Origin of the sequence: Vibrio superstes, from assembly GCF_003569005.1 — a bacterium.
Taxonomy (GTDB): Bacteria; Pseudomonadota; Gammaproteobacteria; order Enterobacterales; family Vibrionaceae; genus Vibrio; species Vibrio superstes.
In genome coordinates, this window is record NZ_BCUR01000001.1 from 1,610,204 (window position 1) to 1,667,874 (window position 57,671).

The 57,671-nt window shown below is 43.9% G+C and carries 55 protein-coding genes and 1 riboswitch (2 of these 56 running past the window's edge); of the genes, 20 read left to right on the forward strand and 35 right to left on the reverse strand.

The window, feature by feature from the left end:
- Positions 1-426 carry the 3' portion of an SDR family NAD(P)-dependent oxidoreductase gene (locus D5I41_RS06890; protein ID WP_119009145.1) on the forward strand. The gene continues 300 nt to the left of window position 1, outside the view, so 426 of the gene's 726 nt are visible here — the last part of the coding sequence; its start codon lies beyond the left edge, outside the window; it ends in the stop codon at positions 424-426.
- A gap of 220 nt (positions 427-646) precedes the next feature.
- Here the strand turns inward: D5I41_RS06890 and D5I41_RS06895 are convergent, their stop codons facing one another.
- Both D5I41_RS06895 and add read right to left on the reverse strand, forming a co-directional pair.
- Positions 647-1,660 (reverse strand): manganese-dependent inorganic pyrophosphatase, encoded by a 1,014-nt coding sequence (locus D5I41_RS06895; RefSeq protein WP_119009146.1) that lies wholly within the window; start codon positions 1,658-1,660, stop codon positions 647-649.
- 255 nt (positions 1,661-1,915) lie between these two features.
- The gene (gene add, locus D5I41_RS06900) at positions 1,916-2,911 is read right to left on the reverse strand and encodes an adenosine deaminase (protein WP_119009147.1); all 996 of its coding nucleotides are present in this window, start codon (positions 2,909-2,911) and stop codon (positions 1,916-1,918) included.
- 30 nt (positions 2,912-2,941) lie between these two features.
- Positions 2,942-3,039: riboswitch (purine riboswitch) on the reverse strand.
- A 629-nt stretch (positions 3,040-3,668) separates the two neighbouring features.
- On the opposite strand from add, the gene nirB reads away from it, so the two are divergent.
- The 5 genes from nirB (at position 3,669) to D5I41_RS06930 (ending at position 9,521) form a co-directional block, all read left to right on the forward strand.
- Positions 3,669-6,227: a nitrite reductase large subunit NirB gene (nirB, locus tag D5I41_RS06910; protein WP_119009149.1), complete on the forward strand. Its 2,559-nt coding sequence runs from the start codon at positions 3,669-3,671 to the stop codon at positions 6,225-6,227.
- Between the two features lie 12 nt (positions 6,228-6,239).
- A complete protein-coding gene (gene nirD, locus D5I41_RS06915) occupies positions 6,240-6,563 on the forward strand; it encodes a nitrite reductase small subunit NirD (protein ID WP_119009150.1) in 324 nt (107 codons plus the stop codon).
- A 109-nt stretch (positions 6,564-6,672) separates the two neighbouring features.
- Positions 6,673-7,518 carry a formate/nitrite transporter family protein gene (locus D5I41_RS06920; protein ID WP_119009151.1) on the forward strand — a complete coding sequence of 282 codons (846 nt, stop codon included), beginning with the start codon at positions 6,673-6,675 and terminating at the stop codon, positions 7,516-7,518.
- Positions 7,519-7,658: 140 nt separating this feature from the next.
- Positions 7,659-8,420 (forward strand): uroporphyrinogen-III C-methyltransferase, encoded by a 762-nt coding sequence (gene cobA / locus D5I41_RS06925; RefSeq protein WP_119009152.1) that lies wholly within the window; start codon positions 7,659-7,661, stop codon positions 8,418-8,420.
- 252 nt (positions 8,421-8,672) lie between these two features.
- Positions 8,673-9,521, forward strand: coding sequence for a hypothetical protein (locus D5I41_RS06930; RefSeq protein WP_119009153.1), 849 nt, complete (start codon positions 8,673-8,675; stop codon positions 9,519-9,521).
- Positions 9,522-9,889: 368 nt separating this feature from the next.
- Here D5I41_RS06930 and D5I41_RS06935 read toward each other — a convergent pair whose 3' ends face one another.
- From D5I41_RS06935 to D5I41_RS06990, 12 genes are all read right to left on the reverse strand, one after another.
- Entirely contained in the window at positions 9,890-10,375 is a 486-nt protein-coding gene (locus D5I41_RS06935; protein ID WP_119009154.1) for a hypothetical protein, read from the reverse strand.
- Positions 10,376-10,405: 30 nt separating this feature from the next.
- A complete protein-coding gene (locus D5I41_RS06940) occupies positions 10,406-12,547 on the reverse strand; it encodes an LruC domain-containing protein (RefSeq protein WP_119009155.1) in 2,142 nt (713 codons plus the stop codon).
- A 247-nt stretch (positions 12,548-12,794) separates the two neighbouring features.
- Positions 12,795-13,433: a sugar transferase gene (locus D5I41_RS06945; protein WP_119009156.1), complete on the reverse strand. Its 639-nt coding sequence runs from the start codon at positions 13,431-13,433 to the stop codon at positions 12,795-12,797.
- Between the two features lie 25 nt (positions 13,434-13,458).
- Positions 13,459-14,631, reverse strand: coding sequence for a glycosyltransferase family 2 protein (locus D5I41_RS06950; RefSeq protein WP_119009157.1), 1,173 nt, complete (start codon positions 14,629-14,631; stop codon positions 13,459-13,461).
- Positions 14,632-14,633: 2 nt separating this feature from the next.
- The gene (locus D5I41_RS06955; RefSeq protein ID WP_119009158.1) at positions 14,634-15,716 is read right to left on the reverse strand and encodes a glycosyltransferase; all 1,083 of its coding nucleotides are present in this window, start codon (positions 15,714-15,716) and stop codon (positions 14,634-14,636) included.
- Between the two features lie 235 nt (positions 15,717-15,951).
- Positions 15,952-17,277 carry a BatD family protein gene (locus D5I41_RS06960; protein WP_119009159.1) on the reverse strand — a complete coding sequence of 442 codons (1,326 nt, stop codon included), beginning with the start codon at positions 17,275-17,277 and terminating at the stop codon, positions 15,952-15,954.
- A complete protein-coding gene (locus D5I41_RS06965; RefSeq protein ID WP_119009160.1) occupies positions 17,264-17,893 on the reverse strand; it encodes a hypothetical protein in 630 nt (209 codons plus the stop codon). The genes D5I41_RS06960 and D5I41_RS06965 overlap by 14 nt, the downstream gene beginning before the upstream one ends.
- Positions 17,887-18,870: a VWA domain-containing protein gene (locus tag D5I41_RS06970; protein WP_119009161.1), complete on the reverse strand. Its 984-nt coding sequence runs from the start codon at positions 18,868-18,870 to the stop codon at positions 17,887-17,889. Before D5I41_RS06970 ends, D5I41_RS06965 begins: the two co-directional genes overlap by 7 nt.
- The gene (locus D5I41_RS06975) at positions 18,863-19,888 is read right to left on the reverse strand and encodes a vWA domain-containing protein (protein ID WP_119009162.1); all 1,026 of its coding nucleotides are present in this window, start codon (positions 19,886-19,888) and stop codon (positions 18,863-18,865) included. The genes D5I41_RS06970 and D5I41_RS06975 overlap by 8 nt, the downstream gene beginning before the upstream one ends.
- Complete coding sequence (locus D5I41_RS06980) at positions 19,881-20,384, reverse strand: DUF4381 domain-containing protein (RefSeq protein WP_119009163.1); 504 nt, start codon at positions 20,382-20,384, stop codon at positions 19,881-19,883. The genes D5I41_RS06975 and D5I41_RS06980 overlap by 8 nt, the downstream gene beginning before the upstream one ends.
- 5 nt (positions 20,385-20,389) lie before the next feature.
- Entirely contained in the window at positions 20,390-21,319 is a 930-nt protein-coding gene (locus tag D5I41_RS06985; RefSeq protein ID WP_102429343.1) for a DUF58 domain-containing protein, read from the reverse strand.
- Positions 21,320-21,330: 11 nt separating this feature from the next.
- The gene (locus D5I41_RS06990; RefSeq protein ID WP_017243863.1) at positions 21,331-22,299 is read right to left on the reverse strand and encodes an AAA family ATPase; all 969 of its coding nucleotides are present in this window, start codon (positions 22,297-22,299) and stop codon (positions 21,331-21,333) included.
- Positions 22,300-22,611: 312 nt separating this feature from the next.
- On the opposite strand from D5I41_RS06990, the gene D5I41_RS06995 reads away from it, so the two are divergent.
- Complete coding sequence (locus D5I41_RS06995; RefSeq protein ID WP_119009164.1) at positions 22,612-23,670, forward strand: DUF1254 domain-containing protein; 1,059 nt, start codon at positions 22,612-22,614, stop codon at positions 23,668-23,670.
- A 202-nt stretch (positions 23,671-23,872) separates the two neighbouring features.
- Positions 23,873-24,931, forward strand: coding sequence for a DUF1254 domain-containing protein (locus D5I41_RS07000; protein ID WP_119009165.1), 1,059 nt, complete (start codon positions 23,873-23,875; stop codon positions 24,929-24,931).
- 70 nt (positions 24,932-25,001) lie between these two features.
- Here the strand turns inward: D5I41_RS07000 and D5I41_RS07005 are convergent, their stop codons facing one another.
- The 3 genes from D5I41_RS07005 to D5I41_RS07015 all read right to left on the reverse strand — a co-directional run bounded on the left by D5I41_RS07005 (position 25,002) and on the right by D5I41_RS07015 (position 28,032).
- Positions 25,002-26,525, reverse strand: a complete 1,524-nt coding sequence (locus D5I41_RS07005; RefSeq protein ID WP_119009166.1) for a Na+/H+ antiporter NhaC family protein — start codon at positions 26,523-26,525, stop codon at positions 25,002-25,004.
- A gap of 171 nt (positions 26,526-26,696) precedes the next feature.
- Positions 26,697-27,287, reverse strand: a complete 591-nt coding sequence (locus tag D5I41_RS07010; RefSeq protein ID WP_119009167.1) for a TetR/AcrR family transcriptional regulator — start codon at positions 27,285-27,287, stop codon at positions 26,697-26,699.
- Positions 27,288-27,339: 52 nt separating this feature from the next.
- Entirely contained in the window at positions 27,340-28,032 is a 693-nt protein-coding gene (locus tag D5I41_RS07015; RefSeq protein ID WP_119009168.1) for a DsbA family oxidoreductase, read from the reverse strand.
- Positions 28,033-28,282: 250 nt separating this feature from the next.
- Between D5I41_RS07015 and D5I41_RS21210 the strand changes: the two genes are divergently transcribed.
- Both D5I41_RS21210 and D5I41_RS07020 read left to right on the forward strand, forming a co-directional pair.
- Positions 28,283-28,456 carry a hypothetical protein gene (locus tag D5I41_RS21210; protein ID WP_162892804.1) on the forward strand — a complete coding sequence of 58 codons (174 nt, stop codon included), beginning with the start codon at positions 28,283-28,285 and terminating at the stop codon, positions 28,454-28,456.
- A gap of 85 nt (positions 28,457-28,541) precedes the next feature.
- Positions 28,542-28,967: a GNAT family N-acetyltransferase gene (locus D5I41_RS07020; RefSeq protein WP_119009169.1), complete on the forward strand. Its 426-nt coding sequence runs from the start codon at positions 28,542-28,544 to the stop codon at positions 28,965-28,967.
- 38 nt (positions 28,968-29,005) lie between these two features.
- Here the strand turns inward: D5I41_RS07020 and D5I41_RS07025 are convergent, their stop codons facing one another.
- From D5I41_RS07025 to D5I41_RS07040, 4 genes are all read right to left on the reverse strand, one after another.
- Positions 29,006-29,503 (reverse strand): CIA30 family protein, encoded by a 498-nt coding sequence (locus tag D5I41_RS07025; RefSeq protein ID WP_119009170.1) that lies wholly within the window; start codon positions 29,501-29,503, stop codon positions 29,006-29,008.
- 128 nt (positions 29,504-29,631) lie between these two features.
- On the reverse strand, positions 29,632-29,898 hold the full coding sequence (locus D5I41_RS07030) for a DUF3081 domain-containing protein (protein ID WP_119009171.1): 267 nt from the start codon (positions 29,896-29,898) through the stop codon (positions 29,632-29,634).
- 111 nt (positions 29,899-30,009) lie between these two features.
- Positions 30,010-31,341 (reverse strand): MFS transporter, encoded by a 1,332-nt coding sequence (locus tag D5I41_RS07035; protein WP_119009172.1) that lies wholly within the window; start codon positions 31,339-31,341, stop codon positions 30,010-30,012.
- A 140-nt stretch (positions 31,342-31,481) separates the two neighbouring features.
- Positions 31,482-32,678, reverse strand: coding sequence for a multidrug effflux MFS transporter (locus D5I41_RS07040; protein WP_119009173.1), 1,197 nt, complete (start codon positions 32,676-32,678; stop codon positions 31,482-31,484).
- A gap of 97 nt (positions 32,679-32,775) precedes the next feature.
- On the opposite strand from D5I41_RS07040, the gene D5I41_RS07045 reads away from it, so the two are divergent.
- The gene (locus D5I41_RS07045; protein WP_119009174.1) at positions 32,776-33,267 is read left to right on the forward strand and encodes a MarR family winged helix-turn-helix transcriptional regulator; all 492 of its coding nucleotides are present in this window, start codon (positions 32,776-32,778) and stop codon (positions 33,265-33,267) included.
- Between the two features lie 101 nt (positions 33,268-33,368).
- Here D5I41_RS07045 and D5I41_RS07050 read toward each other — a convergent pair whose 3' ends face one another.
- From D5I41_RS07050 to D5I41_RS07060, 3 genes are read right to left on the reverse strand one after another with little or no spacing between them, the layout of a single operon-like run.
- Complete coding sequence (locus D5I41_RS07050) at positions 33,369-33,713, reverse strand: AzlD domain-containing protein (protein WP_119009175.1); 345 nt, start codon at positions 33,711-33,713, stop codon at positions 33,369-33,371.
- Positions 33,706-34,437, reverse strand: coding sequence for an AzlC family ABC transporter permease (locus D5I41_RS07055; protein ID WP_119009176.1), 732 nt, complete (start codon positions 34,435-34,437; stop codon positions 33,706-33,708). The genes D5I41_RS07050 and D5I41_RS07055 overlap by 8 nt, the downstream gene beginning before the upstream one ends.
- On the reverse strand, positions 34,424-34,963 hold the full coding sequence (locus tag D5I41_RS07060; protein ID WP_119009177.1) for a helix-turn-helix domain-containing protein: 540 nt from the start codon (positions 34,961-34,963) through the stop codon (positions 34,424-34,426). The genes D5I41_RS07055 and D5I41_RS07060 overlap by 14 nt, the downstream gene beginning before the upstream one ends.
- Positions 34,964-35,214: 251 nt before the next feature.
- Between D5I41_RS07060 and D5I41_RS07065 the strand changes: the two genes are divergently transcribed.
- The 3 genes from D5I41_RS07065 (at position 35,215) to D5I41_RS07075 (ending at position 37,597) form a co-directional block, all read left to right on the forward strand.
- Positions 35,215-35,883: a DUF1826 domain-containing protein gene (locus tag D5I41_RS07065; protein WP_119009178.1), complete on the forward strand. Its 669-nt coding sequence runs from the start codon at positions 35,215-35,217 to the stop codon at positions 35,881-35,883.
- 86 nt (positions 35,884-35,969) lie between these two features.
- Positions 35,970-36,983 carry a CobW family GTP-binding protein gene (locus D5I41_RS07070; protein ID WP_119009179.1) on the forward strand — a complete coding sequence of 338 codons (1,014 nt, stop codon included), beginning with the start codon at positions 35,970-35,972 and terminating at the stop codon, positions 36,981-36,983.
- Positions 36,984-37,165: 182 nt separating this feature from the next.
- Positions 37,166-37,597: a GNAT family N-acetyltransferase gene (locus tag D5I41_RS07075; RefSeq protein ID WP_119009180.1), complete on the forward strand. Its 432-nt coding sequence runs from the start codon at positions 37,166-37,168 to the stop codon at positions 37,595-37,597.
- Positions 37,598-38,005: 408 nt separating this feature from the next.
- On the opposite strand, the gene D5I41_RS07080 is transcribed toward D5I41_RS07075, so the two are convergent.
- The gene (locus tag D5I41_RS07080) at positions 38,006-39,082 is read right to left on the reverse strand and encodes an MBL fold metallo-hydrolase (RefSeq protein ID WP_119009181.1); all 1,077 of its coding nucleotides are present in this window, start codon (positions 39,080-39,082) and stop codon (positions 38,006-38,008) included.
- Between the two features lie 335 nt (positions 39,083-39,417).
- Between D5I41_RS07080 and D5I41_RS07085 the strand changes: the two genes are divergently transcribed.
- The 4 genes from D5I41_RS07085 (at position 39,418) to D5I41_RS07100 (ending at position 44,680) form a co-directional block, all read left to right on the forward strand.
- Positions 39,418-40,119, forward strand: coding sequence for a helix-turn-helix transcriptional regulator (locus tag D5I41_RS07085; RefSeq protein ID WP_119009182.1), 702 nt, complete (start codon positions 39,418-39,420; stop codon positions 40,117-40,119).
- Positions 40,120-40,229: 110 nt separating this feature from the next.
- A complete protein-coding gene (locus D5I41_RS07090; protein ID WP_119009183.1) occupies positions 40,230-41,000 on the forward strand; it encodes an alpha/beta fold hydrolase in 771 nt (256 codons plus the stop codon).
- A 619-nt stretch (positions 41,001-41,619) separates the two neighbouring features.
- Positions 41,620-42,660 (forward strand): alpha/beta hydrolase, encoded by a 1,041-nt coding sequence (locus tag D5I41_RS07095; protein ID WP_119009184.1) that lies wholly within the window; start codon positions 41,620-41,622, stop codon positions 42,658-42,660.
- Between the two features lie 286 nt (positions 42,661-42,946).
- Positions 42,947-44,680, forward strand: coding sequence for a mechanosensitive ion channel family protein (locus tag D5I41_RS07100; protein ID WP_119009185.1), 1,734 nt, complete (start codon positions 42,947-42,949; stop codon positions 44,678-44,680).
- 153 nt (positions 44,681-44,833) lie between these two features.
- Here D5I41_RS07100 and D5I41_RS07105 read toward each other — a convergent pair whose 3' ends face one another.
- The 9 genes from D5I41_RS07105 to secD all read right to left on the reverse strand — a co-directional run bounded on the left by D5I41_RS07105 (position 44,834) and on the right by secD (position 54,555).
- Positions 44,834-45,766, reverse strand: a complete 933-nt coding sequence (locus D5I41_RS07105; protein WP_119009186.1) for a LysR family transcriptional regulator — start codon at positions 45,764-45,766, stop codon at positions 44,834-44,836.
- Positions 45,767-46,078: 312 nt separating this feature from the next.
- Positions 46,079-46,780, reverse strand: coding sequence for a hypothetical protein (locus D5I41_RS07110; protein WP_119009187.1), 702 nt, complete (start codon positions 46,778-46,780; stop codon positions 46,079-46,081).
- Positions 46,781-46,853: 73 nt separating this feature from the next.
- Entirely contained in the window at positions 46,854-47,531 is a 678-nt protein-coding gene (locus D5I41_RS07115) for a hypothetical protein (protein ID WP_119009188.1), read from the reverse strand.
- A 156-nt stretch (positions 47,532-47,687) separates the two neighbouring features.
- Entirely contained in the window at positions 47,688-48,338 is a 651-nt protein-coding gene (locus tag D5I41_RS07120; RefSeq protein WP_162892805.1) for a MarC family NAAT transporter, read from the reverse strand.
- A gap of 36 nt (positions 48,339-48,374) precedes the next feature.
- Entirely contained in the window at positions 48,375-49,766 is a 1,392-nt protein-coding gene (locus D5I41_RS07125; protein WP_119009190.1) for a magnesium transporter, read from the reverse strand.
- Positions 49,767-49,811: 45 nt separating this feature from the next.
- Positions 49,812-50,468, reverse strand: a complete 657-nt coding sequence (locus tag D5I41_RS07130) for a DedA family protein (protein WP_119009191.1) — start codon at positions 50,466-50,468, stop codon at positions 49,812-49,814.
- A gap of 57 nt (positions 50,469-50,525) precedes the next feature.
- The gene (locus D5I41_RS07135) at positions 50,526-51,617 is read right to left on the reverse strand and encodes a calcium:cation antiporter (protein ID WP_119009192.1); all 1,092 of its coding nucleotides are present in this window, start codon (positions 51,615-51,617) and stop codon (positions 50,526-50,528) included.
- Positions 51,618-51,865: 248 nt separating this feature from the next.
- Positions 51,866-52,768 carry a protein translocase subunit SecF gene (secF, locus tag D5I41_RS07140; RefSeq protein ID WP_119009193.1) on the reverse strand — a complete coding sequence of 301 codons (903 nt, stop codon included), beginning with the start codon at positions 52,766-52,768 and terminating at the stop codon, positions 51,866-51,868.
- On the reverse strand, positions 52,768-54,555 hold the full coding sequence (gene secD, locus D5I41_RS07145) for a protein translocase subunit SecD (protein WP_119009194.1): 1,788 nt from the start codon (positions 54,553-54,555) through the stop codon (positions 52,768-52,770). The genes secF and secD overlap by 1 nt, the downstream gene beginning before the upstream one ends.
- A gap of 311 nt (positions 54,556-54,866) precedes the next feature.
- Here secD and D5I41_RS07150 point away from each other — a divergent pair, with 311 nt between their 5' ends.
- Positions 54,867-55,196, forward strand: coding sequence for a hypothetical protein (locus D5I41_RS07150; protein WP_119009195.1), 330 nt, complete (start codon positions 54,867-54,869; stop codon positions 55,194-55,196).
- Between the two features lie 125 nt (positions 55,197-55,321).
- Complete coding sequence (locus D5I41_RS07155; RefSeq protein WP_119009196.1) at positions 55,322-57,082, forward strand: alkyl sulfatase dimerization domain-containing protein; 1,761 nt, start codon at positions 55,322-55,324, stop codon at positions 57,080-57,082.
- 381 nt (positions 57,083-57,463) lie between these two features.
- On the opposite strand, the gene D5I41_RS07160 is transcribed toward D5I41_RS07155, so the two are convergent.
- Positions 57,464-57,671: the end of a linear amide C-N hydrolase gene (locus tag D5I41_RS07160; protein WP_119009197.1), read on the reverse strand. It continues 824 nt past the right edge of the window; the window shows 208 of its 1,032 coding nt (coding positions 825-1,032); its start codon lies beyond the right edge, outside the window; it ends in the stop codon at positions 57,464-57,466.

A 57,671-nucleotide genomic window follows, 5' to 3' on the forward strand; every position in this document is an offset into this window, starting at 1 on the left:
GATCTTATTGCTACTGTTAGTAATATTGAAACTGTTGTACCGTTAATGAATCGAGACATACCAGCTGTGACCTTTATTGGTTCGATCAGCGCGAGCGTGAGTGAACCTCAGGGCAATGCTTATGGGGCAATTAAAGCCGCAGTCACCCATTATATCCAGTCTCTATCCAAGCAATATGCAGGGCAAATTAGGTTTAACATGGTTGCTCCTACATCTACATTATTTGCTGGTGGTAGTTGGGATAAGTACCGCTTAAGCAATCCTGAGAAGTACCAAGATAAAGTAGAACGAATGCCAATGAAACGATTAGCCACACCTGAAGAGGTTGCCAGTACGGTTGTATTTGTGTCGTCTCCCTTAGCTAGCTTTATTTCTGGTGAAGTTATTCATGTTGACGGTGGAGAGCGACACTCTATCGATTTGTGAGGGTGAAAATAGTAAAAGAGCGTCCAATGGGATGAACGCTCATTACGTTTGTACTGATACCAATCGTAGTAAATAACTGCTCATCCTAGCTTGTTAAAACACTCGATAACGGCGTTAGAATTTTTGATTGTAGAATAACTACTTATCAAAAAGTTCTGCCTTGTTATCCAGCGTTTTTCCTACGCTATTTCTGACCACTTACTTACTGTGATTGGTATGACTATTTCTCGATTGCGTTTTGAATTGAAGGGCTGATCTGACGCTTTCTCGAGGTGACTCCATCAAGGGATAGCATGTTTCCAGCAATCTTAGTATTGAAGGCCGATTCTAAGATTTGCTTTTCTGACTCACTAGTCCAAAGTAGATTTGCTCTTTTGTTAGCGGTGTCTGTAATAGAGAAGAAGAGCTGGTCAAGTCCTTGTTCTTCTTTGTACTCTTTCATCGCTTTTAGTAACTCGGGCTTGCGCTCGATAAGTTGGTCTGCGGTTAAAGTCTCGGCAACACCAATACCTACCTTTTGCCCACCAAACTCAAAGTTCTTGTAGTCCATGGTTAAAATGGTTTCAGCACTGAGATGACTGAGATCTGATTTTGCCACTAACATCTGCTGACCAAAATCTTTGATATCTTCAACGCCAGCTATTTTTGCCAGTTTCTCCGCATATTGATGATCATATTCAGTGGTGGTTGAAGATTCAAATACAACGGTATCCGATAAGATAGCGCCAAGGCCTGCACAAGCGACAGATTTTGGCAGTTCAACATTAAGGCTTTCTGCATTGGCAGCAAGAATGGTGGCTGCGGAGCCCCAAGGGCGGATATCAATGGACACCAATTGTGGCGTATTTACTGGAGATCCACCTATCGCATGATGATCAATGATGGCAACGATAGAATCTGATGAGATGCTTGGTGCTAGTTGAGTTCGTTGGTTGAAGTCTACAAGGCCTACCTGGTAGCCAGAGTAATCTGAAACGACCTTAGGCATTTCAGCATTACAGTAGTTTAGGACAAACGTTGACTCTGGGTTAATTTCTTCGGCAACGGTTGCCGCTCCACCATAGATATGTGCTGCCAAAATAGCGGATGATACCGTATCGGTGTCGGGGCTAAGGTGGCCAACCCATACAAGATTGTCTGTGTTGTTGTTGGACGGTTGAACTAAATCGAGCGCTGCAAATGCTGAGCCACTGAATGCCATCAAAATAGCAAAAGCTGTACTTGTCTGCTTCATCTTACAAAATTCCTTATTTGAAAACGTGAAGCAATATATTTTTTTTAGATGACAGTTATATTGAAGTTAGAAAACAAAAGATTACAAGATGTAACTAAATGTAAGCTAGTGAGTGTGTGTCTGTCTTGTGGGGAGTGTTGAAGCTGGGTGAAAAAAGGTGTTATGTAGGTAAAACTTGTTTATCGGTGTTGTGAGAAGAAACCTGAGAAATAAAAAAGACCTACACATAAGAGTGTAGGTCTTAAATAGAATCAATTACTTAATGAACTGACGCAACTGCTGCTTTACGGCTTCCTTGGCAAAGCTTTGCTCAACGCTGTTGAGATAAATCGCATGATAATCTAGCTCTGATAGCTCAAACAACTCGCACACCTTTTGCACTTCTTTTGTCATAGTGGTGTTTGAAACCGTTCTATTGTCGGTGTTGATAGTGACCGCTAGGCCTTGTTCATAAAAGCGTTTTGCAGGGTGTGATTCGATGTTTTCAACCGCTTTAGTTTGAACGTTACTGCTAGGGCAGGTTTCAAGTCCAACGTGGTTGTTTTTAACTGCATCATAGCCACCTGCATGGTTGATGATATGAATGCCGTGCCCGACACGCTCAGCTTTAAGCAGCTCCACAGCATCCTGAACGTTTTGACCATCACCTTGCTCACCAGCATGTATGGTGACATGAAAGCCTCTGCTACGCGCATAGTCTGTTTCTTCAACAAAATCGTGACAGAAACCCGATAGCTCTGCGCCAGCAAGGTCAAAGGCTACTACGCCATTTTCTAGCAGTTTAGCACCTTCATCAATCACTAGATTGATGTCATCTTTAGGCATAGTGCGCAAGATACACAGTATGCAGTTGCCGCGAATATCAAATGCTTGTTCAGCACGCTGCATACCTTTAACCACAGATGTAATGATTTGCTCGACACTCAGACCTTGATTGGTATGGAGCAAGGGAGCAAAGCGTACTTCTAGATACTTAACGTTTTCTTTAGCCGCATCTTCGAATACTTCGTAAGAGATTCGTTCTAGAGCGCCTTGGGTTTGCATTACCTGAAGGGGTAGGTCAAAGCGAGTAAGGTACTGCTGAAGGTCGACACAGGTTTCTGGAGCAATCATAAGATCGCGAATCACATTAACGTCTTGGCTTGGAATAACAATTTGCTGACTGTTCGCAAGATCAATAATGGTTTCAGGTCGAACACTGCCATCAAGATGGCAATGCAGGTCAATTTTTGGGAGAGAGAAAAAATCCATAAGTCGTCACCTTTATCACGAGAGAGGAACAAATAAAGACAATGACTTCATAATCAAAGGATAGGCCTTTGGTAGAGACTCCCACACCATATCAGAGGGATTATATGAAGCATATTTGTGGCGTGATTCTAGCAACTGCAGGTAGGTGTTACAAACTGTTGCAGACAAAAGAGGTTCCTATTTGGCGTTACTTTTGTCTGTTAGGGGTGATTTAGAGTTGTTTAGAAATTACAGCGGTAAATGCGACAAAGGCAAGCTCGAGCAACATGAGTTCTCCTTTACCTCTATTAAAGCGGCTTGTAACACTTATGAACGCAACTATCGTGATTACAAAAGGGATGACGTATGTAACCAAACGTTGAGAGAGCAATAAATGGTTTAATGACCAACTAAGTAAAAGGAAGTGAGAGGCAACGATACGTTAACAAAGAGTGAGCAGGCGGTCATGTCATTTTATCGCGCTAATCTATTAACAAGGCCATTAATTTTTAACTTAAAAATAATTAGTTCTATAACTAAAAATATCCCTTGATTTAACAGAAATAATTCCGTTCAGATTCATATAAACCACCCATCTCGTTACAATCTGTTGCAAGTCAATGAGATACAAAGATACTAAGAATCAATGACTTAATTGTGTTCTTGTATGACAAATACCCAAAAGGGGGTATATTTTTGTGAAATTGATCTGGGTCAATTTTGAATTGCAGTTCCCAAATACAATCGCGCAAGTTTTTATATTTTTTAAGGAACCGCTATGAGCAAGATGAAGCTAGTTATCATCGGAAACGGCATGGTGGGACACCGTTATATTGAAGATCTTGTTGAGAAAACTGATGTTTCCAACATGGATATTACTGTGTTCTGCGAAGAGCCACGCATCGCCTACGATCGTGTTCACCTATCCTCTTATTTCTCTCACCACACCGCAGACGAGCTTTCTCTTGTTAAAGAAGGTTTTTATGAAAAGCACGGCATCAACGTTTTGTTGGGCGAGCGTGCTATTAACGTAAATCGCGAAAACCGTATCGTTCATTCAAGCACTGGTCGTGAAATAGAATACGACAAGCTAGTTATGGCGACAGGTTCTTTCCCATTCGTTCCGCCTATCAAGGGCAACGAGAGCAAAGACTGTTTTGTATACCGCACAATCGAAGACCTTAAGTCAATCGAAGCAACGGCGAAAAACAGTACTGTTGGTGTTGTTATCGGCGGTGGTCTTCTTGGCCTTGAAGCTGCTGGTGCGCTGCGTGCACTAGGCGTGGAAACTCACGTTGTTGAGTTCGCTCCAAAGCTAATGGCTGAGCAGTTAGACCTAGCGGGTGGTAATCAGCTTCGTCAAAAAATCGAGCGCATGGGTGTTAATGTTCATACAAGCAAAAACACCCTTGAAATTACACCAGAAGGCAAAGAATTACGAAACGTGATGCGTTTTGCTGATGGTACTGAGCTAGAGACTGACTTCATCGTATTCTCTGCGGGTATTCGTCCTCAAGACAAACTTGCACGCCAAATGGGTCTAGATATCGCGCCTCGCGGCGGTATTGCAATTAACAACCATTGCCAAACTTCAGACGAAAGCATCTACGCTATCGGTGAGTGTGCTTCGTGGAATGAAACCTTCTTTGGTCTGGTGGCACCTGGCTACAAGATGGCCACTGTTGCTGTTGACCACGTAGTAGGCAACGACAGCCAGTTTGAAGGCGCAGACATGAGCGCTAAGTTGAAGCTACTGGGCGTTAAAGTGGGTTCAATTGGTGATGCGAACGGCCGTACTCCTGGCTGTAAGAGCTACGTTTACCAAAACGAAGAGCAAGAAGTTTACAAACGTATCATCGTTTCCGAAGACAACAAGAAACTGCTTGGTGCGGTAATGGTGGGTGACACTTCTGATTATGGCGATCTTCTTCAGCTAATGCTGAACGATATGGACCTACCAGAACACCCTGATGCTTTGATCCTTCCAGCACACGCTGGCGCAGAAAAACCAACGCTAGGTGCAGATGCACTGCCTGAAAGCGCGGTTATCTGTTCTTGTTTTGATGTCACTAAGGGCAAGATTGCTCAAGCGGTTGCTGATGGCCACCACACTATTGGTGATGTGAAAGCGGTGACGGGTGCAGGCACAGGCTGTGGCGGTTGTATCCCTCTTGTGACATCAGTACTGAACGCTGAGCTTGCTAAAGCGGGTGTGGAAGTGAAGAGCGATGTGTGTGAGCACTTTGCTTACTCTCGCCAAGAGCTGTTCCACCTTATTCGCATCGAAGAAATCAAAACCTTTGACGAGTTGCTAGAGAAGTACGGTAAGGGCTATGGTTGTGAAGTCTGTAAGCCTCTTGCGGGTTCTATCTTGGCGTCTTGCTGGGGTGAGCATATCCTTAAGCCAGAATTGGTTAAGCTGCACGACACTAACGACAACTTCCTAGGCAACATCCAAAAAGATGGTACTTACTCTGTTATCCCTCGTATGGCGGGTGGTGAAGTGACACCTCAAGCCCTTGGTGCGCTGGCTAACGTTGCTGCAGAATACAACCTTTACACTAAGATAACCGGTGCTCAACGTATTGGTCTATTTGGTGCTCAAAAAGACGACCTTCCTGCTATTTGGGGCAAACTCATTGATGCTGGCTTTGAAACGGGTCAAGCGTATGCAAAAGCATTGCGTATGGCTAAGACCTGTGTGGGTTCGACTTGGTGTCGCTACGGCGTTCAAGACTCTGTGGGCCTAGGCTCTATGATTGAGAACCGTTACAAGGGTATCCGTACTCCTCATAAGATGAAGTTCGGCGTATCTGGTTGTACTCGTGAGTGTGCTGAAGCGCAAGGTAAAGACTTGGGTATCATCGCGACCGATGCTGGCTGGAACATGTATGTATGTGGTAACGGTGGTATGAAACCACGTCACGCAGACCTACTAGCAACAGACTTAGACCAAGAAACACTGATCAAATACATCGACCGTTTCATGATGTTCTACATCCGCACGGCAGCGCCACTTCAACGTACTTCGGTATGGCTTGAAAACCTAGAAGGCGGCGTAGATTACCTACGTGAAGTCATCGTTGAAGACAAACTAAACATCAACGCTCAACTTGAGGCTGATGTCGCTAAGCTAGTTGAAGAATTCCGCTGTGAGTGGACTGATACTATCAACGATGAAAAACAACTGACTCGTTTCTCTCACTTTATTAATTCAGACCTTCGTGACGACAACGTCGTGTTTGTGAGTGAGCGTGACCAACATCGTCCAGCAACCTTCACGGAAAAACACCCTGAAGCAAAAGGCGATATCTTCCACGCAGCAGTTACTGAGTAAGAGGGCGTAATCATGAGTTTTGAAAAAGTTTGTAAGATCGATGACATCGTACCGGGTACAGGCGTATGTGCACTAGTTGCTGGTCAGCAGGTTGCACTATTTCGTCCTTCTGCTGATGAGAAGGTATTTGCTATCTCAAACACAGACCCATTTGCGCAATCTAACGTGTTGTCGCGCGGCTTGATTGTAGAGCACAAAGACGAACTATGGGTCGCAAGTCCATTGAAGAAACAGCGCTTCAACTTAAGTACGGGTGTTTGCATGGAAGATGAGCGTTTTAACGTTAAATCTTTTAAAGCACGCGTGGTTAAGGGTGCAGTAGAAGTTTCTGCATAAAAGATTTAATAGCGAAAGGGTTTCTTGCTCTCGCTCTTTGTATAAAGAAGCAAGGGCAGGGAGCCTTTGACTATTCAATCTTAACTTTAACTTTTATATGGATAACAAAATGAATGATCTAAAACCTGCAGAGTTTGTGCAAACGATGATAGATGTTGGTGAAGCCAAGGTGAAAACAAGCACGCGAGATCTTCTTCTCCGTGGCACCATGGCAGGTATCATCCTGTCTTTAGCAGTAGTGGTAGCAATCACAACTATTGTTCAAACTGGCGTAGGCATTGTAGGAGCACTTGTGTTCCCAGTGGGCTTCTGCATCTTGAGTCTTATGGGTTACGACCTAGTGACAGGTGTATTTGGCCTAGCTCCACTAGCAAAATTTGAAAACCGTAAAGGCGTTACTTGGGGTCGCATTATGCGTTGTTGGGGCCTTGTAGGTCTTGGTAACCTAATCGGCTCTTTGATTGTTGCGTTCCTGATTGCAGTTTCTCTAACAGGTAACTTCTCTCTAGATCCAAACGCAGTAGCACAGAAGTTCATCGCCGTTTCAACCGCTCGTACTGTTGGCTTTGAGAACATGGGTATGGACGGATGGATTACGTGTTTCGTTCGCGGCATCTTCTGTAACCTTATGGTTTGTCTAGGTGTTATTGGCAACATGACTGCTCGTACTGTTGCTGGCAAGATTGCGGCTATGTGGCTACCGATCTTCATCTTCTTCGCGCTAGTATTTGAACACACAGTAGTAAACATGTTCCTGTTCCCACTAGGTATGATGCTAGGTGCTGACTTTGGTATTGCAACTTGGTTGAACTTCAACCTTATCCCAACAATTCTAGGTAACATCGTTGGTGGTTTACTGTTTACTTGTATCCCACTTTACCTAACCCACGCTAAAACTGCTCCAGCAATCGACGCTGAAGAGAAAGTAGAAGCTAAGCTAGCAACACAGCGTTAATTTCTGACATTGCCTCACCTTTGTGTGGGGCAATTGTTTATAACAAGTGGTCGAGAGCCGAGTTGTTGGCCACTTCTTATAAATAATTGTGTCGCTTTAGTACGAGAGTTCTATGGCGCTTTGCATTAGAGAGCTTTTTTATGACGTTTAAATCAATCTCTTCAAATCAAGGTGGATTTGTTTCTTTGGTCGGTGCTGGCCCAGGTGATCCCGATCTTTTGACTGTAAAGGCATTACGTCTGATACAGAAAGCAGAAGTGATTGTGTATGACCGCTTGGTCTCAGCGGAAATTATGGAACTGGTTAACCCTGATGCGGAACTTATTTACGTGGGTAAGCGTCTAAATCATCACTGTGTACCGCAAGATCAGATCAATCAAGTGTTGGTCGAAAAAGCGCAACAGGATAAGCATGTTGTTCGCCTCAAAGGTGGTGATTCGTTTATTTTTGGTCGTGGTGGTGAAGAACTCGAAAAGTTAGCTTTAGAAGAGATCCCATTTGAAGTGGTACCCGGCATTACAGCAGCTGCAGGTTGTACCGCCTATGCTGGTATACCGTTGACCCATAGAGATCATGCGCAAAGCGTTCACTTTATTACTGGTCACCTTAAAAAAGAAGGCATGGATATAGATTGGGCAAGCTTATCCAAGGGCAATACAACCTTAGTGTTTTATATGGGCCTAAAAGAAAGTGGTAATATTCAAGATAAGCTAATAACTGCCGGTTTATCGGAGGAGACTTCCATTGCAATCATTGAGCGCGGCACTACACCTCAGCAACGAGTGTTAACTGGAACACTTTCCCAGCTATCAACGATAGCTCAAAAAGCTGAAAGCCCATCATTGATTGTGGTTGGTAGCGTGACAAGTCTACAATCAAAATTGAACTGGTTTGGAGCTTAATGAGGCTTTGTTGCTTAAACCTCGTTGCAAAACAACTAACTGTGAGCAGTGAAAAAGCATTATATTTTCCTTATGCAAGTTGATGTGCAGGGGTACTGTTTGTGCAGATTTGTTGTGAGTGGTGTAGTAAATTCGTGCGTTAACAGTGCAAACGAACTCAAGTCGATCTATTGTTATAGTTGAAAGCTGTAATGAGAGTTTTAGGAAGAAACCTCAAATAGAGCAGTTACGCTTTAGCAAGGAAAGCTAAATATGAAAAAACGAATTCTGGGGGCGACATCGCTTTCAGGGAGTCTGGTGTATTTCCTTTTTGGATTGGCACTGGTGACCTCTCTCTCTACCTATCAAGGGTATTCGGCGCCAATTACACATGCGTCTTTTTTTGCCAATAGTTGGCAATGGCTAGCTAGCATTCTATTTTGCTGGGGCTTGTTGCTGATCTTCTTTACTAGTGCTCGTCGTACTGTCAGAGCGGTGTGGTCTTTAGTCATCATTATTGCCGCGCTAGGTGTCGGCCGCTTTGTTGGTTCACACTCCGTACAACAGATACAATATAAAGAGCCTGGGGTTTCTATGGCTGTGGTGCCTGCACAAACTCAACAAACTCAAGAACCCATCACGTTACCACAACCTACAGATTTGAATCAGAGTTACCAACAGGCCGTAATGGAGTCGGGTTGGTATTCGATTTTGGATATCTCTCGCCTACAAAACGATAAAGACTTAGTGGAAAGCTACGCAATCATCAAGGACACCAAGTCGGCAATTCTTAATCATCTTCTACAAACACAACAACAAGTGCATGAGCTCGAGCAACAACTTTACGACAATGAAGCCAGTGCCCAAATGGAAGACAATTACATCGATGCACAGATCCTACATTCTCAGCAGCAAAACGAGATGTGGAAGGCTGAACTGGCCGCACTACAAGAGGTGAGAAGTATTATAGAGATGCTAGATGCGAATCGTGATGGCTGGACCATCCAAGATGGCGCTATCGTCTTTCACTCTAATGCAGATAAACAACGTTTTGAAGATATTGTCGCTAGGATACAGGTCATCGCGGAACATCAGCGACAACTAACAGAATCGGTGAACTAAGAGTAGCCCATTTATAAGCCAGCAGAACGCCCCCTCATGTTGAGGGGGCGTTTTCGTCTTTATTGTCATCAAAGCTGGTGTTTTAACAAGCTAGGTTGAGCAGTTAGTTACTACGATTGGTATAAATAATTGCTCATTTCCGATGCGAGTTAAATAGTGCTCTATGTGTTCGGTTTCTGCTTTGTCCTCTTTCACTCAGCCTCTTAATAAGCCCTATAACAATGATGCCATCTGGGTTGAAATGAGTGTAAAGAATAGGTTATCTGCGATCTGGTATAGGATTCTTTTGGCAAATGGTCGAAGATGGTAATGGCGGGGTGTCAGGGGAATTAAAGTGCTGCCTATGTAAGACAGCACTTAACTCTAAGTTAGTAATTTATTTCGCTGTTTTCTCTGGAGATGACGCGTTGCATTGGCTCAGTGCCGTCATAAAACCAAATCTCAGCGAGTAAGCTCGTATATTCTTGTGCGTACGTGATATTGATCTCTCCTTTTCCGCTATCAAGGGCTCCGTTAGCAATGCGATATGCGTAATCTGGGGTGAATGTGCCGTCAACGCTTTCTTGGAATTCGCTGTATACAGAGATATAAGCGCGCTGCGTGCTAATACCGCTGATGTCCACTAGTACTTCGACGGATTGGGTTGGGTTGTAATCGAAGTCATCTGGTACTGACAAGTCTTGCATAGAGCGTAGCGGTGCTTGAACACTTGCTTCTTCTGTTACTCCGCTGTCACCGCTAGCCACAGGCTCATCGACATGAGCCGCTCCTGATGAAGAATCGGAGCCACCACCGCCACACGCTGTAAGCATCAAAACCGCTAGAATAGATGTTGTTTTAGTGAATGTATTCATAATGAGATCCTCTATAGTCCTAGCTTAGTTTTATTGGTCGTAGATTTTCGAACGGTTAGAGCGGTTTCGCTTGTGCCATGTGGTTTTTTGTTGCCCCCCCGATTCTGCATATTCAGCAAACTCTGGGTAGGCATGGACTAAATCTGTGCGTTCTAGAGGCCATCTCCATTCCTCGGTCATTAATAGTGCCCATGGCAGGTTATTGTCTGTTTTAAAGTAGGTGCCTTGCTCTGGATTACTAGCATCCACGCCTAGGTTAAACATGGCGTCGCCGTTAAATCTTTCCGTTGGCGCATAGTCAGCTAAGTGAACTTCCCATTGGCGCCCAGGTTGGAATGGCAGTCCCTCACCATGGTAATAACCTGGGGTTGCGAAGATAAAGGGGTCGTAAGGCATGGCTATCAGGTTGCTGCGGTCGCTATTGCTATCTAGTGTGATGTGCAGTTCAAAGCTAAAGTTCTCGTCCTCGACACATCCAACCTGAGTTCTAAAGAAAGAACAGGTATTGGTTTTATATTCTGTTAAGTCGGCATCTATGATGAAGATAGCCTCGTTGCTATCTAGCTCTATTCCATTATCTTCTAGCAAAACGCCATTGTGATATTGACGAGTTAACAGTGTATCTATGTCAGTTTGTAAGATACCTTGTAAACGCACCGCGAAGCCGTTGTGGTAGTCAGCGCCAACTGCAGCTAAACGACCTTGTACTAAGGATTTTTGGACTTGGTTGTCACGCAGTACTTCTGTGACACGATAGTGCATGACCACATCGTTCATGTCGTAATCAGCGGTGTATGGCCAGTTATCCTCATAGGCGAGGGTGGCGTAGCCAGTTTCACTTGGGAAATGTCGGATTGTGATGCCGGCGGTTGAAACATTGATAGGGTGATCTTCTACCTCACCTGAGGTAGCGCCACCGAAATAATCTAGCCCTTGTTGTTGGCTAAATCTAAAGCGTGTCCATGTGCGCCCATCTACTGCGTTGTAATCTACGGTAAAGGGTAGAGCGTTTAAACCCGCAGAGAGTTGGACATCTGAAAATACCTTTTCGCCTTCGTCATCAAAGTCGCCGTCTTGGTTCCAATCAAACCACGCAGACAGATAGCCCTGAGTAGAGGCATTAATGCTGACAATAGAGTCTAGTCCTGGCTCCATAGCCGTTACGAAGCCAACCCCAGATTCATCATCAATGCCTGTTGTATCATCACTTAGTGGAGCAATAAGGCCATCTTGTTCTCCATCTGGGGCTTGATTACCCAAGTAGGTGATACCATCAAGTTGGTGCCGCGGACCGTTGCTTATTAGCGTGGTGAGATAACTTTCGGGAGCATCACCGAAGTCGATCGTTGAGTCTTCATCTATGATGGGGGCATTGGCGCAGCGAGCGCCATCATTTTGAGAAGAGCTTGGTCCGTCAGCGAATTTAACCGCTGGGACAATCCCTTCTGCGATTTTTGCAGGATCAGAAAGATCGACACGATAGATGTTGCCATCATTGTTTCGAGAAACGTAGTAATTACCGTTTACGTCAAAGTAGCCTGCGCCAAAGGTACCTGTTACACCTGTATCGCCGATAGCGGTTGCGGCACCTGTAGTGGTGTTAAAACGATATAAAATGCCACTGCCATTATCGATACCATAAAGCTGCTCGTCACCGGGATGGAATGCGAAGTCAGTAAGCTTTACCGATGCTGTGTTGCTGATCTGCTCTACAACAAGATAAGTACTTGGGTCGTCATTTAGTGGAGACAGGTCAATTTTAAACAGCCCTTTTCCCTGCCGATATAGGTAATAGATGTTGTTAATAACATCACCCACATAAAAAGTGTGGTCTGTAGGGAGACCAACAGTGTTGAGGACTTCGGCTTGAAAGTTGTCACCCAGTCGCACAATTTGTTTGTTGCCCGTGTCATAGCCATAAATATATCGGCTATCGAAATCAAAACCCACAGCATTGATATTGGTGTTAAGCCCGGTATCACCTTGTAGCAGTGCTGTTTGCCCTGTCACCAAATTGACCCCGTAAACCTGAACTGGGTTTGCTTGAAACAAATAGGCTTTGCTTGGGCAAGTCTCAAATGCAGCCGCTTTGGCCTCTGAAGCCATAAAGCTAGCTCCTGTTGCGACTAGAATGCCCAAAAGACTTTTGTTGAATCCTTTGTGGTTTGACATCTTGATTTCCCTATACGTTGATGACGCCAGTAGTGGTGAATAACCGGCTAGTGTGTTCGTATTAGGGTTATTCCAAGATGCGTGCCAACTTATATGGGCCATTGACGGGTAAAATCGATCTATCATTGCTGATTTGATTCTCATTTTGAGAAAGCCCCGAAAATCTGCGCTCTAGAAATAAAAAAAGCCCAACTAGGTTGGGCAAATGGAGATCCTTGGAATTTAAAAGGAAATGATTATTCAATAATTACTGACCTCTGCCATCGACCATGATGCGCAGTGTTTTTACTGTGATCTGAAAATCAGTTACGAACCAATTTCGAACTGAGTTGTGAGACAATGCATAGCTGTGGTCATAACCTACCTTTGAGCGAACATCTTCTATGGAGGTATCGTAGCCTTGATTCACTTGTGCAAGACCGGTGATCCCAGGTAGTACCCCATAAGTGCGGTCTGCAAAAAATGGGATCTCTTTCTCTAGGGTTTTGTAAAACACCGGACGCTCTGGGCGAGGGCCAATGAGCGACATTTCTCCTTTCAACACGTTAAACAGTTGTGGCAGTTCATCTAAGCGAGTCTTTCTTAAAAAGCGTCCTACAGATGTAATTCGCGGGTCGTGCTTAGTTGCCCATGCCGCACCTTTTGCTTCGGCATCTTGATACATAGTGCGGAACTTAATGATCTCAAAAAGAGCCATTTCGTTAGGTGTCGATTTTCCTACTCGCAATTGACGATAGAACAACGGGCCCTTTGACGTGCCGAGAACGGCAATCGCGATAAATGGCATTAAAGGTAGCAGAAATGCGATACCAATAAGTGACCCGGTAACGTCAAAGAACCGTTTACCTAAGGTGATGGTATTGTTCTTTTTAGTAAGCGTATACATAAGTAATTCCTTTTAAACTAACAAGTTAGTGGCTATTTTTGATAACCAAATAGCGTAGCCCACCGATCAGACTGGCGGTGTGTCCTAGTAATATGTAATGAATGAGCCCAAAGGGTTTGAATGACAACAGTGAGGGACATGCCCAGCACACAAGGCTGGTGGCATAAACCGCAAGCTGCAGGTAGAAGGCAATTTGGAATACAGCGTACTGTTGCAATAATGCACTGCTCACAAGTGTGGCAAGCATTAGATATGGCATTAACAAACGCAGCCCCTTCCCTGAAAAGAAAGCGAACGCTATCGCCTTAAACTTTGGATGAAATAATCCAAAAAGCGTAATGGCCTGCTGCATATTTCCGGCGGAAATTCTTAGGCGCCGTGCAAAGTCATCGCTAAGTTGCGTAGGTTGCATTTCGGTGGCAATTACATTGGTGTCGTAGTCGGCTAGATAGCCTTTTTGAACAATTCGCATTGGTAAAATGAAGTCATCATTGATGCTGTTTGAGGCCAAAGGCTGAAATAGGTGACTGCGAAACACGTAGAATGCACCGTGTGAACCAATAGACGTCGCGAGATTTGCCTCCGCAGATTTAATACTACTCTGATACTGCCAATATTTTTCTTCCCCCTCGCTCCCACAATCAAACAACGAGTAGGTACCGTTTACTACACCAACTTGTTCATTTTGAAAGTGAGACTCAGCAATCAGTAAGGCATCAATAGAGATCAGTGAAGTCACATCACTGAGTACGGTCAAGTCAGACTGAGTCGACTCCATGGCTTCGTTGATGATGGCGACTTTGCCTCGGTTTTGCTTATGCTCAATAACCTCAAACAGTGTGTCAGAACAAATAGCTTCTTGAATGGTGGCATTTGCAACATTCACAGTATTGTCGCTGCACCCATCACAGATGATCTTTACTGATAATTTTTGACTGGGGTAATCCAATGATGCGGTGTTGCGGATCTTGTCAGCAATCCACTCTTCTTCATTGTACGCTGGGATAACAACAGTAATGGTAGGGCGTTCGCTATCTTCAGCTGTCCTTTGAAAGTGACGCAACGAGATTGTGGTTTCCTCTTTTACTGTACGTTTAGCGATGAGCTTAAGCAGTAGAGGATACCCCACGTGGTGGTAGACAATAAGAAAGCTAGCCACAACGAATACTGCAATAAGCAGAGCATGGTAAGTAGACATGATTAAGCTCCCATATTAGCGAGTTGTTGATAGCGAGAGACTACGTCACGAATATCGTGTTTCTTCACGACATGCTCTCTTGGTGAGGTGCTTGATGGCTTAAAGCCCTTGATGGCCTGTGCGAGTTTTTGGGAACAGTTTGCTTCCACCAATAGTCCGCTATCTGGACATAGGGTTTCGGCAGATGCACCGACATCAGTCACTAGGGTGGGCGTGCCACAAGATTGCGCCTCAATAGCGGTTAATGGAAAACCTTCGTGGCGAGAGGGCAGGCAAAACAGGTCTAAGCTTTGGTAAAACATCGGCATATTTTCCAATCGACCTAGGAAAAACACTCGCTCTTCTAGACCTAAGCTATCTGTGAGGGTTTTAAGCGCTTTAAATTGAGAGCCGTCACCAGCGATAGCCAACTGATATTGCTGAGGGAGTTCGATTATCGCCTGAATCAGCAAGTCATGACCTTTAACAGACTCCAATCGTCCTGCTGTGCCTATTAAGGTTTTGTCTTTAGGTAGGTTTAATGCCTCTCTAGACACTTTTTTTTGTCCCTCAACAAAGCGCAACGTATCAATGCCATTGTGAATGGTCGTAAGCTTTGAATGAGCGAATAGCTCTTCTAATCGTTTTTCAACCTTAAGAGCGTCCGCTACAACCATAGGCTGCACCCACATCAGCAATGCACGCTGCAATTGACGGTGCTTAAAGCTGTTTAGATGCCATACGTCGTGTTCAGTGTGGAGCTTAGCCTTAATGCCGCACTGCTTTGCAGCAAGGCCTGCATATAATAGAGGGCCAATGTGATGAGTGTGAACAACATCGACACCTAACTCTCGGAACAAAGCACTAAGGTCAGAGATGGTTTTGAGATTGAAGGCATCGGGTTTGTTAAGAAATACCAAGTGATTCGCAAAAGCTTTAAGTCGAGGCCACTTTGCTAAGGCTTGCTGTTTGGTTCCCTGCAGGCTGACAATATACACCTCGTGGTCAATGCTACCAAAAGAAACGAAGTCCAGTGCCAAACTCTCAATACCCCCAGGGGCAAGATGCTGCACGACGTGAACTACAGTTTTACTTTCCTTGTTCATAACGATTCCTTATGTGGAGTCTTAGCGTGTTGCGAGGCAACCTAAATTAACTATGACTGTACTTTGCAGGAGTCGTGCCAACTTTAACTCGTTGTTTTATGGACGTTTTATCAGGCTAGCAATGATCTTTCTTACTCTGAGAATCATTTTGAAAGGAATAGCGGATGATTGCGGGGGCTATTTGGGAACACAAAAAGCCGAGCGCTAGATGGCTCGGCTTGATGGGAAAGCGTTTCTATGGGTTAAGTCGCCAATCAAAACCCTCTGGCGTTGAACTTAACCCTTTGCTCATCACAGCACTTAGTAAGATTTGCGCCTGTTGTTGTGTCAGTGGCTGTTTGCTATCACTATTAGCAAAAGAGTAGCTGAGCAATTGCGTCCAGATGATCGCAGATTCGCTATCTAATTTATCCGCAAATGTGCGGTTTCCTGCGATCAGGTAAAGGTGGTCTACTGCCTCAGCAAAGCGTTGACCCTCCACCGCAGATTGATACTGCTTAATCTTAATGCCTACGTCGAGCTTGGCCGGTGTCTTTTGTTGCGTGCTTGGCTTGGCTTTACGTTTCATCACCGCGGTAATAGCTAGGCCAACAAAAACCAGTAGACCAATCAGATAAACGCCGGACTTAGACGCATATCTTGTTATATCCTCTACGTAGTTATGATCTTGCAACAATGCACTACTAGACCCAACTTGGAATTCAAGAGGGTCAGAGGTCAAGGTCTTGAGCTCATTGGTTTTTGTGTCCCACCACTTTATTGATTGTGACGGGATGATTAACTTACCGGACTCTTGAAAAACCACAGTAACCGCTTGGTTTAATACAGCGGTATTACGCTTACTTAAACGGTCAAAGACATTCTCTTTCGCCACTGGTTTTTGGTAAATCTCAACACCGGGAATGTCTGGAACGTTTACATCCGGTAGAAGCATCATATGTGAGTTCTTTACCTTTAACTGGTAGGTTAGTACCACAGCTTCACCTACCTCAAAGGCATCGCTGATAGGTTTGTCTGTTTTAAGTGTGAACGTAGCATCTGTGCCAGACACAAACTCGTTAGTCGTCTTAAGTGACGCAGGCATTTCAACATTAAAGGTCGTCTCTTCAGAGGAAACACTGCCTTTTATCTGATTTTCTGTATCATTATCAAGTACAACCGCAACGTCAAAACTTGGTATTACGAAAGTGCCTGCTGTAAGTGGGTAGATATACAGCTTTGCCGTTTGTGTATACCATTTTTGGCCATCTAGCATACGTGCAGAGCGCGTCACTTGTTGATCGTCTTTTTTCACCACTGCATTTTTTAAATCGAGATAGGGCATTACCATCTCATTTTCAAATGGTTGTGTGCTGCTGATCTCTACTGCAACCAATACCTGCTGCTTAGGAGCAATGCTCTCGCTTTTCACATCGACTGAGAGTGCCAATTGTTTATCATCAATGATTGGTTGAAGGTCATTGGCAAGTGAGATGTTAGACACTGCCAGCAACATCAAACTCAGAGATAGCGAACAGAGCCAATTGAAAAAACAGCTCTTCGATGGATTATTCTTGTTCATTTGCGTATTCCTGTTGAAACTTTTGTCGCAAGAACTTTGAAGGATCTTGTCTAACCTGCTTTAACCAAACCTGATCAGAGAGCTCTGTCGGCGTACCTTCCGAAGCTTCTTCTTCGCTGGTGGCAAGGTTTCTATCATCAATCATTTTCTCGCCTTCTTTCTTTTCCAAAGGCGCATTCTTTAGCTTTTCAATAGAAGCGTTCATGACTTCGATATTCTGCTGCATCTCTTGTTGCAGGGCAGGGTCCTGACCTAGCTCAACATAGAGTGCTTTGGCTTGCTCAAACTGATTTGAATAGGCAAATACGTTAGCCAGTAAATATTTTGATTTAGTATCTTCACGCCCATCAAGGAGTGTCATTGCGCTTTGAAAGTCACCTGCAAGATAGGCACTGCGAGCTTTCCACACTTGTGAATCAAATGAGGACTGAGCCTTTGCGTAATCCCCTTGTTCAAAATAAATATGCCCTTGTTGGTCCTTGGTTAGCCAAAAGTTCATGAAACGAGCTGGGGATAAAGCTCCCCATAGCGCCAACACAACCAGAAGTAACAGGAACCATTGCCAGCGTGGCCTTTGCTTGAACCAATCCATCCGCGATTGTTTGATGTTTACCATTGCAATGTCCACCCTCGTCGAAACCACATTAGTTGAATAGGCAGTAGCAAAAATAGCAAAGGATAGCCAGAATCGACCCAAGGTTGTGCCTTGTCGTTTACGGCAAACAAGTTGCTTTGAATATCTTGATACACTTGTTCTACATCCGTTGAGTCATGAGTAAATAGGGTCATTGAACCATGCCCCGATTGAGCCAGTGCTTCAAGTTCCTGAATCTGTGTGCTTGATAAACCCTGAGCTCCATCGCGGCCACTATCAGGGTTTTCACCCATCGCCCAGACGAGCACCTGATGTTCTAAAGAGGCAAATTCTTGTTGCATTTTATCAATCGCTTTCTGGTCTGTTTTATCGGTCACGATAAGTACCGTTGATGATACCTTTGATTCATTTAACAGGCTTACTACTGGGTCAATAACCGACTCTGGCTTGCTTTGGTTATCAGGCAATAGAGTAGGGTCTAGCACATCTAGGAAGTAGCGAAACAGCTCTCTATCTTTGGTGACTGGCATTGCCACGTGAGAGCTTCCGCCGTAGACAACCAGCCCAGTCTTGGCATCGCCTCTTAGGTCAGCCAATTGAGAGATCTTCTGTTTGGCACGCTCAAGACGAGAGGGTTGAATATCCGTTTGCGACATCGAGCCTGAAACATCAAGGGCGACGATTAACTCAGCGTTATCTTCAAAAAACGGTGACGCTTGTTTTTTCCATGTTGGGCCAGCCATTACGAGCGTTGATAACAGTGAGAAAACCAGAAACAGTTTCAGAGGTGTTAACCAACTGCCGCGTTGTTGATTCAGCGTTAGATGCGCAATGATGTTTTTGGACATTACGGATTGCCACTGAGCAACTAAGTCCTCTTGTTTTGTCATTAGGCGCTGTATAGCGAATAACGGCACTAGAGCCAGTAACCACCACGGACGCATGAAATGGAAATTGCTGATATCACCGGTCAGTCCCCACTCAAATAAACTATTCATTTGGCACCTCTTGCGTGCGAGCTAGCACCTCATTTACACGCTTATTGCGCCTAGCTTGGCCTGCAAAAACAACCAGTGCGGCCAGTAAATTAAACATAAAACTGATGCCAAAAGCCCAGTGATGCAGACTATGACGAGGCCTATGAGTCAGTAGCTCGAATTCTTGCTGCTCTAGTTCATCAATGGTGGCGTACGCCTGGTTAAGTTCTTCTCGGTTCATTGCATGGAACATTTGTCCACCAGTGATCTCTGATACTTTCTCTAGGGTAGGGAGATCCATTTTGTATCGCCCTTCAGTACTCGGGTCACCGATCGCAATGGTATAAATTTTTACGCCATATTTAGCCGCTATTTCGGCCGCTTTTACAGGAGGCATTTTGGAGCTGGTGTCGTCACCGTCAGTTAATAAGATCATGACTCGTTGCTTGCTTTGTTCTTGTTCAAATACGGCAATTGAAAGGCCAATGGCATCACCAAAGGCAGTTTGGAATCCTGCATAGCCCAGCTGTACATTCTCCAACAGTGCCAACCATGTATTGGTATCTTCTGTAAACGGCGCTTGCACGTATGCAGCATCTGCAAACAATATCAGTCCTAGTCGATCGTGCTCACGGTGTTTTGCGAACTCACTGAGCACTTGTTTTGCAATGTATAAGCGATCGTGTTTATTGCCTTGCTCATCGGTAAAGTCTTTTTCAGACATGGAACCTGATAGATCCAGAGCAACCATGATCTCTCTCGCCGATTTTTTCTGCTCTATAGGCTCTCCCACCCACATCGGCTTTGCAATTGCAGCGACCAAGGAGAGATAGCTAATAACAACTAATGCCCATTGGATCTTTCTTCTCTTTAGTAAAGTCGTACTGTGCGAAGGTTTATCTTCAGAGACAGAAACTAGACGCTCAAAAAAGGGTACCTGTAGCGCGCTCTTAGATTCCTTATAGGCAGGAACAAAGCGATAAACCAGCAGTGGCAATATCGCCAGCAAAAAGGCGAGTGGGTATTCAAACTCAACCATGTCTCACCTCGTGATGTTTTATCCAATGAGCTGTCTGCGTATACAAACCTTGACTCTGTTGCTGATTGATACTTGCATTTGGCGAATAAGAGAGTGACGCTAATAATCCATTAAACTGAGTTGAAAATTGGCACCCTTGGCACTGTTTATCCAACCAATTTTCCCATTGTTCTCCAAGTAAAGGGGATACTTGGTTGCGTGGGTAGGCATCAAGTGCGGTTTTGCGAAGCAACTGAGGTAATCGCTCCAGCCCGTCGCTGCTTTTTTGTAGTTTCTCTAGCTCTTGCAAAGCTATACGGCGGTATGCATTGGCCTTGTACTGGCGATAAGCAAGGTAAGCACGATACAAGGCGAAGCAGACGATGATGCCAATAACAAGATACCAACCTGGAGCATTGGGAATCCATGATATGCCTTCGGGCAGAGAAGGCTCTGCCAAGCCTGACATCATTGAGTTCATACTCATGGGTTTAAGTGTTTCAGCGGTGGTACTCATCTCAATTAAGCTCCAAGTGCTTTTCGCAACTGCTGGTCAGCAGGTTGAACGGTATTGATTTTGATGACCGGAATTCGATACTTCTTAGCGACTCGGGCAAAGTTATCGAGTGTGTCAGTCACATCTTTAGCAAAGCGATCTTTTAGTTGAGCCTGCTTACCTGTGATTGCTAGCTGCATCTCTCCATCACTGAGTACCATTTTGTCTAATTCCGCTAGGTTGTGCTCTAGGGGATCAGTCACATGGCATAACACCACATCATTGTGTTTGCACAAGGTTTTGATTTGCTCTTCACTTTGCTCGTTGTAGCCGTAGCCATCCGTGATCAAGATGACTAAGGCATCATGCTTAACCAAGCGCTTTGCCTGATGAAACAGTTTGCTAAATGAGTTTCCTTGAGAGTCTTCTGCGATGCCTACTTTCAATTGCTGATTTTTAATTACAATCTCATTTAAGATCTTTAATACGTGGTTCGCACTGCGTTGTGGGGCAATAGGCACCGCCACAGTATCGTTGTAGATAATGGCGCCTACGCGGTCTGTGGAGTCCGTGACCTTCCAAGCAATGAGAGCTGCGATTTCTGCCGCGACGACTGATTTCATTTTTCCCGTGCTACCAAAAAACATGTTGGTTCTTTGGTCAACGAGCAAGTAAACGTTTCTCTCGCGTTCTTCAGAGAATATCTTTACATGCGGCTTACCCGTACGCATGGTGACTTTCCAATCCATGGTGCGAATGTCATCACCAATGTGGTAGTGACGCATCTCTTCAAAGTTTAGGCCTCGTCCTCGAAGTTTCGATACGTGTCGCCCCGTTAATAGACTATTCACGGGCTGTGGTGGCAGAAAATCAAAGCCAGTTGCTTTGTATTTCATTAAACGTAGCGACTTTAAATCCGTGTAGATTTGCGCGTCTATGGAATTGGATTTGGTCATGGGTTTCTCTCTTACGCTACTGCGACTTGAGACAAAATTTCATCAATAACGCGATCTGAGCTGACGCCCTCAGCTAATGCATCGTAGGAAAGAATAAGGCGGTGACGAAGAACGCCATGCACCACGTCTCTCACATCATCTGGATCAACAAACTCTTTGCCTTTCAACCAAGCCATTGCGCGAGCGCACTTATCTAAAGCGATAGTCGCCCTTGGGCTTGATCCTACAGCGATCCAGTTTGCGAGTTCAGAGTTGGGGTATTTCTCTGGTTGGCGAGTAGCAACAATAATGGATACCAAATATTTAAGGACCGCGTCACTGCAATAGATGTCTTGGATCTCTTCGCGCGCCGCGAATATACAAGCAGGATCGATAGGCTCTGGTTTTTCTGACGAAGGCTTTTCTTCACCACGCACCATCTTAATGATCTGCTCTTCCGCATCGGCGTCTGGGTAGTCCAGATTGATCTTCATGATGAATCGATCCATCTGCGCTTCTGGAAGCGGGTAAGTACCCTCTTGTTCTACAGGGTTTTGTGTCGCGAGTACCATAAACAAATCGGGCAGTTTGTAGGTTTTGCCTGCAACCGTAATTTGTCGCTCTTCCATCGCCTCTAGCAAAGCGGCCTGTACCTTAGCGGGAGAACGGTTAATCTCATCGGCCAGTAATAGGTTGTTGAAAACAGGGCCAGGCTGGAAGGTAAGGGTGGGTTTGCCGTCCACATCTTGATAAACCTCTGTACCTGTTACATCAGAAGGAAGCAGGTCTGGGGTGAACTGCACGCGGCCAAGATCAACAGATAAAGCAGCTGCGAGCGCCTTGATTGAGCGAGTTTTTGCTGTACCTGGGAGACCCTCTAACAAAACATTGCCGTTGGTCAGCAGAGCAACCAACAGCGTATCGACCATGTGTTGTTGTCCTATTACAGACTGCTGCATTTGCTTCTTAAGTAGCATTACTGTGTCTAAGGTTGAGCTCATGTTGTTACCCTTTGGTGTTTACGTTGCTATAACGTTAATAAATACATATAGTTAAAGATAGTTTCTTCACAGCGGTTGCGCTGTAAATGTTATAGAAACAGTACTATCGCCAACTTTTGATATAACTATAAAGCCTATCATTGAATTTGTAATATGCCTTTTATTGATATCAAGTATAAATCTAAGTCAATAGCTTTGTATCGGCTAATCCGTAGACTGTGAAACGTGAAAGGCACAATCAGGTCAATCTCTAAGGGAAGCATGCGTTGGTTTGAAGTGTTGAATTTGAATTGAAACTATAGGAAACACACCATGAAAAAACTTGCTCTAAGTATCGCTCTAGGTCTTAACATTGTTGCTCTACCAACGCTAGCAGCTACAGAGGTCGCGACTCTTACAGATTTCTTCAGCGACAACGGTGAAGTGACTACAACAGATAACTATGCCGTTCATGAGACAGCACGTCAGTATGTGAAAACTCAAGAAAAGGTGGGTGTGAACAACTTCGAGCACAAACGAGTGCTTACCCCAACTGACGAGCAGCCAGTGGTTCGAATGAACCGTGATACTTACTACTCGATGGCGGTAATTAATGTTTCAGAAGGAGCGACAGTAACGCTTCCAGAAATCCCAGAAGGCAAATACATGTCAATGGAAGTGATCACTGAAGATCACCGCATTCAAGCGATGCAGTATGGTTCTGGCACGTTTGACCTATCGACTCATACTGGCGACCACGTTTATATCATTATTCGTACCGATGCGACCTTTACTGAAGATGAAGTTCGCGAGATTCAAGACAAAATGAGCATTGAAGCGAAAGCAACAGCAGAATTTACCGCTCCTCAAGTTCAAGAGGCGGTGTTCGACAAAGTTGAACGAGATTTGAAAACACAAATGCCAGTGATACTAAAGCGTGATGGAGCTCAAGCAACATTTGGTATGTTTACCGACCCAGAAGATGAATCTAAAGAACTGTTTACTAAAGAAAAGTATGCAGTAGGTGCGGCAATCGGTTGGGGTGGTGCACAGATGCAAGATAACATCTATGAAGTATCAGGTAACTTCCCGGCAGATACGTGTCACCAAGCAACATTTGAAGACCCAGAGAACCAAGCGTTCTGGTCGGTAACTGTGTACAACAAGCAAGGCTTCATGTTTGCTGACGTAGCTAACGTAAGCTCTAACACTGCGACTAAGAATGCAGACGGTACATACACAGTGAGCTTTGGGTGTGGTGATGATGCACCAAATAACATCGAAACCAAGAACGAATCAGGTATGTTTAACTTAGCATTCCGTCACTACATGCCAAGCCAAAAAATTCGCGATGGCTTCCGCGTGCTGCCTTACGTTAAAGCAGTAAAGTAAGGGAATAGTTAGGGTGCTGGTTCCTAGGATCTAAAAGTCTAGGACCTAGCACTTAGTTATACATATAATGCATATCATATATAGAAAACTGTAATTAGATTAGATAACTCTATTTGTTTATTCTCTTGTTCAGAGAGGCAATGAGCACTTAGGGATAGAGAAACGGCTTATGCCTAAAGTCTTTAATTTACCGGAGTACATAATGAAAAAACTTTCACTAGCAGTTTCACTTGGTTTGGGTATCGTAGCGCTTCCTACCTTTGCAGCAACAGAAGTCTCTAGCGAAGCGGATTTCTTTAGTAAGAATGGAGAAATTACTACATTAGAAAATTACGCGGTATTTGAAAGCTCTCGCCAAATTCTTAAAAACCAGGATCTGGCTGGTATCAATAAATTTCTTCACAAACGCCAATTAACTCCTACTGATCAACAACCGGTTGTTCGTATGAACCGCGATACTTATTATTCAATGGCTGTTGTCGATGTATCTGAGGGCGCGTCTATCACACTGCCTGAAGTTCCAGAAGGTAAGTACTTATCTTATCAAGTGGTTACTGAGGACCACAGAATTCAAGCCATGGGTTATGGTGCGGGTACATACGAGCTGCAAACTCACACTGGTGATCACGTTTATATTGTGGTTCGCTTAGATGCGACGTTTACAGAGGCAGAGGCGCGTAAGATTCAAGATCAAATGCGTATTGATGCTAAATCAAACAAGATGTTTACTGCTGAACAAGTGAACAAAGCGTCATTTGAGAAGGTGGAGAATGAGCTAAAAGCACAGATGCCAACAATCTTAAAACGTGACGGTAGCCAAGCGCTAACGGGTATGTTTACCGATCCTAACGATGAGTCAAAAGAGCTGTATACCGAAGAGAAATACGCCGTTGGCGCAGCGATTGGATGGGGCGGTGCTCAGATGAAAGATAACATCTATGAAGTATCAGGTAACTACCCAGCAAGCCAGTGTCACCAAGCGACTTTCGAAGATCCACAGAACCAAGCATTCTGGTCGATTACTGTGTATGACAAAGCAGGTTTCATGTTCAACGATGTGGCAAACCTTAGTTCAAATACAGCAACGCCTAATAAAGATGGTTCATACACAATCAGCTTTGGTTGTGGTGAAGATGCACCAAACAACATTCAAACAGCGAATGACTCTGGTGTATTCAATCTAGGTATCCGTCATTACATGCCTAGCCAAAAGGTAACTGATGGCTATCGTATCTTACCGACCGTTACGGCTGTAAAATAACCGATTGATTAGGTGACGTAGAGCTAATCAATTAAAGCCCCGCTCATAAAAGAGTGGGGCTTTTTTCATCTTATGATGTCGGCTGGCTTTCTAATGTTTCGCTTGTGGATTGCTGCTTAGATAGGACAAGATATACTGCAATTTGCGCAATGATCGCGATCAATACGACTAATGGTGAAGCGAGAATACCGGACACAACAAAGCTGACGAGCGCAATGGAGCCATTAACAAGAGCGTAGGGTAACTGTGTTCTAAAGTGCTCGTACTGATCACAACCAGCACCAGTAGAAGAAAGAATGGTGGTTTCTGAAATCGGTGAACAGTGATCGCCAAATAAACCACCGGATAAAACTGCGCCAATACAGACCAACATAGGCGCATCAATAGCAAAAGCCGTTGGGATCACGAGCGGCATTAAGATGGCAAAGGTGCCCCAGGAAGAGCCGGTAGCAAAAGAGATAAGCCCAGCAAGAAGAAATGCTACAGCAGGGACTAACCAATAAGGGAAGCCAGCTTGAGCCTGCTGCGCTATGTACGCAGCTGCGCCTAATTCTTTGCCTACTGAGCTAAGTGCCCATGCAAGGATAAGAATCACCGCCACAGACATCATGTTAGACATACCTTTTAGGTACACCTGAATGCCATCGGAAAGTTTTCTCACGCCGTACAGTGCCATCAGGCCAATAAGTGTCATGGCCGCAAAAAAGTAGGCAGAAGATAACGCGGCTCTAAAAGTTGAACCTGAGACTTGCTGGAATGGGAATCCATGAGGAATAAGAATGGAGCATAGCACTATTAGCATCACCAGAAGTGGCGCCCATACAAAGCTTGTTTTGGCATTTTTGTGCTCAAAAACATTGAGTGAGTCTTGGACTTTTCCAAAATCTGATCCTTGTTTAGCCAATCTTTCCGCGTGAGCCATTGGACCAAAATCCAGTTTGAAAAACGACAAAATAGGAACAATGGCAATGGCGAGGAACGCATAGAATTGGTAAGGGATCGCGCCAATAAAGGCATCCCACTCACTCATGCCGACCTCTAGAGCCGTGAACTCCTTTTGAATCAGGCTCATGATGTACACGCCCCAACCAATAAAGGGAATCAAAATAGCCACAGGGGAAGCGGTCGAGTCAATAATGAAGGCAAGCTTTTGACGAGAGACCTTGAGTTTATCAAACAGTGGCCTAAATACTGGACCCGCGATTAATGGGGTACCAAGATCAGAGAAGAAAATAGCAATACCACCAAACCATGTAGCCAGTTGCGCTTGGCATTTATTGGTTACCCATAGTGTTATTCTCTTTGCGAATGCAACACCCCCCCCCGATTTCTCCATTAACGCGACGAAGCCGCCAATGAAAACCAATAACAACAGCACGCCAGCATTGTAACTGTCAGTCAGTTGAGGCAGAAGATAGCTTTTCATAAGCGCACTCATTGAGTCTAGCGGTCCTTTATCTATAAAGGTTCCTTCTAGCATGGCGACGCCACAAACTACCCCAGAGAAGAGACCAACAACTACGTTTCGAGTTGAGAGCGCTAAGGTAAGGGTGACAATAATAGGGAGGAGGGAGATAAATTCAGGCTGTTCCATAGCAAATACCGTGATACATAATCAGTCATTAAAAGTGAATATACATACGTTATGCTATTGTGTACATATCATAGAGCGAATACTTATATGCGAGGGTTTTAACTGCTGTTTTTGTGAACGATCCTAATTGGCTTATATATAATTATGCGAAAATTCATAATGAACAAATTTTTAGCGAAACGGGCCATCTTCAAAAATGCCATCAATAAATTTCTCTACGAGATCGACTTCATTGGTGGCGCGTGCGAAGGTTCTGAGGCCGATAATTTGAACTTGAACGTAACGGGCTAGCTCAATAGGGTCTTTACCTGATGGTATTTCTCCAGCATCCATTGCTTTAGTGAGTATTGATGCCAACTCTGCTTCTACATCTCCGAGTAACTGTTTAGCCAGTGTCAGTAATTCTGGGTTGTCTGTTTCCGTTAATTCAGCAACAGACTTTACCACCATGCACATGCCACTAGGGGCGGATTTCCTGCCTTCGATTATGATAGCTTTAATAAACTTCTTTAAGCCGCCAATATTAGAGTCGGAAGTCTCCAAACTGTAGTTTAAGAGTTGGCCACTTTCTTCAGAGTAACGTTGGATCGCCTTTTTGAACAAATTGTCTTTGCTACCAAAAGCGGCGTAGATACTACCTGGGCGCATATCAAGGGCGTCTTGCAGTGCACGCATTGAGGTGCCGTGATAGCCTTTTTCCCAATAAAGATCTTTGGCTTTATTGATGACATCATCTCTATCAAAAAGTGCACGTTTGCCCATGGTATTACCTACTGCCTCTAAAATTGCTCACACGCGGATTATAGCGAGTAAATTAACGATCGTTCAATGCGGTGCTCATCGTATTAAGTAACGGTTCATCTAGCTCTTTGCTTAGCTCGACTAAGATCTGTTTATAGTTTTCTACCGGGTGAGCACCTGTTACTGCGCTCTCTCTATTAAAGATAACTGTGGGTACACCAGTGATGCCCATCTGCTGCCACTGAGCTTCTTGACTTCTAACCTCACTTTTAAGCTCTGGCTTGTCTAACCAAACCAAGCCTTGATCACCATCCAAACCGACAGCAGTAAGCTCTTGTTTTAGGATAGCCCGATCAGAGACGTCTTTCTGTTCACTGAAAAAGGCGTTGAATAGCCTCAGTTTTAGCTCTGTTTGTTTGCCATGCTGTTTGGCGTAATCCAAAAGCACGTGGGCTTCTAGGGTATTCACCATCTTCATGTCATCAAAATAGTTAAACTGAAAGCCATGTTCAGCGCCAGCCGTCGCGATTCGTTCTCGAGCACTAGCACTATCTTCAGGGCTGCTACCGTATTTTCGGGCAACATGATCTCGAAGGTTTTCACCCTCAGTGGGCATATCAGGGTTCAATTCAAACGGTTGCCATTCAATATCAATCTTGTCTTGAAGCGCTAGCTCGTTGATTGCCGCTTGTAGATTGTTGTAACCAATAATGCACCAAGGGCAAACCACGTCTGAAACAATATCTAATTTTATTTTACTGCTCATCAACTCATCCTCGATTGATTTTTATAATTGAACGATCGTTATAGCTGAATGATACACCGATAGAAAGAAAAGGAAAGAAAAATGTAGAGTGAGGAACTTCAGGTTTATGGCGTATAGAGGTGCACGACAGTATAAATTGCAGATAATTCTCCTTTAACAACAATGAAAGATTAGCTTAGGTCAAATTAAGCTAGAGTGGGCTAAGGTAAAGTGAATGAGCTGTTATTGTCTTTCAAGGAGTAGTTAAACAATGGAGCGTTGTGGCCAATGTAAGCAGTTCACTAGAACCCGTGAAAATACTAAAGACCTATGTGGCGCATGGGAGCAACCGACATCTGCCAAGAGACAAGCCTGTGAGTTCTTCATCCCTAAAGGATTCAGTTTCTTTGACAAAGAAGCCAATAAAACTCACCCACAGAGTTAATTGGCAGCCATTTTGATTATCCTTTGAGATTGGCTAGGTCACGGTGTGTGGGGAGTAGTAACTAATGAAGGGATATAAGTAGAGCATGCGAATTACTGAATACCACCCTAGCTTCGCATCTGAGTTAAGTGCGGTGTATCTTGAGTCAAGAACGTCAACCTTTACATGGTTAAACAGTAGCGATTTTAAGTTCTCAGATTTTGAGAAAGATACAGAGGGTGAAACGATTTTACTGGCTGTGTTAGATGAAAAGGCCATTGGTTTCATTTCAATCTGGGAGCCAGATAAATTTGTGCATCACCTGTATGTAAGTACCGAATATCTTGGAAAAGGGGTAGGCAGTCTACTTCTTAGCAGTGCGCAATCCTTGTACGGCAAACTGAGTTTAAAATGCTTGGTAAAAAATCAAAAGGCCATCCGGTTTTATGAATTAAGAGGGTTTACCAAGAAATCTAAACATCGAGACAGTACTGGTGAGTACTATTTAATGGAAATGAGCACTCTGGATTGAAAGATGAAGAACTTATTGTGTCTGTAAATGTATGCTTTTCAGTCGATTAATTCACTGGGAGTAAATTGTATTCGCAGCAGTTTTAAAGAGAAAGGACCCGCTTTCTTATCCGCGATTAAAAAGCCTATCTGTTTAATATCTTGAGCAACAAGCGCAGGCGCTCCCGTTATCAGTCTTCCCCTGAACACCGCTTGGAAATCGTCTAAGTGAAATGACTTCGTTTGCGATGAATCACTTGTGGTAGAAAATTCATGCTTGTAAGTAATTCGATCGCCGTCTTTCCATGTTGAGAGTCGGAGTTGATAGGTTCGACCGTCGCCAATGAAGGACAGTTCTACCTGAGCTTTATCCGGCGATAATGCCTCGATAGAGCGATTGACGGAGCTGAAACCGCCGTTGTTGGCTAACGATAGTTCCCCCTCAAAACGGCTATGATTGCCATCAAAGGTGAAGCGTCCTTGTGAGATGCCACCCATTACGTTGTCGTTGACTACCTGCCACTGTTGATACTCATTGGGTTGGGTGAAATCGATCATAGTGTCCTCTGAAGCTGCGGCAAAATGACTAAACAATAGGGAAACCGACAGCAGTGTCCGTGGGCGAAGCATGTGTGTGATACCGCAGGTAACGATGGTGGAGGATGAGTTCGCTCTGGTGACCTGAATCATTGTAATGGTTTGCTGGCTGTTAGAGCTAAGCAGCGATTAAGAAACTCTGCATAGCTAGATGCTTTGTCGTATTCAATCTTCAATGATCCGTGAAACATTAAGGTCACCGTGACGTCTTTGAAGCCTAACCAACAGGTGTAACCGTCATAATCGTGCCATGCGCACAACCCTGCCAACCTATATTGATCATCGTGCTTTGTTCCTGTGGAACGAATGCAGTCAAACACCTTAAGAAAGTCCTTAACGCTCAGACGGTTATCCATTTTCACTTCCTACAATTGATTCGTTGCCTCTATTGTTCTGCTTACGGCCTCGTTTTGTCTGTCGATCACTGATCCTTAGTGAAAGCCTTCGTTAGACATATTAATTGTCAGTTAGAAAATCGTTTTCTGTTTGTTTTTGAGATAGAAAGCTGCGCTGACTGAAATGAACAAAAATGCAAAGTAGTAACAAAATGAAGACAGTGAGGCTAGGAAGTCTAGATGCTGTTCTATTTGTTGTTCGGTGTAGTTTTGAGACACCAACTTATAGTAGTACGCATATAAAACACCTATTGAGCCATAACCTAGATTAAACATCAGCCCCTTAAAGCTGAGTACCGTTGCTCTGTTGTGGGATTCCGTCTTTCTATTGAGGTGGTAACTGATGAAAATGTTCATCGTCATGATGATGAAGATCAAAAGTAGTACGGGGACAACCCCGTAAATTGACCAGCCCAAGCTGATCCAGTAGTAGGTTGCTATGGTGACTAAACCTGCAATAGCAAGGAAGGTTTTTGGTTCTGTGCTTTCTGCTAGTCTTCGACTTTGCCCAGCCAATAGTATTTTAAGTACGCTGACCCCTGCACCAATCAAGCCAAAATAGATAATAGGAATATCAATAGCGCGATAATACTGGCTATTCATGGTCAAGAACATGCGAGAGGTATGCTCAAACAAGCTGTAATAGAGCAATATAAACAGTACATACGGTGTCGAAAGCACCCACTTTCCTGTGTTTAGTGTCAATCTCAGGCTTGCTATGGAGGTGGCGAGTTTACTGTCATGCTTGGGCAGTGTATCGCGGTCTTCCTGCATATTTATGGCGGCGTAAATGGCAACTATCGCTACCAACAGAGTCGCAAACACCGGAATACGCATGATGTCTTGGGTGGATTCAGGTACTGAGAGCCCAATCAACTGAAAAATATGAGTCATAAAATTAACATCGTACATAGCCGCACCGATCAGGGTGACAAAAATGCCAACACTAGAAGCAATACGAAGTTGTATCTGTAACACCTGCGGCCACGCTTCTTCTTTACCTTGGTCTTTTAAGGTGTCATAAGCCAAGGCTTCATCGGCACCACTGGCTAGCGCCATAGCCAAACCACTTAGGATTCGGTTAATTAAAAACACAACGAATACCAAATTGGCACTGTCAGTGGGTACCACCGCGATCATTGCGATCTCAATAAACATGATCACAGAAGAGAGTACGACTAACTTTTTGCGTCCTAAGGTATCGGCAAACGCTCCTGACGGAACCTCTGCGAGAACGATAGTTGCGGCCCACACCACGTTGAGCATTGCAAACTGTGACAGGGTTAATCCGTAATCGAGAAAGAGTAGGGTGAAGATGGGATAGTAAAAGCGCGCAAAGTAGCTGCAGCGAAACATTAAGAAGTAACGAACGTTGCGGATTTGCAGGATCTCTTTGAGCGTCATTAAACTGTCTTTATTTTGAATAACATAGATTAGGTATATACCGACTTCACCTTAATGGTAAAGGCTTAATCATTGAAATAACAAGAATGCTTTAAAAAAGGGGCGCACTGTGTGCTCCCCTTTGCTTTCTAGAAATCCCCTTAGGTTTCACTTTCTAACGGCATCTGATAGACACCATTGTGATTGTTGGCCTTGATCGCGCCAAATAATGAAATGAGTGACGCACAAAACATGATCCCCACAATAGGCCATAAGGAGTCTTTACTTAACAAGGCTGCGAGTGCGCTAATGCTGGCGGCGGTAAAAAACTGTGTGGCTCCAAGCGCTGCAGAGGCGACGCCTGCGCCTTGCCCAAAATGCTTGAGGAAGCTGGCGTTAGAGTTTGCCATGATGCCGCCATTAGCGGAAATGCTGACAACAAAGCCTACGACCGCAAACCATAAGTTATTGGGTGCAATGAGCTGTGAGGAAATTAATAGTGTTGTGCCAAGAACCTGAAGACTAATAAATTTGACCAATAGCGTCTCAGGTGAATGATGGCTCAATAGGAATGAGTTGATTCGATTTACAATGGCGACGCCTATGACGTTTACTAGGAAAAGCGCAGAGAACATCTCAGGTGTCACGCCAAAATGAATCATGTAAGCGAACGCGCCGTTTGCAATAAATGTCATCAACACAGAAAAACTAAAGCTTTGTGAGACCATGTAGCCCAGTGCTTTAGACTCTGTAAACACATGTTTGTAACGAACTGGTGTGGTTGGTGATGCACGCTTTTTGGCTTTGGGTAAAACACGCCTAGCAATAAAGGCGACGACTAAGGCCAAAATACCAGAGATAATAAATATCCAGTGCCAACCCAGCAGATTCATAATCGCCGTGCCCACAGAAGGCGCTATTGAAGGGGCGATCATGCTGATCAGCGCGATTAGCGCAAACAGTTTTGCTGACTCACGGCCTTCGGTGTTATCTCGGATCATTGCGGGAACCCCAACGACGGCAATACCTCCACCCAAAGACTGCAATATACGCCAAAACCAGAAACTATGAACACTGGCTGATAATGCAAGCATGAGGCTACAAAATGCAAATAGCACTAAGCCTGCAACCATTACCTTCATTCGCCCAAATTTGTCTGATAGCGGGCCTCCAATTAACTGGCCAATGGCTAGACCGAATACATAGATACTAACGGTAATTGAAATCATCGCTGTATCGACATTCAGTTCGTTGGCAATAATTGGAATGGCAGGTAGATAGCTATCAATTGCAAACGGTGTCATCGCAAAAACCGCTGCAAGGAGCACAACGAGACTGCGGCTAATAGAATTATTCATTAAAACCTCATTTATCTTTCCAGAAAGATAATAGGTGGATTTTATCTTCCTAGCAAGATATATTTCAGTAACTAGCAATCACAATGAGTTGGCGACTATGTCTAAACAAGAAAGCTTAGAGACAATTTTAAAGCATGGAAGAGCCAACTGGCCCGAAGCGTTCGATAACTTTAGGCCTACGATCCTTATGATTCATCGAATACACAGTCATTTAGATGATGACTTAGAAGACATTATTGTTCAGCATGATCTGCAAAAAGCAGACTTCGGTATATTAATGACCCTAAGACGCAGTGCTGAACCCTATTGCTTATCACCGACTGATTTGTATCGCTCAATGCTATTCAGCTCGGGTGGATTAACTAAAGTTCTCAGTCGCGTTGAAAAAGCCGGTTTGGTTGAGCGATTGGAAAATCCGCAAGATGGACGCAGTAAACTGGTCAAATTGACCGACACTGGACGCAAACTCATCGAACAGGTGGCGCTGACATTGCATCAGCAAGAGCAGCGCCAATTGGATGTCTTAACGGCAGAAGAGAAGCAGGAATTAGAGCAGCTTTTAAATAAAGTTCTGCGCCAGTGGGAATAAAGGCAGTGTAAGAACACCACTAAAAAAGTCTAAGGAAAAAGTACATTGAATGAGGGTTTTGGTTTAGTTGTTGATGGCTAATCCGAACCCCCATTACGTTTTTAAATTAACCCACCCACATAAATAATAGTACCGTAGATCGCAACTCCAGCAAGTACTGGCAAACCAAGCGATCGTTTCCAATACCAAATTAGTAGGGTAAATAGTGTACCCACTAAAGTCGCCAACCAAGAGGTAAGCGATGGCGTCGTGGGGATTAACGATGTACCAAACATGGCGGCAATCATTGTAGGTCCTAGCACTGATAGCCAGGTAGGGATGTTATTCAATGCATTGCTTTGGTCACGATCTTTCATACGCCGAGACATCCACAGCATAGGTAAAACACGCATCGCAAAGGTTCCCGCTGCGATCAATAGCATGACCATCCACAATGACTTATCCATGGTCACTCTCCTTAGCGATTGATGCTCCCCTCACTGCGTAATACAGCAGAGCGCCACACAGTGCAGCCAATGGGATCGCTGCATTAGGATAACCATAAAGCTTTAAAAGTAGTGCGACCAAGCTGGTCCCGGCAAGTGAAACTGTCCAAAGTAAGGTGTTAAACTTTGGGGCTAATAGAACCAAAAACAGTGCGGGCAGGGCAAAGGGTAATACCTCACCCAATAAGGGCCATTTGGCAATAAGCTCAGCACCAGCAATGGCGCCCAAAGCTGTGCCGCCAATCCAACTAAACCACGCCAATAAGGCCGCACCAGCAAACCAACCAAGGCGATCGCTCTGGGCAAGTTGAGGCAAGCGGGTGTGAGCTAGAGCAAAGATCTGATCAGTCAAACCATGAAGAAGGGCGAGCCACCACGGGCTCTTAGTTAGGTAAGGCGCAATATTGGGTCCGTAGACCACATGTCGTGCATTGATCAGCAGTGTCATGACCAATACCAGCCATAGTGGGGCACCAGAGGCAACCATTGCGACAAACAAAAACTGCGATGCCCCTGCGTAAATGAACACTGAGATGGCAATGGTTTCCCAAACACTGAACCCAGATTGCAGTGCTATAACCCCAAAAGAGATCGCGACAGAGACATAGCCACCCATTAGTGCCAAGGCATCGGTTGCTCCTGCAATCCAGGGCTTCCAGGTTGATGCTTCACTATTTGCGCTCATGAGTGTGTTCCTTGTTCGCATAATTGATGGTGACTAAAAGCGTTGCGCCGGCGGTGGTGGTTCGATAAAGATGAGGCTTGTCGGCTGGGAAGCGATGGATGTCGCCCGCGCCAAGGAGCTTAGTATTCTCTTCTTCTCCAGTCTCAATTTGGCCCGATATGACACTGATAGTTTCAAAGGTGCCAAGAGAGTGAGCTTTAGACAGTTTGTTGGTATGAGGTGCACATGACATCCAATATGCATCCACTTGCGGGGCATCAGTACCACGTTCAATTAACTGTACCAACATGCCATCATCCTCGATGGGGCTGTTAATGGAGTCAATCAAACTGCCAAATGAGACATCTAACTGTACTGCTAAGCGCCAGATAGTATCGAGAGTAGGGTTACCACTGCCGTTTTCTAGACGGGATAGGTTGGACTTAGCGATGCCTGCATCCGAGGCCAGTTGTGAGAGTGAAATTCCCTTTGCTTGACGCAACTGTTGAAGGTTGTGTCCTAAAACGACGAGGTTTGGTTCATCCATAGCTCTCTCCAAAATGTTCCATATATAGAACGTTCTATATAAAGAACGAGGAATTGTCAATCAATTGCTGTTGTATTTTGAACCTAAGATTGGCGCCGTTAATGTTGGTGAATGGGATGACCAGATTGGAAATATAGATGTTATGTTATAACATGGCATTTGATTTTTTAGTTCGTGCGTAAGCGGTTTTTAGAAGGGTAGCCGCTTCCATTGAACCTGAATGCAAATACATACGCTTTGGAGGCAAGGGAATGAGTTTAGATCTAGTCGCAAGCCCAGAACCGGTTTATTCGGCATCACTAGCATTACGAGAAAGCAAACCGAGCACACTTAGTAATATCTACCAATCAGAGCAAAATATCGCAATATGGCAACGTATGCTCCCAACGACGATGACAAACGATATAAATCAAATGTTATTTGAGGGAAGACCGCTAGCGTTAGTACAAAGCGTCACTCCAAACAATGCTGCTGATTGGATTCGAAACAAGCTAGATGAATATGCGTGCGCTGATGCGCTTGCTACAGATATCGCCTTGATTGTGGATATGTTCTGCTATTTGTTTGATGTAGAAGAGGTTGGGCTGAGACTCACTAGCTTAGATAGCCCTATGTGTCCGAGATTCCATGTTGACCACGTGCCGTGTCGTCTGGTTACCACTTATGTCGGAAGTGCAACCCAGTGGCTTGAGAATAAAGGGATTGATCGCACCAAGCTTGGGGCTGGTAGTCTTGGACAACCGGACAACTTATCGGGCTTATACGGTGAAGAAACCGCAATCCAGAAGATGCAAGCTGGAGATGTGGCTCTGCTCAAAGGCAGCGGTTGGGAAGGCAACGAAAATAACGGGTTAGTACATCGCTCTCCCGCCGTCGGGTCAAATGAGCGACGATTACTGCTTACATTGGATTTTGTTTAGACACATGAGGGTTATAGAATTAGCGCTTAGGTTGGTTAGAGCAAGTCTGCATCTTAGTCTAGTAAAGGGTTACAGGAGAATAGCCAATGAACTTTAATAAGACACTGATCTCCGGCGTGCCTACCAATATCATTACTGGTTTTCTTGGAGTAGGAAAAACATCAGCCATTATGCATTTGATGAGTAGCAAACCAAGCAATGAGCGTTGGGCTGTACTAGTTAACGAGTTTGGTGAGATTGGTATCGATGGCAGTCTGTTACAAGGTAAGCAAAATCAAGACGGTCAAGTGTATATTCGCGAAGTCCCTGGCGGTTGTATGTGTTGTGCGGCAGGTTTGCCTATGCAAATCGCCCTTAATCAACTGCTGTCCGAGTCAAAGCCAGATCGTTTATTGATTGAGCCTACAGGGCTGGGTCACCCCAGAGAAGTACTTCAAGTGTTATCGACCGATTATTATCGGCAAATCATTGATTTACAGAAGAACATTACTTTAGTCGATGCGCGTAAGCTGTCTGATTCAAGGTATACAGAACATGATACTTTTAACCAGCAAATAGCGATTGCCGATACGGTGGTGGGAAACAAACGCGACCTTTATCAACAAGTTGATGAGAAAAATCTAGCTGACTATGTTAGTGCCTTAGGCTTATCAGATACTAGGGTGATTTATGCTGAACATGGCGTGATTCCGTTTACTGAATTTGAGGGCGCGACTGAATTTCATAAGCAAAAGACACCGCATCTTTTTCAGCAGAAGCAGAGTAGAACGGTTCCTGTCCCTGAACAGCCAATACCCGAAAGCGGGATCTTGAAAGCGACTAATAAAGGTGAAGGGTTCCAAAGTGTTGGGTGGCGTATGTCTGCTGACAGAGTGTTTAACCGTCTAAAACTGTTGCAGCTTTTGAATAAGCTCACAGCAGAACGCATGAAAGCGGTTTTCATTACTGAAAGCGGCATTTTCGGGTATAACTTAACCGCTGACGGACTCACTGAAATCGAGCTAGATGAGTGCTCAGAGAGCCGACTAGAAATAATCTCCGATAGAATAGATGACAGTTTTGAAGAGCTGTTATTAGGTTGCATAGAAGCGTCTTTATGATGGCAGATAGGTACATAAATGATGGCCTTTCATTATGACTTTCCATCTTCGACTCAGGTCTAAGTAAGAACTTAATTTTTCAATAACCTTTGTTATGTGACTTGTGGACACTTTAAACACATACAGCTAGAATGCGGGCTCGCGGCTGCACATGAATTTCAGTCAACCTTAGAGATAACATAATGATTGTAGAAAATGTGCTTCCTGAAAATTACGCAGAAATGCTTAATGTTTGGGAAAATTCAGTCCGAGCAACTCATGACTTCATAACAGAAGAAGATATTGAGTTTTTTAAACCCATCATCATTGAGCAGGCGTTTCCTGCTGTCACTTTGAGATGCATTAAAAATAATGGTGGTTCAATCCTAGGCTTTGTGGGTATTCACGATTCGAAGATTGAAATGCTATTTATCTTAAATGAGGCAAGGGAGCAGGGTGTTGGTAAAGTGCTACTGCAGTACGCAATACAACAGTTAGGCGCGACCAAAGTAGACGTAAACGAACAAAATCCACAGGCCGTAGGTTTTTATGAGCATATGGGCTTTAAAGTCGTTTCACGTTCACCACTTGATGATATGGGAAAACCATTTCCAATTTTGCATATGACATTATAAAGCTCGGTTTGTCGTAAACCAGTTTGATAGAAGAAACGCCCAAGGCTAATAACCTTGGGCGTTTCCGTATTTGTCGAGATAATACCAAACGTACCAATACCAATCGTAGTAAATAACTCGTCATCCTAGCTTGTTAAAACACTCGATAACGGCGTTAGAATTGTAGAATAAGTACTTATCGAAAAACCTGCGTCGATATCGAGTCTTTTCCCTGCGCTATTTTTGAACACTTACTTAGTGTGATTGATATAAATCATCAATGGATCAAGCGAGGTAATCTTTAGCTTCAACCACAGCGTGATGACTGACTGAGCCTGCGGCACGTTGTTTAATTTACCAACATATTTCGAAACCACTACGTATGCGAGTTAAGGGTGTTTGACGGTATTGGCTGAAAGCAACGGGTTGCTATTGTTTTTGTTGATCTATCATTGCCTCGCGCCACCATCTTTTCTGAAAATTTTCGATGTTATTGTAGAGTACCACTTGGCCGAATTCTGGAGTGATGAGGGTAGTGTCTTTTATTTTCGCTTCTTTATGGATCTCTTCCATTGGTGCAAACCAAGCGTGATTACTTAAGTTAAAAGTAGCGTTATGGATGGGGACTAGATACTTACCTTGTAGGTCGTTGTGGGCTTGAATCGTTTGCTTTGGGAAAAGGTGCATATATTGCCAAAGGGTATTGTACGCGCCATTTTCCATTAACGTGACGTCAAACGGACCGTATCTGTTACCGATTTCTTTAAACCCAGAAAAATAGCCAGAATCGCCACTGAAGTAGAGCTTGAAGTCATTGTGAGTGATTACGTATGACACCCACTGTGTTTTATTCTGGCCTCCAATACTGCGACCAGAAAAGTGTTGTGAAGGTGTTGCAGTGATAGATATCGGGCCGCTAGTCGTTTGTTCCCACCAGGCGAGTTCGGTTACATTTTTTTCAGGTACTCCCCAGTCGATGAGTATTTGCTTGACCCCTAAAGGGACATAGAAATGTTCCGTTTTATGGATGAGGGCTTTAATTGACTCTTTATCGAGGTGGTCAAAATGATCGTGTGAAATGAGGACGCCTTTAAGTCTTGGGACATCTTCGAGCGGCAAAGCCGGTGGCGTATAACGTTGCGGACCAGCAAAGGATACCGGAGAGGCACGGTCAGAAAACATAGGGTCGAACATCCAATACTCATTGTTGAGTCGGATTAATATGGTCGAATGACCAATCTTGACCATTGAGAACCCCGAACTCTCTTCCATCATTTGTAGGTTAATGTTGTGAATAGGAAGTGGTTGATCAGGCATGGGATAGTCACTGGCGTCCCAATAGATGGACTTCATCGCAGCGATGAGGCCTACATCTTGTTTCTGATGCTCAAGGTTAAAGAACTTCCCGTCCTTATATCCTTCTACGCCAGAATAATCTTCACTGTTGCTACAGCCGTTGAGAACAGTGATAAGAATAGAAATGATAACAGGATGGTTTGGTTTCATGGTGCCTTTCACTAATGACTGTTCGTAATGGCCTTCTTAACCGTAACGTCTTCGTGGGGTCGGCACAAATCTTACCTTAGATTTCTGAGATAGCGGTTTGAGTTTGTGATGTAGATGTTAGAAGCTCTCTAACTCAGAAATGCCCCATTGTTTGCTAGAGTCGCATGACCAAGCAAGCCATGGTGAAGCAATTTGCCTTACTTTTTCTTGTACCGCAATCTAACCATATGGCCAAATTTACTCATCCATTACACTCTCCTATTTGTCAGAGAATAGTGTTTAGTATACGGATGTTGTAATCTCATTCATGAACTTACTTACCTCAGAGTTATTGAATGTCTAGAAGCCAGCGATTACTTGATTTACTTCAACTTCTACGTTGCCATAAATACCCAGTATCAGCCGAGCATCTATCCCAGAAGTTGTGTGTCAGTGTTCGCACCATCTATCGTGATATTTCAACCTTGCAATCCCAAGGTGCAGAAATTGAGGGAGAAGCAGGACTAGGCTATATTTTAAAGCCTAGTTTTACGTTGCCGCCGTTGATGTTTACAAAGGAAGAGCTTGAGGTACTTTTGTTAGGTGCTAACTGGGTTGCAAAACAAGCAAATGGTGAATTTAGTGATATCAGTAACAATGCGATTGCCAAGATCTCAGCCGTATTACCTAGGGATCATAGCATCAAACATGATGAAGATGTGATTCGAGTAGCCTCTATCATTGAAGTTCCTGAGTTAACAATAAACCTATCTAGTATTCGAGAGACGATTGAACAACGATACAAAACGACAATTGAATACGTAGATGGAAAGCAAAATACCAGTTCACGAGTGATATGGCCGATCCTTATTGGTTTATTCCAGCATCATTATGTTCTCGTCGCTTGGTGTGAAACACGAAAAGCATTTCGTAATTTTAGGCTAGATCGAATATCAACATGGTCTCCCTTAGCAGAGCATTACCCTTCATCTCGGCAAGCGTTATTGAAAAAATGGCAACAAATAGAAGGAATTAATGAAAATGGAATTCGCTACTGACAAAAACTGTCACTAATATTGTTTATATTTACTTTCAGTAGCACGGTTACTTGCCTCTCAACGGACTGGTAACTCTTTTCAATCATTAAAACAAAGTATAAGGTATCTTCATGACCAACTGGACTATCGAACGTCAAGAAAGCATCCAAATCGACGATGTGACAATTTATTTTGATATTGTTGGAGATAGCAGCAAAGCTCCATTAGTGATGCTCCATGGCGGTGTCGGTAGTATTGAAGATTTTGATGTACTTACTCCTTCACTATCACAAGACTATCAATTAATTAGAATTGATAGTCGCGGTCATGGTCGTTCTACGCTAGGCAGCAGCGAACTAACATATCAGCGCTTAGAGCAGGATGTTATTGCTGTGCTTAACTATTTGGGGATTAAAGAGACGGCAGTTCTTGGATTCAGTGATGGTGGTGTCGTTGGCTATCGTTTGATGGCGTCAAACTCTGTAATTATCAGTAAGCTAATCACAATTGGCTCTGATTATAAGTTGGAAGTGAGTTCGACCATTTACAATATTTTGTCTGGAGTGACAGGGCAGAGCTGGAGCGAGAAATTCCCAGATTCATATCGACTTTTTCACGAGCTAAACCCAGAGCCGAACTTTGATGCGTTCGTCGCTGAAATTGTTAGAATGTGGACGGATACAACCTCATCAGGCTACCCTGCGAATACGATTGATCAAATTGATGGCAAGGTACTGGTGATACGTGGTGATGAAGATTTCTTTTTCCCTCTTCCAGCAGCATTAGAGCTAGTTAATCGACTTAAAGACTCATCGTTTGCTAATGTCCCATTCGCTGGTCATGAGACACATAAGGATCAGCCAGAATTTGTTTGTAGTGTAATTAAACAGTTTTTACTCTAAGAACACGCTAGGGCACGTAGTATAAGTGTCCTACATTTTTCTGTCCTCGTATTTTGAATCACTCTGTTATCTGCCATAAAAGTGTCATTTGAGTTACTTCAATTAATCCGCCAGTTGCTAAATTAGTAAACTGTATAACTTGTTTTTGTCCAGAAACGTTACACGGCCAAGTATTGGACAGAAGCGCCTTAGAAGCACGGCTCTAAAACGTTTTTCCCATTCCAAGCTAGAATAGTTGATCTTCGCGAACCGATCATGCTGACATAGACCTGCATTTCCTAATGTTGGAAAACAATATGAACTCATTTTTCAAAGATCATTTTACCTTTATTATAATGTCGTAAAGCTAGCTATTTAGCTGGATAACTAAAAATAAAAAGAAGGCTAAGTAACCTATAAATATCGCGAAGATAGGTAAATATTTCATGCTCAATCCTCATATCAGTGAGTTGATTATGAATAGTGATGTGAATATGGAATAGGAATTAGAGGAATTCATTATTGCTACTTTTCTATAATCAAAATTGAATTTCTCTAATTCATAGTGCCAATGGATTAGGTCGTGAATAATCGCCTTAGTTCGACAATCAAGGCTTTTAAATTCATTACCGGAGTTACTATGAAAACCAAATCACTACGCTCAGTTATCCCAGCATTGTTATTTAGCTTATCGAGTACAGCGGCGTTTTCCGGAATGGAACTGCAAAAACGAACCGTTCCGACCCCAGCAGGAATATCGGTAGAGTTTGCTCAGTTATTTGAGAACAGAGTTACTCCACCGGCACTTCCTGTTCCGAACAACACGGCAGAGTGGTTGGCGTTACAAGCCCAGTTTGATGCACCAGGTATAAAAATGGCTCAACAAGGCCTAGAGCGTTTGGATGTTACTTATGAAGCAAAGCAGTTTGCCGGAGTCGATACGTTCTTTGTTACACCAAAAAATATTGCTCCTGAATATAAAGATAAGTGGTTAGTACATATTCATGGTGGTGCGTTTGTTTTCGGTGGGGGGGAATCCGCTCTACGAGAAGCTATTTGGGTTGCTAACAGGCTTGGTGCTCAGGTCATCTCTATTGATTATCGTCAACCGCCATTGCACCCATTTCCTGCGGCAATTGATGATGCTGTTGCTGTTTGGAAAGAGCTAATAAAAACACAGTCACCGGAATCGACAGCGATTTTTGGCACATCTGCAGGCGGTAACATAACGTTGGCAACGACACTTAAAATTCAGGAACTCGACCTTCCCGCACCTGGCGCACTGTTTGTTGGGACGCCAGCCGTCGATCTTAAAGAGACATCGGATTCATGGTTAACGTTGCAAGGCTTAGATCCTCTAGGTCAGCGAGAAGGGCTTATTGAGGCGACTTTCGATCTATACGCTGATGGAGAGGCACTTGATAATCCTCTGATCTCACCAATATATGCAGATATTGATGAATTCCCACCAACGATATTTATTTCAGGCACTCGAGATCTCTTGCTAAGTGATACGGTTCGTATGCATCGATTATTACGCAGTGAAGGCGTGGAAACTGACTTGCATATATATGATGGCCAGTCTCATGGAGATTACTTGAATGGTATATTGTTCGACATGCCAGAATCTGAAGACGCTATCAATGAGCTAGGTCAGTTCTTTAATAAACATATCAACTAGTTTTTAGCAAGCTAACAATGAATCACAGGGATGTGGATGTTTATTTGGAGGATATAATGACAACGTTATTCACTTCACTTTTTAAATGTATATCTACGTTACTACAAGCTAATAATCATTATGCTCAACACCAATCCGTCGTGGATCATTCTTATTCGCTAGCCCCTATGCTTGCATTGCATCAAAGTAACGACGGGAGCTCGTAGTGATAAGACGTTTTTATTCGATGTTAGTAGCCGTCTTTCTAACAATACCCTTATATCTAACCATACCTAATGCGCTAGCCATGCCAAGTATCACGTTAGATCTCGCTGACACGTCGAGCCCTAAACATACTCTATCGAGCTTCATTAGGGATTCAAGTGTGGTTATTGAGCATTGGAAGAATGAGACACTGCATCTTAAAGAAGCGCAACATGCTTATTCACAAGTGATCAGAACCATGGATTTATCTATGGTTCCGAATCGCAGCCGAACCGTTGTCGTGATGGAGAAAATCATTCTTCTTCGTGAGTTGTTGGATCGAATTGATCAAGGTACTCACCAGTTAGTACCCAATGTCGAGCAAATAAGGGGAGAGGAGATTGACCATTGGCGCTTGGGCAATACTGAGATTGTATTGTCTCGTCAAACTCTAGGCGATCGAACCGATCAGTTCCTATTCAGTTCGAGCACCATTCAAAGTCTTTCTCGGTGGTATAGAACGATGTCAGTTCTTCCGCACTATACCGAAGTACGTCCAGACTATTATCAGGAGTTTCTGATTAGCCCCGGACCTATGTTCTCTAAGCAATTTGTGCTTTCTTTACCTGCATCTTTTAATCAACTTTATGGACCGCTTCCTTTATGGCAATGGATTGCACTTTTAGGCGTTTTGTCACTATGTAAGATGATGATAAGAATGTGCTTTTTGCTTGGTGAGCGTTGGAATAGTCGTTGGGTCGGAAAAGGCTTAAAATGGCGGGCAGGTCGGCTGTTGTCCCTAGTGGGCGTGGTGAACTTGCTGTTTTTAGCAAGATGGGTGATTGATGATGGAATATGGATTACAGGTGGTGTTTATCAGCTGTTCACCACCTTTTTCCTTCTCGCTCAGTTCTTCTTTGTTTCTTGGCTTATTATGGCCATTTTCAATTACTTCGCAGATATTTATGTATTTAAAAAGCACAATGGAAAGCACGTAGATTCTTCACTGATTACTGTATTAGCGCGTATTTTTGGTGGGTTGACGATCGCGATTCTTGGTATCTATGTCATCGAGTTTATGGGATTTTCAATCTCCCCAATATTGGCAGGCTTGGGTGTGGGTGGTTTAGCGGTTGCACTGGCCATTCGCCCTATATTAGAGAACGTAATCAACGGATTAACGCTCTATGCTGACGGGGGAGTAAAGATTGGTGAGTTCTGTCGTTACGGAGACAAACTCGGAACCATTGAAAGTATTGGTTTGCGCTCGACTAGAGTCCGGACGTTAGAGCGCTCTTTAATTACCATCCCTAACTCAGAATTTGCCAACATGGAAATTGATAATTTGGAGCGACGTGATAAGCGGCGCATGGAACATGTGTTGAGATTGCGTTCTGAAACCACCCTTGAACAACTTAGGGTATTGATCGTTAATCTGCGTCGATTGTTGCTACAACATCCAATCATCGAAGAAGATCCACTTCGAGTGAGACTCATGGGTGTTGGGGAGTACTCTATCAATATTAGTCTGATGGCATATGTTAGTTGCCGTAACCATGAAGAATTCATGGCTGCCCAAGAGGACATTCTGTTCTCCGTGTTGACCCAAGTTGAGAATGTTGGTGCGAAGATTGCTCATTCTACTCAATATCAACTTGTGGATGTCAATTCCAATGACAATGACGAACAGAAACGGCAGGCCGAACAGGTTGTTGCGCAGTGGCATGAAGAGCAAGTTTTTCCATTCCCTGATTTCAGTTTTGAATATAAATACGAAATCCAAAACACCATCATGTATCCGGCGACAACCTCTGCTGTTCGCTCATCTTCTGTTTAAAGTGGCCTCGAGCCACGATGCACGCTAGGTCACCATGTATTCTAAACCTTGTCGTCCCTAAAGACACAATGCCCTTAAAGTGCCTTATAGAAGGTTTTAGGGATTAGAAACCTTGGTGATAGTTTTTAGTACTAAAGCGGGTAGCTCAGCTTGCTATCGGAGGTCAGGTTGAACAACGCTATCGAAGTAATTCTGCATGGTCTGATGCAGTAGTTGATGAAGTGGAAATCCTCTCTTCGATTGAAGATATCCACCCTCTACGCCAATTTGGCGCATTTCTTTTGGTAAGTTGGGGAATGGATAACAGCTTAGCTCAGGATCATTTTCGGTCATATAACTACTGCCAAAAGAGAAAGCGTCTGAATTTTTAAGCTTACTTCGTAATACTGTTAAGCTATGTGTCGCTAACACAACATTCGCGGTGTAGCCTTTTGATATATAGAGATCTTCGATTGGGGCTCGTTTGGTGTTGATGCCATCAATCAAGATTCTTGTGATGGGTAGGTGATGAATATCTTCCCATTCACTACTCCTACTCAGTACAGGATGTTCTTTGCGTGCAATGAGGCTCAACTTTACTTCGGTGAGCTTATGCTGGTAGATATCTTGAGGTAGTGGGATGCCTGAAAGTTGCAACAAATAATCGACTTGACCATTTAACACTTCTGCCAAGCTTTTGTCTTGCCAGTAGACTAATTTAAAATTTGCTTGTGGAAGAGCTTCATGTAGAACCTTAAAAATCCCTTCTCCATACTGTTCAATGAGAAATATGTTCATAGCGATGGTAACTTCACCAGTAAACATCTTGGGATCAAAGTTGTGGTAGGACTCAACTACCTTAAGTAAAGGAGAGTACATTTCATCGGCTGCTTCGGCGAGTTTTTCTGCCAACTCTGAAGGCTCTACGCCGTGTGCTTTGCGAAGAAAAAGCTGGTCGCCAAAGGTTTCTCTTAACTTCGCCATCCCCCTGCTGACACTGGTTTGCGATATGCCAAGCTTGTCTGCTGCAGCATGGGTATTACGGGTTTCAACAACCGCCTTGAGTAACTTGAGCAGATTTAGGTCTAAGTCTTGAAGTTCTTTCATGCGTTCCCTTTTCGTAATGAAGTTCGAAAGCCTCAATCAAGAATAAGGGAAATTGACCTAGGTTCAATAGTTTAAGAATGATATGTCTTAAAGAATATGTGATACGGCTTGTAAGAATGCACTGTGAGAAGGTTTAGCTTTCAACCGAGGGTGTTCTATGTAGTGAGGGTTGGCAACATCCGTGTTACTGAAGGCTCATCAGGATTTGAACTGGGCTCGAGAGTGCATACGTTTAGCTTAAGCCCAAAGGTGCACTTAACGCGCAGAGATACATTTAGTATGGATAGTAAGTCTCAGAACGCATAAATACAGTTAAAATGCATAAGCGTAGTTAAGGCCAAGCTTGTTGTCTGAGTTGTCATAGATACCATAGTTAACTGAAACATTCTGATTATCTGTGATTCGATAGGAGAAGCTACTTTCCCAGTCTAACGTATTGATTTTAAGCGTCTGGTCGCTCAGTGACATCGTATAGATTGGTGCGACCATAATTGAGGCTTGATCGGTAATGGTCACTACACTGTATAATTGCGCCATGGCGATAGGCACTTCTTTATCAAGGTTGTCGCTGGAGATAGCGCCCATGCCAATAACCGGCGCGATAATGAGCCGTTCATGCAGTGGTAGGACTTGCATCGCGTTCAATACGAAGGTATGTGTGTCGTTACGGTCATCATATAAATAGTCGCCCATCACGCCACTACCAAAATGGGTGCTAAGTGCTGCAGCTCTGACTCTATATGTATCAAAATTATTCAAAGACTGAGCGAAAATCAGGGCAGCCCAATTGTCTGTGATCGTTCTAGCATAACCAAATCCTGTCTCGAAGCCTCTGCTGTTGTAGCCTAGTTGAAGAGAGCTATAAGCCGCGGTTGGATCGGTGAAATCAATGGGGGATGTTTCTATGGTCGCTTCTGTAAATTCTTCTACAGCGGATTCAAAGTCGATTGTATTTTCATTGGCGATTGAATGGGCGCTTATTACACAGCTCAGCAATAATAGTTTATTTTTCAAAGTAACTCACTTATTAAAATATCTGAGGTTGGGTGTTAAAAGATGAGCTGCCAAAATTGGCAGCTCTAGTAATTTAGAAAGAATGTTTAAATGAGAATAATGACAGGTTATTACCATCATCATATTCGTAGCTATACACGAATGCGCTTGTACTATTTAATTGATAACCAAGCTCTGCCGTGTAATCCCAATCTCTCAGCGTTGATTGGTTACCATTCTTTTCTTTCACTTTACCTAAGCTATAAGTGTATTCCGGTGTGAATCCTACCCAGATGTTAGGGTTCAGGTTGTAAGTCATATCAAGTGATGCACTGGTGTAGTAAACACTGCTACTCATCTGCTGATGCTTCAGGTTGCCAAGCGTTAATTGAGGAATAACAGAAAACTGTTCGTTAAGCGTAGTGGCCTTGTAAAGACTGAAGCTATAGTCATTTGCACGTAAATTATCTGATTGGAAGTTGGTATCATGTTCATACTCAAAAACAAGCCCTAAACCATCGCTTCTTTGGAAATCAAATCCGAATTCGTGGTTATCAAAATTGTCGTCACCGCTATATGAACTTAGCAAACTCCAATCGTTATTTAGTGATTTTGCATATTGAAGGCCAATATTAAAATCATTACTGCCGTAACCAATATCAAACCCTGAATAATGTTGTTTGGAATCAGAGAAGTCAACATTGGTATTTGCAAGTACTAACGGTGAAGAAATAAGTGATGCAATTAATAGAGATGTTTTAGTTAGTTTCATAAATATAAATCCAGGTTGTGTTCGTTTATGCCACCATTTTATTTACTGGCTGGGGAGTAGACTATGAATTACTGCGATTCATATCTGCTAAACGCACAAATATATAAAAGCCCCAACCAAAAATGGCTGAGGCTAAAAAGTGGTCTGTTTGTTTATTTAAAAGAGCTCATTGATCTCAAGAACGATTTCTTGAATCCCTAGAGTGAAAAACTGAACTCCCATGCAGATTAATAGGAAGCCCATAATTCGGGTAAAAGCATTGATGCCATTTTGACCAAGTGCCTTTAGCAGAGGATAAGCCATGGTTAATGTGAAGGTCGCAATAAGTGCGACGAGGGCAAGTCCTGCGACTACGCCACTATAGACGCTAGTCATACTCGTATGGTTTTCATAGGTAGCAATTTGGGCGGCCAGGCTGATGATCATTGCCATAGAACCAGGGCCACATAATGAAGGAATGGTCAAAGGAACTAGTGCGATTGAATCTTGCCCGGAGGGGGCTACTCCATTGTCGGGGCGAGGGAACAGCATATTAAAGCCAATTGCGACAATGATGATGCCCCCACCTAAACGCAAGCTCGGTATTGAAATACTGAAGAGCTCGAGTACCGATGCACCAATGAAGAAGGTGACGCACAAGGCAATGAAAAGATAGACTCCAGTCGTTTTGGCTTGTGACACTATATATTTCTTATCTCGTCCTTTACTCAAACCGAGTAAAACCGTTGCTGCTGCGGGAGGGTTCATTATAGGTAACAGGCCAAGAACCGTGAGTGTCATATAGGTGAACAATGTTTCTAAATACATAGGAATTCTCATGTTGTAGTGGCAGATAACGTTAAATCACAGTAAAAAAGCGTGCGCTAAATACAGAACACTGAAGAACGAAATTGCGTCGGTTAAGGTTGTCAGCATTGGGCTTGATAGCATGGCTGGGTCGAAGTTGAGCCGTTTTAGTAGTAAGGGCAATGTCCCCCCGATCACGACTGCAAGAGAGGAAGACAGTGTGTAAGCGATGGCGATGACCAATGGCAATCCAGTGTGATCCCCGTCGAGCGTGAACAGTGTTAGTAGTGCTAGGACACCACCAATTAGCATTCCATTGAGCGCACCGATTGGAATCTCTTTCGTGACCACATACAGCAGATCTTTGGCTGAGATCTGCCCCGTGGATAATTCACGTATCGACACTGCAACGGACTGATTCCCAGCTGCACCAGAAAGGTTGGCAACAAGTGGCAACACTGCGGCTAATACTGCAATTTGCTCTATGATGGGTTCGTAGATGGCAATGATCGAAATCGCAGCATAACTTAAGGCAACAGAAGGCAGTAAAAAGGCGAGTCGGCGTAGGTTACGTTTCAGTACCGGCATGGTGCGAGACTCATCCCCCCCAAAGACACCGGACTGTTCTAGCATTTGCTGTTTGGAACGTAGGTATAGAGCGGCATTGAGATGTTTGAAGCCGACGATACCTATTTGGAATCCTTGTTCATCTACGACAGGAACGACGGGGTGTAGAGTGGTGTCCAGCGTACTTTTTATCGTATTTAGATCCATGTCAGGACTAATAATGGGCACTGTGGTATCTATGTATTCCTTTAATGCCGTATCACGTGGTAGTAGCAGTACATCACGGATCTTCAGCCCGCCTAAATAGCTACCTTCATTGTCATGCAAGTAAACGTAACGCCACTCTAGTCGATCTAAGTTGTGTTCTTCTGCACTTAATATTGCGCTCAAATTGTCGGGGGTAGCGTCTACTACCAATTTGAGGACTTCGCTCTTACAAATCCCTCCGGCAGAATCTTGTGGGTAGATCAGAGCTGCACGCTCTTCGTCTTTCCATGCTGAGGGTAGGGCTTGCCAGAGCCGTTTTTGTAGTTCGCTTGGCAGTTCATTAAGTAACAGCCGACGGTCTGCGGAATGTAAATATTGAAATAGCACTGTGGTGCTGCTTTCACACAGTTGACTGATGAGCCATAAAAGCTCGGGATCAGATAAGTGATCAAGTAAGTTGGCAGCAAGGCTTGGGTTTACTTCGCTTAGTAGAGTCCAAGTGGCGATACGTTGCTGGTCAGAGAGCTTCCTTAATACTGATGGCAGCTCAACGGGTTCAGCCTCTAGAAGTGCTTGATTCAGCCACCTAGATTTTCTTAGAGTGATACACTCCAGTATTTTTAGGTACAGCTTTTCCGCTCCTTCCGATGAAAAAGTTAATGTAATTAATGTCATATGTTAGGCCTTTGACAATAAGTGAGCATCCGATTGAAGCGACTCTTAGTAGGATGTTTGTGGTTGTCGCTTTTTGGACGCAAACCGAATAAATAGGGCGATAAATGCGGTGACCATCAGGATTAAGCTACCCATTAAGAACCACTTCGTAATCAATTCTTGATATTGAGAGATGAATGGATGTCGCATGACCCATTTTCCTACTAGCAATAAACTGAAGACCCATGTAATCGAACTAGTGAAGCTAACAACAAGCGTTCTTATTGCGCTGAGTTGTGCAACACCCATCAACATCGGGGTCAGTACGCGGACAAATGGGACAAAGCGCGATACGAACAGGGACAGAAACCCGAATCGGTTGAGTAGTTTTTTTGCCTTGGGTAACGATTCATCTGGCAGTGTTTGTTCAGCTTTACGCATGAACTGAGTTTTGTGCAGCCAGCGCCCTTGAAGGTACGCAATGATACTGCCCAAAAAAGAGGCACTGGTTAGAAGTATTAGAGCACTTGAGAAATCAATCGCGCCCAAACCGACCATGCCTCCGACAAACAGCACTAGGCCGTCACCGGGTAGTGGTAAGAAAACAAAACTCGATTCAAAGAAAAGCACGATGCCAAGCAAAAGCAATAAAACGTGCAGTGAATTCAATTCAAGTAAGGCATCAAAATCTTGTAACCAAATCGCGGAAATAATCTCTTGCATGGTAACTCCAAGTTAGCCGGGGCTCTGACTGTTGTTAGCCGGAGCCCAAAGTACGTTTTAATCAAACATCAAGATGATGTAGGCAAAGAACAAAATGAGATGGGTTGCACCATTGAGCGAGTTGGTTCTCCCGCTACTAAAGCTCACGCTTGTCATTAGTAGCGTTGCACCTAATAGCACCATTTCTGCAGGGGCGAGGCCGAGTTGGATGGGCTCGTTCATTACCCCTGAAATCAGCAGAACAGCGGGAACGGTTAGTGCAATAGTGGCGAGAACCGAGCCAAAGAACAGGTTCATGGCGCGCTGTAATTGGTTGGTCACGGCGGCTTTAACAGCACCAACCGCTTCAGGGGCGAGAATAATCAAGGCAACAATTAAACCACCTAGAGCTGCAGGTGCGCCCATTTCTGTGATGCCATCGTTAATTGGAATCGCGAGGCTTTTTGCTAACAGAATTACCACCATCAAATAGCTCACCAGCATAATGGTGTGGAATATATTGCTGTGTAAAGGGCCGTGATGTTCGTGGTGATCTTCATTATCGGCGTCAATGAAGTAGTCGGTATGGCTGCGTGTTTGGATGAACAGGAATACGGCATATAAGGCGATCGAAGCGAGTACCAATGTCCAAGTTAGGCTGGTCGACATGTTACCTAACGAATCCATACTGGTGAAATTAGGCAGTACCAAGCACAATAATGAGAGTGGAATAATGGCCACCAAGTACGCTTTTATTCCATCAAGGTTGTAGGTTTGTGTATGGTATTTCATACCGCCGATTAACAAGGTGATACCGACAAAACCATTAAGCACTGCCATCACGACGGCAAACATGGTGTCACGCGCTAAGAAGGGATTAGACTCTCCAGTTAGCATTACGGAAGAGACCATAATGACTTCGAGTAAGACGACAGAGAGAGTCAATATAAGAGTCCCGTATGGGTCTCCAAGTTTTATCGCCAATGCATCTGAGTGGCGTACAACGGAAAAAATGGCGCTCATTACCGCATAAAACAGTACCGCAGTAATCATTATGTAGGTGAACTGAGATAGCTCCCCTGTGAGCAAGCTGTCGCCGATTAGTTTGAAAAATAGAACGGCAACGATGCCAAGTGGCAGTTTGTATTCTTGTTTGAGTACGTTGAGCATGTTGAGCCTTTATTGATCAACCGAAGGCTCGCTAATGTCCTTTAACGAGAGTAAATCGGGTGGATACTGCAACTTCCTTAGCAGTAGACGGGTCGTTTTAAGTTATGTGTCTAACCATGCTGTTAACTTAAGGTGAACCGATGATTCAGACTATGAATTAGAGAAATTCTTTGTTGCTATCAGACGACAGACAGTCGCCTAATAACGTCCTTAAGTAAGCGGTAAGTACTAAGCGCAGTCAGCAAAAGCTAAGGCATGCTTTGAAGGGATTCTGTTTCTTCCGGTTTATAGTGGATTGGTTTCAAGCCCACGCGCGTTGGTAAGAATGTGCCAATAGAGATAGAGGACCATGTCCCACTTAAAATCCCGACACACAGGGCAATGGAGAAACCTTCTAATGCGCTCCCTCCTAACAACCACAATGCTGAGACTGTGACCAGGGTGGTGCCTGATGTCACAAGCGTTCGTGACAATGTTGACACGATGGACTGATCGAGAAGGACATCGGTTTCACCGTCTGGCTTCCCTCTAAATACCTCTCGGATGCGGTCTGAGATGATGATCGAGTCATTCAGGGAGTAGCCCATCACTGCAAGTAAAGCGGCCAACACGGTTAGGTTGAATTCAATTTGACTCACCGCAAAGAGCCCTAGGACAATGACAATGTCGTAAACCAATGCCGCAATTGAACCTAGCGCTAATCGCCATTCAAATCGGTAACTCAAGTACAGCAAGGTAAGAACGAAACAAGCCAAAATCGCCAAGCCACCTTGTTCGACCATTTCTAACCCAACTTGAGGACCGATTACGCTACTGTTGGCAATGTGAAAATTACTGTCTATTGGCAACATTGCTTGTTTCAGCGCTTCTCGCAAATCGAGGTCTGTATCATTGAAACGCAGTTGCCAATTTCCCTTGCTTCCAGTCGCCATCACTTGCACATCTTGGCTCAGTGCCGAATCGAGGTGAGATTTGAGCAAAACTTGAGTTACGCCTGGTTTTGTTTGAATATCGGCGACGACACCTCCTGTAAAATCGAGTCCCCAATTGAACCCCCTTGTCACGATTGATGTAATGGAGAGCGTCAATAGAATCAGAGATATCATCGTCATCAAGTGACGTATTTTGGTGACGTTAATTGATTTGAACATTACAGTTTCACCTTATGTGAGGTGTCTCTACCCCATAAATAATTGATAAGAATTCGAGAGGCAAATACGCCGGTAAATAAGCTAGTCAGTAGGCCTAATCCGAGTGTGATAGCAAAGCCTTGAATTGGACCGTTACCTATTGCATACAAAGCGATGGCGACGATCATAGTGGTGAGGTTGGCATCGAAAATCGAAGAGAATGCACTATCGAAGCCACGATCTATGGCTTGGGAAAAGTTTCTGCCTTCTCGCATCTTGTCTTTAATGCGTTCAAAGATCAGCACGTTGGTATCCACAGCCATCCCAACGGTTAGCACGAGTCCAGCGATGCCCGGAAGCGTCAGCACAGCGCCAGGGATGAGCGCCAATAGACCAAACAGACACACTAAGTTGATAGTCAGTGCAGCATTCGCAACCCAGCCGAGGCGTCGATACCAGCAAGCAATAAACACCAAGGTAAAACCAAGTCCAAAGGCGAGTGCAGCAAAGCCATTTTTGACGTTTTGAGCGCCAAGAGTCGGCCCTATAGTGCGCTCTTCAACTATGGTGACAGGAGCGGTGAGTGAGCCAGCTCTCAATAGAAGAGCAAGGTTTTGAGCGTCTGTCATTGACCCCGCACCAGTGATTCGAAAGCGGTTACCGAGCGTTGATTGAATTGTCGCTACGCTGATAACTTCGCTTTGTTCAATGGATTGTCCTGTCTCTGACTGACTGTATTCACTGTAAAGAGTCGCCATCGGTTTTCCGATATTGCTACGCGAGTGATTGGTCATTAGCCGGCCACCAGTGCTATCAAGAGTGATATTAACTTCGGGTACCCCCATTTCTCCAAGGTTGGCGCGTGCATCGATAATATGCTCACCCCCTAAGATACTGTTTCTATGCAGAATGACAGGTCTACCATCTTGGTCATTGATGGATTTTGTTCGTGCGCTGGCATTGGGTTCTACATGGTAAAACGCTAACGATGCGGTGGCACCGATAATGTTTTTTGCGGATGTCGGATCTTGTACTCCTGGCAGTTCGATGCGAATTCGATTTTCACCTTGTCGCTGGACTGCGGCTTCGGTGATCCCTAGCTCTTCTATGCGACCTCGCATTGTTTGAAGATTTTGTATCACGGTCAGCGTTCGAATCGCGCGTTTTTCTTCCTCATCCATAGAGATCATTAAGCGCTCACCAGATTGCCTAAGAGCCCAATTTGGATACTGTGTTCTCAAGTGGGTTCGAATATTGCCAAGCAGTGTTTCGTTGTATCGAACAATGACCACCTCACCGTTTTCTACACGGCCACGTACACGAAACTCCTGACGAAGGTCATCGATCACTGATTGCGCGTGAGCATTGAAAACGGTGTCGAGGTCAACGTCTAAGAGAAATTGCACACCACCGCGCAGATCTAATCCAAGCTTAATCGGCTGGAAGCCCAGTGAGGTTAGCCAAGAAGGAGCTGAAGGCTCGAGTGCGAGGGCAACGGTCTCCGATGGTTGGATGAAACCGGACATCAAAGCTTGTGCGGGGGCTTGTTGTCCGCTTGAAGCAAACGTCACAACTAACCTACCGCTGTTTTCGCTAACACTGTGAACATCAATGTTGTTGTCGACAAGATAACGATATACATCATCAGCGTGTGCCATACGCGTTTGGTTTGAGATATGTAAAGCTTCACGTTCACCAAATGCAGAGGGCAGGGCACTGAGAAGCATCAGTACCACAGACAACACGAGAACGATGACCTTCCATTTAGCTAAATAATTTATGGGTGCGATTGAGCGATTTAACTTCATTTTAGTTGCATCTTATTGATTAACGCATACGTACATAGCACCAAGCTTATTTATTAAATAAACACCAGTATTAATCTTGTATGGGTAGAAACTAAAGGGGCCTCAAGGTTATCAAAGCGATTTCGGCTTTATCGATAAACCTACTGTTGGTTACCGAGCCATCTTAGTTTCTTGATTCAATAGAACTATGGATTAGAGAAATTCATATTTGGTTTACTCGACTTTTCATATATGAATTTCTCTAATTCCTCGCAGAGGTGCGCTGTATTTAAAACAATGGAATTTGAATTAATGATTGAGGAAAAACTTAAGTGGATTACACAATATATTTAAATGATCGCAAATATAGAGTTTGTGATATTGGTGAAGGGAGATGCACTCTAATGCTTAGCTACGCAGAAGATATAGAGTCATTGCATGAAAGTTTTAGCAATCAATTTCTTGAGATAGATAGAATGATAGTTATCGATATATCAAGGTGTTGGAGTGGGGATTTTGACTCGCTGATTAAAAAGGAACGCTGTGAACTAATCGGAGATATTCGCTTATTAACTGACATTTTTTGGCTTGATGACTTTGAAGTTAAAACAGATAAAGGGAAAGAAATATTATTAAGGGGTACACCAGTATATCCAATTTAAATCGAACGTTGATTAGCCAAATATGACTTTCTCTAATTCATCGATTTAATTATTGAGATTGATTGTAATAGCGTCATCGAAAGGGGCTAACCCTAATTTACGCCATTGACTAGAAGAACGACATTATGCGAAAGACAATTCTAAGCACTGCTATTTTACTCTCTACTTCATTTGTTGCGGTTGCCGACCAATACAATCTTTCTCTTAAGTATGACCCTATTGTGACGGATAGCGGGATTGTTACTACGACGCCCGCTGCTATGGTCGACCAATTGTGGGATGTAGACGTGCAATCAATTACTCAGATAACAGATGGTGTCTATCGTATTGCTGGGTGGGGTATCGGTAACGTGATCGCGGTCGAGGCTCCTGAAGGCTGGATCATCGTTGATACGGGAGATGATTTAAACGTAGCGCAAGAGCAGCGTAAGCAGTTGGAAAAAAAGCTTAACCAAGAGATTGATGTTAGCGCGGTTCTTTATACCCATTCGCATTATGTATGGGGTACACAAGCGTGGAGTAATGATGATACAGCTATTTATGCTCATGAGTGGATGGAGAAACACCTTTTTGCTGACAATGGCGTTAGTCCTTTAGCAGGAATCTTTTCTACTCGAGTCGCCATTCAATTTGGGTTGTTACACCCTGAAAGTGGCCCAGATGCGTTTCCTAATAAACTTGGTTTCACGCTAGACAAGCTAGAAGGCGAAAAAGGCTACCAATCTCCGACCGTTACTTTTGAGCACAACCAAGTTGAAACTCACACAATTGCGGGGATGGAGGTGATTGTTTTGCCTAGCCCTACGGATGTGACAGACAGTGTTGCCTATTATTTTCCCGAAAAGAGCTTGATGGTGACGAATGCAATGAATGCAGGCTCAATTTTTAATCTCTACACTTTGCGCGGGGATAGGTACCGTGATCCTATTCGTCTTGTTGATGCGGCAGATCTGGTGCTTTCTTATGACTTTGACTATCACGTTGATATACATGGTGCGGCCAATGTAACGAAAGAAGCCGCAGAGGATGCCATCTATGAGTTTCGTGACTCGATGCAGTTGATACATGACCAAACAATACGAGCGATAAAACTTGGAAAGGATGCTCAAGGCGCCGCTGAATTTGTTTATATGCCAGAGAACTTACGATTGGATAAAGAAACCTATGGGCAAGTTGAAAGTCATGCTAAGCAGGTCTATAACGGTGTTATGGGCTGGAACGGTTGGGACGTGTACGACATCAACCCTTTGCCGACACAGACCTTTGCTCATCAATTTATTGGGAGTTTAGGTGGGGTCGAGTTGGCCAATAAAATAGTCAAGCAATCGAATCAGAAGCAAACCTTGGAAGGGTGGCAGTGGTCACTATACTTAACCTCCCAAATACTTGAAATAGAGCCAAATAACGAAGAAGCCAAACTGTCACGTGCAGAAGCGGCTCGTGCACTTGGGCAACGTACCAGCTCAGCCAATGCTCGTGGATTCTATATTTCTGAAGCTTTACTTCATGAAGGGAAACTTTCATTCGGTGAACATCAATTTGATAACTATCAATCTCTAACCCAACTACTTGGGATAATCACCAGTGAAAAGTTGGAGGTGTCTCCGATAGAAAATAATGTCGAGTACATCCGTTATTTGGTTGATACACGTAAAGCGGAGGGTTTGTCTTCTCAGTTCAACTTAAACATGAGTGATAGTGAGCACGCGTTCGGTATTCAGCTTCGAAATGGCATTGTTCAAATTAGTTCACAATTAAATTCAGGGGTGACCGTGAATCTATCTCACTCTGAGTGGAGTGACGTTATATTAGGCAACACAGAGTTTAAGCAATTAGATGACTCGTTGGCAGATTTTGATACCGCTTTGACTATAATCACTAACTAAAATAATCCGGTAGTGCTTTTTAGTTAATTTAATGGTGGCCAATATTTGAGCCACCATTTTTATGTTTGTAGCTTTTGCTTCTGTCACGTTGCCTAACACGCTTTTGTCCAGAACCTTGCTATGGGGGCGTAACACGAAATTGCCCCATTATCATCCAGAGTAAATACTCTTTCACATATTGTTCAAATGTATTTCCCCTACTAAATCTAAGGGGCTAGACAATGCTATTTTTGTGTAAGAAGTTAAAAATCGTATTTTTAGGGCGGGAGGATTACCGTACAGAATGAGAATTCTGTCTGTTTACTGGAACATCTAAAAGCAATTCAACAGAAAATGAGTATGGAAAAAGGTCGCAACACGCGACCTTCTGTATACTTTATCTTACCACTGGATATCACTGTACTCAGTTTTTGACTTGTAGATATCACGATGCGTAAACTTGACATTGGCAAAGTCAATTTTGTTCAGATCAATTTTCTGGATATCCATATTGTCAAAGGTGCGTAGGTAGTAATCAGTGTTTTTCAGATCCACTACGTTAAAATAGCCCACCATCTGTGGTTTCGCGTCTAGCCATTTCCAGTATAGA

Coding starts and splice junctions, on each gene's coding strand:
- D5I41_RS07095 (WP_119009184.1), top strand. CDS start 41,620: ATGAAAACCAAATCACTACGCTCAGTTATCCCAGCATTGTTATTTAGC.
- D5I41_RS06945 (WP_119009156.1), bottom strand. CDS start 13,433: ATGTATACGCTTACTAAAAAGAACAATACCATCACCTTAGGTAAACGG.
- D5I41_RS06895 (WP_119009146.1), bottom strand. CDS start 1,660: ATGAAGCAGACAAGTACAGCTTTTGCTATTTTGATGGCATTCAGTGGC.
- D5I41_RS06970 (WP_119009161.1), bottom strand. CDS start 18,870: ATGAATAGTTTATTTGAGTGGGGACTGACCGGTGATATCAGCAATTTC.
- D5I41_RS06980 (WP_119009163.1), bottom strand. CDS start 20,384: ATGAGTACCACCGCTGAAACACTTAAACCCATGAGTATGAACTCAATG.
- D5I41_RS07015 (WP_119009168.1), bottom strand. CDS start 28,032: ATGAGCAGTAAAATAAAATTAGATATTGTTTCAGACGTGGTTTGCCCT.
- D5I41_RS07005 (WP_119009166.1), bottom strand. CDS start 26,525: ATGGAACAGCCTGAATTTATCTCCCTCCTCCCTATTATTGTCACCCTT.
- D5I41_RS07035 (WP_119009172.1), bottom strand. CDS start 31,341: ATGACGCTCAAAGAGATCCTGCAAATCCGCAACGTTCGTTACTTCTTA.
- D5I41_RS06920 (WP_119009151.1), top strand. CDS start 6,673: ATGAATGATCTAAAACCTGCAGAGTTTGTGCAAACGATGATAGATGTT.
- D5I41_RS06990 (WP_017243863.1), bottom strand. CDS start 22,299: ATGAGCTCAACCTTAGACACAGTAATGCTACTTAAGAAGCAAATGCAG.
- D5I41_RS07080 (WP_119009181.1), bottom strand. CDS start 39,082: ATGAAACCAAACCATCCTGTTATCATTTCTATTCTTATCACTGTTCTC.
- D5I41_RS06995 (WP_119009164.1), top strand. CDS start 22,612: ATGAAAAAACTTGCTCTAAGTATCGCTCTAGGTCTTAACATTGTTGCT.
- D5I41_RS07065 (WP_119009178.1), top strand. CDS start 35,215: ATGAGTTTAGATCTAGTCGCAAGCCCAGAACCGGTTTATTCGGCATCA.
- D5I41_RS07100 (WP_119009185.1), top strand. CDS start 42,947: ATGCCAAGTATCACGTTAGATCTCGCTGACACGTCGAGCCCTAAACAT.
- D5I41_RS07090 (WP_119009183.1), top strand. CDS start 40,230: ATGACCAACTGGACTATCGAACGTCAAGAAAGCATCCAAATCGACGAT.
- D5I41_RS06950 (WP_119009157.1), bottom strand. CDS start 14,631: ATGTCTACTTACCATGCTCTGCTTATTGCAGTATTCGTTGTGGCTAGC.
- D5I41_RS07025 (WP_119009170.1), bottom strand. CDS start 29,503: ATGATCGATTTCACCCAACCCAATGAGTATCAACAGTGGCAGGTAGTC.
- D5I41_RS06940 (WP_119009155.1), bottom strand. CDS start 12,547: ATGTCAAACCACAAAGGATTCAACAAAAGTCTTTTGGGCATTCTAGTC.
- secD (WP_119009194.1), bottom strand. CDS start 54,555: ATGAAGTTAAATCGCTCAATCGCACCCATAAATTATTTAGCTAAATGG.
- secF (WP_119009193.1), bottom strand. CDS start 52,768: ATGTTCAAATCAATTAACGTCACCAAAATACGTCACTTGATGACGATG.
- D5I41_RS07045 (WP_119009174.1), top strand. CDS start 32,776: ATGTCTAAACAAGAAAGCTTAGAGACAATTTTAAAGCATGGAAGAGCC.
- D5I41_RS07125 (WP_119009190.1), bottom strand. CDS start 49,766: ATGACATTAATTACATTAACTTTTTCATCGGAAGGAGCGGAAAAGCTG.
- D5I41_RS06930 (WP_119009153.1), top strand. CDS start 8,673: ATGAAAAAACGAATTCTGGGGGCGACATCGCTTTCAGGGAGTCTGGTG.
- D5I41_RS06955 (WP_119009158.1), bottom strand. CDS start 15,716: ATGAACAAGGAAAGTAAAACTGTAGTTCACGTCGTGCAGCATCTTGCC.
- D5I41_RS07000 (WP_119009165.1), top strand. CDS start 23,873: ATGAAAAAACTTTCACTAGCAGTTTCACTTGGTTTGGGTATCGTAGCG.
- D5I41_RS07135 (WP_119009192.1), bottom strand. CDS start 51,617: ATGCTCAACGTACTCAAACAAGAATACAAACTGCCACTTGGCATCGTT.
- D5I41_RS07120 (WP_162892805.1), bottom strand. CDS start 48,338: ATGTATTTAGAAACATTGTTCACCTATATGACACTCACGGTTCTTGGC.
- D5I41_RS07155 (WP_119009196.1), top strand. CDS start 55,322: ATGCGAAAGACAATTCTAAGCACTGCTATTTTACTCTCTACTTCATTT.
- nirD (WP_119009150.1), top strand. CDS start 6,240: ATGAGTTTTGAAAAAGTTTGTAAGATCGATGACATCGTACCGGGTACA.
- D5I41_RS07030 (WP_119009171.1), bottom strand. CDS start 29,898: ATGGATAACCGTCTGAGCGTTAAGGACTTTCTTAAGGTGTTTGACTGC.
- D5I41_RS21210 (WP_162892804.1), top strand. CDS start 28,283: ATGGAGCGTTGTGGCCAATGTAAGCAGTTCACTAGAACCCGTGAAAAT.
- D5I41_RS07060 (WP_119009177.1), bottom strand. CDS start 34,963: ATGGATGAACCAAACCTCGTCGTTTTAGGACACAACCTTCAACAGTTG.
- D5I41_RS06935 (WP_119009154.1), bottom strand. CDS start 10,375: ATGAATACATTCACTAAAACAACATCTATTCTAGCGGTTTTGATGCTT.
- D5I41_RS07040 (WP_119009173.1), bottom strand. CDS start 32,678: ATGAATAATTCTATTAGCCGCAGTCTCGTTGTGCTCCTTGCAGCGGTT.
- D5I41_RS07070 (WP_119009179.1), top strand. CDS start 35,970: ATGAACTTTAATAAGACACTGATCTCCGGCGTGCCTACCAATATCATT.
- D5I41_RS06985 (WP_102429343.1), bottom strand. CDS start 21,319: ATGACCAAATCCAATTCCATAGACGCGCAAATCTACACGGATTTAAAG.
- D5I41_RS07010 (WP_119009167.1), bottom strand. CDS start 27,287: ATGGGCAAACGTGCACTTTTTGATAGAGATGATGTCATCAATAAAGCC.
- D5I41_RS07020 (WP_119009169.1), top strand. CDS start 28,542: ATGCGAATTACTGAATACCACCCTAGCTTCGCATCTGAGTTAAGTGCG.
- D5I41_RS07055 (WP_119009176.1), bottom strand. CDS start 34,437: ATGAGCGCAAATAGTGAAGCATCAACCTGGAAGCCCTGGATTGCAGGA.
- D5I41_RS06960 (WP_119009159.1), bottom strand. CDS start 17,277: ATGAACAAGAATAATCCATCGAAGAGCTGTTTTTTCAATTGGCTCTGT.
- D5I41_RS07115 (WP_119009188.1), bottom strand. CDS start 47,531: ATGAAACTAACTAAAACATCTCTATTAATTGCATCACTTATTTCTTCA.
- D5I41_RS07105 (WP_119009186.1), bottom strand. CDS start 45,766: ATGAAAGAACTTCAAGACTTAGACCTAAATCTGCTCAAGTTACTCAAG.
- D5I41_RS07050 (WP_119009175.1), bottom strand. CDS start 33,713: ATGGATAAGTCATTGTGGATGGTCATGCTATTGATCGCAGCGGGAACC.
- D5I41_RS07075 (WP_119009180.1), top strand. CDS start 37,166: ATGATTGTAGAAAATGTGCTTCCTGAAAATTACGCAGAAATGCTTAAT.
- nirB (WP_119009149.1), top strand. CDS start 3,669: ATGAGCAAGATGAAGCTAGTTATCATCGGAAACGGCATGGTGGGACAC.
- D5I41_RS07085 (WP_119009182.1), top strand. CDS start 39,418: ATGTCTAGAAGCCAGCGATTACTTGATTTACTTCAACTTCTACGTTGC.
- add (WP_119009147.1), bottom strand. CDS start 2,911: ATGGATTTTTTCTCTCTCCCAAAAATTGACCTGCATTGCCATCTTGAT.
- D5I41_RS07130 (WP_119009191.1), bottom strand. CDS start 50,468: ATGCAAGAGATTATTTCCGCGATTTGGTTACAAGATTTTGATGCCTTA.
- D5I41_RS06965 (WP_119009160.1), bottom strand. CDS start 17,893: ATGGTAAACATCAAACAATCGCGGATGGATTGGTTCAAGCAAAGGCCA.
- cobA (WP_119009152.1), top strand. CDS start 7,659: ATGACGTTTAAATCAATCTCTTCAAATCAAGGTGGATTTGTTTCTTTG.
- D5I41_RS06975 (WP_119009162.1), bottom strand. CDS start 19,888: ATGGTTGAGTTTGAATACCCACTCGCCTTTTTGCTGGCGATATTGCCA.